Origin of the sequence: Kineococcus auxinigenes (genome assembly GCF_050871525.1) — a bacterium.
Taxonomy (GTDB): Bacteria; Actinomycetota; Actinomycetes; order Actinomycetales; family Kineococcaceae; genus Kineococcus.
Map to the genome: position 1 here is coordinate 1 of NZ_JBKBCT010000009.1, position 57,283 is coordinate 57,283.

The following is a 57,283-nucleotide window of genomic DNA, read 5'->3' on the forward strand; positions in this document are numbered from 1 at the left end:
GCACCGCTGCAGCGGTGCGGGGCTCTCGCGCGCTCGGCGCGCGCCGGCTGGACCGGCGCGGGGCGCGGAGGTCAGCGCTGGGCGCGGTCCGCCCGCGCGATGGCGTCCTCCAGCTCCGCGCGCATCGGCGCCACCCGGTCCTGGTCGGGGTGCTCCGCCAGCGCCTTGAGGTGCCGGCGCGCCTCGGCGAGGCGGCCGGCGTCGATGGCGGCGGCCACCAGGTGGCGACCGGCCTCGACGTCGTGCTCGCGGGGGCGCCAGTGGCCCACCCCGAGGCTGAGCGCCTCGTCGTTCATGCCGGCCTCGCGCAGGATCGCCAGCGCCTGAGCCAGCCCCGTGCCGGAGGGGTCGCGCTCGGCGGCGATGCCCAGGCGGCGCAACGCGGCCTCGCGGTCGTCGTGCAGGGAGAGCCGGCCCAGCACCAGCAGCGGCCGCCAGGCCCGCGGGCTCTGCGCGAGCTCCTCGGCCAGCGCCCACACGGCGTTGTCGGCGGCGCGGCGGGCGTCCTCGGCCTCGTGCCCCTCGGCGGGGTGGTCGGCCACGTGCGCCTCGGCCGCCCGGGTCCGCACGGTCTCCACCAGGATGTCGAAGGCCTCGGCGTCGTTCGGGTCGTCGTGGAGCGTCTCGCGCAGGCCGGCCTCGCCCACGACCGGCTCTGCCGGGGCCTCGCGGCGGCGCCTGCGCCGCCCCCCCTCCTCCGTCCGGCTCCCCTGCGCGGGGCGTCGGCGCCAGCGGTCGAGCAGTCCCATGCGTCCCCTCCCCGGTGTCCTCGTCGGCTCCCGCGGCGGGGACCGGCACGTCGCGCGGTGCCGGCCACCGGGGCCGGCGGGTGCCGGTGCAGGAGCAGGACCCCGCCCTGGAACCCTAGCCCAGGGGCCCGTCGGCGGCCCGTCGCCGTACGCTCGCGATCGTGCGCCCGCACCCGGAGGAGCTGTCCGAGGACACCGTGCGGCAGCTGGAGGCGGCTGCCGGCACGTTCGCCTCGGCGATCGCGGCGCGCATGGACGAGGGGTTGCCCTGGTACGCGGCGCTGCCGCCGGACGAGCGCTCCTGGGTGGGGATGGTGGCGCAGGCCGGCTTCACCGACTTCGTGCGCTGGCTGACCGAGCCCGACCCCGCGGTCCTGGCGGCCACGGCGGTGTTCAGCACCGCACCGCGGGAGCTGATGCGCTCGGTGACGCTGCAGCAGACGGTGGAGCTGGTGCGCACGGCCATCACCGTCGTGGAGGAGGGGCTGGACGCCGTCGTGGGCGAGGAGCGCCCCGGGGAGCAGGTGCGCGCGCGCGAGGCGCTGCTGCGCTACTCCCGGGAGGTGGCGTTCGCGGCGGCGGCCGTGTACGCGCGGGCCGCGGAGACCCGCGGCGCCTGGGACGCCCGGCTGGAGGCCCTCGTCGTGGACGCCGTGCTGCGCGGCGACGGGGAGGACACCATCGCCTCCCGGGCCGCGGCGCTGGGGTGGACGATGGACGCGCCCACGGCGGTCGTCATCGGCGCCGCCGGGGAGCAGACCCCCGGGGGGGTGGTGCCGCGGGTGCGCAAGGCGGCGCGGGCCGCCGGCGGGGAGGCGCTGGTGGGCGTGCAGGGCGATCGGCTGGTCGTCGTGCTGTCGGGGGTGGCCGACCTGCGCGGGACCGCCGCGCAGCTGGCGGCCACGGAGTTCGGCCCGGGCCCGGTGGTGGTGGGGCCGATCGTGCCGTCCCTGCCCGTGGCGGCGCGCTCGGCGCGCGCGGCGCTGGCGGGGGTGGTCGCCGCGCGGGCGTGGCCGCGCGCGCCGCGGCCGGTGGAGGCCGACGACCTGCTGCCCGAGCGCGCCCTGTCCGGCGACGCCACCGCGCGCCGCGCCCTGGTCGACCGCGCCTACGTCCCGCTGGCGCGCGCCGGCGGTGCGCTGCTGGAGACCCTGGCCGCCTACCTGGACTCCGGCGGGTCGCTGGAGGCGTGCGCGCGCTCGTTGTTCGTGCACGCCAACACCGTGCGCTACCGCCTGCGCCGGGTCGGCGAGGTGTGCGGCTGGACGCCCACCGAACCGCGCGAGCGCTTCGTGCTCCAGGTTGCGCTGGCGCTGGGCCGCCTGGCGCAGGCAGGCCCTCCGGGCGGGCGCGAGACCGGGTGATGCGCCGTGGTCGACGGGGACCGGCGACCTGTGACGACCCCTCACGCTGAGTGCACCACCTGAGCATGCCGCCGAACCGCTTGTAGGAATCCCACAACGGTCGCAGGCAAAGTCCGTGAGCGTCGTCACCGTGAACACCAGGTGGCGCAAGGCACGCTCGTCAGGTGCTCGTCTTCGTCTTCCCCGGCCAGGGTTCGCAGTCCCCCGGCTTCCTGGCCCCCTGGCTGGAGCTGCCCGGCGTCGCCGACCGCCTGCGGTGGGCCTCCGCCGTGGTCGGGGACGACCTCGTGGCGCACGGCACCGTCTCCGACGCCGAGACGCTGCGCGACACCGCCGTGGCCCAGCCGCTCATCGTCGCCGCCGGCCTGGTGGTCCTGCGTGAGCTGGTCGACGGTCCCGAGCAGCTGGCGCGGGTCGCCGGCGCCGTCGCCGGGCACTCCGTCGGCGAGCTGACCGCCGCCGCGGCCACCGGGGCCCTGAGCCCCGAGCAGGCGCTGGTGCTGGTGCGCGAGCGCGGGCGGGCCATGGCGAGCGCCGCGGCCGCGCGCCCCACCGGCATGAGCGCCGTCCTCGGCGGCGACCCCGCCGAGGTCGCCGAGACCCTGTCCCGGCTGGGCCTGACGGCCGCCAACGACAACGGCGGCGGCCAGGTCGTGGCCGCCGGCGAGCTGGCCGCCCTGGCGGCGCTGGCCGACGAGCCCCCGGCGAAGGCCCGGGTGGTGCCGCTGCAGGTCGCCGGCGCCTTCCACACCGAGCACATGGCGCCCGCGGTCGGGGCGCTGCGCGAGCTGGCGGCGGGTCTGGAGCCGGGCACCGCGAGCGTGCCGGTGGCCGCCAACGCCGACGGCGAGCTGGTCACCGACGGCGGCGAGCTGCTGCGGCGCCTGGTGGCGCAGGTCAGCCGGCCGGTGCGCTGGGACCTGTGCACCGAGGCGTTCCGGCGCCTGGGCGTCACCGCGCTGATCGAGCTGGCGCCGGCGGGCACGCTGGTGAACCTCGCCAAGCGCCAGCTGAAGGGGATCGACGTCCTCGCCCTGAAGACGCCCGCCGACCTCGAGCGGGCCCGAACCGTGATCGCCGAGCACGGGGCCGCCGCGGCCGTCCCGGCCGGCGCAGGAGGCGTCCAGTGACCGACATCCAGGCCCCCGCCGCGCGCCACTCGCGCATCCTCGGGATCGGCGCGCACCGCCCGCCGCGGATCATCGACAACGAGGAGGTGTGCACCTGGATCGACTCCTCCGACGAGTGGATCCAGCAGCGCACCGGCATCCGCACCCGCCGCTGGGCGGCCGAGGACGTCGGCGTCGTGGAGATGTCCGAGGACGCCGCGGCCAAGGCGCTGGCCGCCGCCGGGCTGACCGGCTCCGACGTCGACGCGGTCGTGCTGGCGACCGTCTCCTACCCGTACCAGACCCCGGCCGCCGCCGCGGTCCTGGCCGACCGCCTCGGCGCCACGCCCGCCGCGGCCTTCGACATCTCCGCGGGCTGCGCCGGCTTCTGCCACGGCATCGCCCTGGCCAGCGACCTCGTGCGCGGCGGCACCGCCGGCAACGTGCTGGTGGTGGGCGTGGACAAGCTGTCCGACTTCACCGACAAGCACGACCGCTCCACGGCGTTCCTGTTCGCCGACGGTGCCGGCGCGGCCGTGGTGGGCGCCTCCGACGAGGTCGGCATCGGCCCGACGGTGTGGGGCTCGGACGGTTCGCAGGCCGACGCGATCCGCTCGAAGTTCTCCTGGCTGGACCTGCGCGCCTCCCCGGCCGCGGCCGCCGACCCGATCGCCGCCGAGGCCGCCGCCCAGGAGCCGGAGAAGTGGCCGTACCTGGAGCAGCAGGGCCAGTCGGTTTTCCGCTGGGCGGTCTGGCAGATGGCGCCCGTCGCCCAGCGCGCCCTGGACGCCGCGGGCGTGCGCGCCGAGGACGTCGACGTGTTCGTGCCGCACCAGGCGAACGCCCGCATCATCGACGCGATGGTCAAGCAGCTCAAGCTGCCGGAGTCCGTGCACGTGGCCCGCGACATCGTCGACATGGGCAACACCTCGGCCGCCAGCGTGCCGCTGGCGATGGAGCGCGCCGTGGCCGACGGGCACGCCCCCTCCGGAGGCCTGGCCCTGCTCATCGGCTACGGCGCCGGGCTGTCCTACGCCGCGCAGGTCGTCCGCCTGCCCTGAGCCGCCCCCGGCGGCCCCACCAGACCCCTGGGCGCCCCCCGGCGCACCAGGCCGACGAGGTGGACCGGTCCCCCGGCCACCCCCACCGAAGGAGCGACGCATGGCCAGCGAGCAGGAGATCCTCAGCGGTCTCGCCGAGATCGTGAACGAGGAGACGGGCCTGCCCACCGACAGCGTTCAGGCCGACAAGTCCTTCACCGAGGACCTCGACATCGACTCGCTGTCGATGATGACGATCGTCGTGAACGCCGAGGAGAAGTTCGGGGTGCGCATCCCCGACGAGGACGTGAAGAACCTGCGGACCGTGGGCGACGCCGTCGCCTACATCTCCCAGGCCCAGGGCTGAGCAGCCCGCACCGCCGCGAGGCCGGCCCGCACGCAGCGGGCCGGCCCGGCACCGCAGCCGTCACCGCTCGAGAAGGAGTTGACCGACCATGACCGCGACCGCTCGCCGCGTCGTCGTCACCGGGATGGGAGCGACGACACCGCTCGGCGGGGACGTCCGCTCCACCTGGGAGGCCGCCCTCGCCGGCCGCTCGGGGGCGCGCCCCATCAGCGCCCCGTGGACCGAGGAGTTCGAGCTGCCCGTCACGTTCGCCGCGCAGGCGGCCGTGCCGGCCGAGGAGGTCATGGAGCGCCGCGAGATCAAGCGGCTGGACCCCTCCCAGCAGTTCGCCGTGATCGCCGCGCGGGAGGCGTGGGCCGACGCCGGCAGCCCCGACGTGGACCCGCTGCGGCTGGCCTCGGTGGTGGCCACCGGCATCGGCGGCATCTGGACCCTGCTGACCGCTTACGACACCCTGCGCGAGAAGGGCGCCCGCCGCGTCCTGCCGCTGACGGTGCCGATGCTCATGGGCAACGGCCCGACCTCGGCGATCAGCCTGGAGTTCACCGCCCGGGCCGGTGCGCACACCCCCGTCAGCGCGTGCGCCTCGGGCGCGGAGGCCCTGGCCTACGGCGCCGACATGATCCGCACGGGCCGCGCCGACGTCGTCATCGCCGGCGGCACCGAGGCGGCCATCCACCCCCTGCCCATCGCCTCGTTCGCGTCCATGCACGCGCTGTCGCGGCGCAACGAGGACCCGGCGCGGGCCTCGCGGCCCTTCGACACCCAGCGCGACGGCTTCGTCCTGGGCGAGGGCGCGGGCATCGTCGTGCTGGAGTCCGAGGAGCACGCCCGGGCGCGCGGGGCGCGGATCCACGCCGAGCTGCTCGGCGCGGGCCTGTCGGCCGACGCGCACCACGTCGCCGCCCCCGAGCCGGAGGGCGCCGGCGTCAGCCGCGCCGTGCGCGACGCCCTGCACGCCGCGGGGGTGACCCCGGGCGAGGTCTGCCACGTCAACGCCCACGCCACCTCCACCCCCGCGGGGGACGTGGCCGAGGACAAGGGCCTGCGGCTGGCGCTGGGCGACGCCGCGGAGGGCATCGCGGTCTCGGCGACCAAGTCGATGACCGGTCACCTGCTGGGCGCGGCGGGCGCGGTGGAGAGCATCCTGACGGTGCTGGCCCTGCGCGAGCGGATGGCGCCGCCGACCATCAACGTGGACGACCTCGACCCGGAGGTCACCCTGGACGTCGTGCGCAAGGACCCGCGACCGCTGGACGGCGAGGGCCGGCTGGTCGGCGTCAACAACGCGTTCGGCTTCGGCGGGCACAACGTCAGCGTGGTGTTCGCCTCCGCCTGAGGTCGCGCCGCACCGGTCCGCCGCAACGCGCGAGGGCCCCGCACCCACCGGGCAGATTCTGGGGATCCTCGCAACACCTGATGGCTTATGTGGCCGTCAGTAGATCACGCAGACGCTCGGCTGGGCTTGCCCAGCCGAGCGTCTTGCGTGGTCGGCCGTTCAGCTGCTGGGCGACGTGCTCGAGGTCAGCGCGGGAGTGCACTGACAGGTCGCTGCCCTTGGGGAAGTACTGGCGCAGCAACCCGTTGGTGTTCTCGTTCGAGCCGCGCTGCCAGGGCGAGTGCGGGTCGCAGAAGTAGACCGGGACGCCGGTAGCAACGCTGAACTGCCGGTGCGCGGCCATCTCGCAGCCCTGGTCCCAGGTCAGCGAGCCGCGCAGGTGCGCCGGCAGCGTGGCGATCAACGGCACCAGCACGTCGCGGACCTCCTCGGCGCTGTGCCCGCCGGGCAGGTGCCCCAGCAGCACGTAGCGGCTGGCGCGCTCGACCAGGGTCACGATCGCCGAGCGTGAGCCGGTGCCCACGATCAGGTCGCCTTCCCAGTGACCGGGCACTGCCCGGTCGGCGACCTCGGCCGGCCGCTGGGAGATCATGACCATCTCCTCCACGAACCGCGGCGTGCGCTGCTCGGGGCTGCGGTGCGGCTTGCGGCGGGTGCGCCCGGTGCGCAGCGCGGCGGCGACCTCACGGCGCAGCCCGCCGCGGGCTTGGACGTAGAGGGCCTGGTAGACCGTCTCGGTGCTCACCCGCATGCTCTCGTCGTCGGGGAAGTCGGCGATCAGAGCGTGGCAGATCTGCTCCGGTGACCAGCGCAGCGCCAGCTTGGCGGCCACGTACTCGCGCAGCGGACCGTTCTGGGCCAGCTTGGCGGGTTTGGGCCGGGCCCGGCTGATCGCCCAGGCGCGCTGGGCGGCGTGCGGGCGGTAGTCCCCGGCGATCGAGCGGGCATCGATCTCCCGTTTGATCGTGGAAGCCGCCCGGCCCAGCGCCCGCCCGATCGCGCGCAGCGACTCCCCGCGCCGGTGCCGGTCGGCGATCTGCTCGCGCTCGGCCAGGGTCAGGAAGCGCGGGTGCAGCCGGGCCTCGAGCGCGGCCAGCGACGGCCCAGTGATTCCGGCCGAGGGCGAGACGATGGTGATCACACCGGTGGTGTAGTCGATGCGGCGGCCATCGGGCAGCACCCGCGCACCGTTGCTCTTGCGGATGCCGTGGTCCCAGTCCCGGGCGGTGCGCTCATGGACCCCGGCTCGCGCCGCAGCGCGCCGCCGCGGCATCCCGCCCGCGCGCAGCGCTTCATAGCGCGCCCGGCCCGGATGCGGCGCGGTGCCCGCCCTGCCCCGACCACGAACACCAGCGCGCCGCGCCCACCCCGAAGCGGTGTGCACGCTGATGCCCAGCACACGGGCAGCGGCCCGCACGTTGCCGTCCTGCTCATCCAGGACCTGGAAGAACCTCACTCGCGCCTGATCCAACGACACGGTCCCCGCAACTCCCTGAGGTCAGGGTGTTGCGGGGACCGCTAGAACCCACGCCGGGTGCGGGGCCCTCGCGCGTCGTGCGGGTTCTCGTCAGCCGACGTGGTGCAACCAGCGCACCGGGGTGTCGTCACCGGCGTGCCGGAAGACCTCCAGCTCGCAGTCCCACGCCTCGCCCACGGCCAGGGCGAGGGCGCGGCGGGCCGCGGCGGGGTCTGCGGCGGGGCCGTCCAGCAGTTCCAGAGCGGCACGGACCCGGTCCTCGGGGACCTGGACGTTGCCGTGCACGTCGGTGACGGCGTGGAAGATGCCCAGGGAGGGGGTGTGGCTCCACCGGCCGCCGTCGCAGCCCTGGCTGGGTTCCTCGGTGACCTCGAAGCGCAGGTGCGCCCAGCCGCGCAGGGCGGAGGCCAGCCGGGCTCCGGAGCCCTGCGGCGCCTGCCAGGAGTACTCCGCGCGCAGGCAGCCCTGCGCGATCGGCTGCGCGGTCCAGTCGAAGGACGCGCGCACGCCAAGGACACCGCCGGCCGCCCACTCGACGTGCGGGACGAGCGCTCGCGGTGCGGAGTGCACGTAGAGCACGCCGCGGGTGATCGCACCGGACATGCCGTCCTCCTCTGCATCGGTGTGAAGGGCGTCTTCCCCAACGGCCTCGCACCACGCGCAGGTGAACGTGTCCGAACGACTACCGGACGTGCTGTTGCGTTCATCATGCCTCACCGCTACGGCAGGCACCACCACTCCCCGCGGGGCGGGACGCCGGCGTGTCGCGCTTCAGGCCCCGCCCGGCCCTGCCGATGGGAGGTCGTGCACCAGCAGCCGGCCCCCGGGCCCCGGACGTCCCCGCCGGGCGAGCTGACCGAGGTCATCCGGCCCGCAGCCATCGTGCCCGAGGAGGCCGCGCGCGCCGTCCTGGTCGAGCTGGCGCTGCGCGACGTGCAGAACGGCGGGGTGTGGCAGAGCGGCCCGAGCCTGTGGAGCCGCTTCGACCGGCCCTGGAACGGGCCGGAGAACGTCGCCGGGGCCGAGCTGATCGGCCGCATCCACGTCGCGTACGGCACGCCGACGCGCTACGAGATCACCGTCTACCGCGTCACCGTGACCCGCTTCGGCGCCGACCTGGGCTGGAGCGTGGAGTCGCTGTGCGACGAGGCGCTCAGCCACGGCGGGCTGCGCCTGCGCGACTGCCCGCGCGCCACGCTGGCCGCACCGCCGCCGCCGTTCACCGGCTGAGCCGCAGCGGACGGCCGGGCCGGTCCCCGGCGCACCAGCGGCACGCTCCGCCGCGCACCCTCCAGCAGGCCCCTCGGCGGGCACGGCTGCCCGGTGGCACCATCGGCACCGTGCCCGACTCCCCCGGCGCGCAGCCGCCCCGCCGCCACCACCGCCCCGCGATGCCCGGCCACGACGCCCTCGTCGCGCTGGCCGGTGGCGTCGACCCGTCCGCGGTGCAGGAGGCCGCGCACGCCGCCGCCAGCGCGCTGGTGCACGGGGCGCGCTCGGCGCAGGACGCGCAGGTCACGCGCCGGGTGGTGCGCCTGGCGCAGGAGGAGGGCCTGGAGGTCATCGCCGCGCTGTGGGCGGACGCGCCCGCCGACTCCCTGGCCGGCGCGCTGTGGCGGCTGTACGTGCTGCGCACCTGGGTGCAGCGGGCTCCCGCGGCGGTGGCCCGCCAGTACGCCGAGGGACGCAGGTACGCGCCGGTGCTGGAGGTGGTGGCGGGCGTGGCGGACCCCCCGGGGCCGGCCGAGGTCGTCGCGGTCGTCGACCAGGTGCTCGCCGGGGTGGCGGAGGGCGACTTCGCGGTGACGCTGGAGCGGGCGGCGGCGTTCTGCCGGATCATCGCCGTGGGCCGCGCCCACCACGCCGACGAGCCCCGGCACACCGGGCACCACCCCGAGCCGGAGGACGCGGCGGCGGCCCTGACGCTCTCGGCGGCGCGCATGGTGCGCACCGCCGAGCAGCTGGAGGCGGTGGCGCACCGCTGGCGCGGCGGCGAGCTCGGCTGAGCGCCGGCCCCACCCTCGAGCGCGCCGGATCCGTGGCCCGGTCGTTACAATGGTGCAGGCGCCGGGCCGCGGTAGCCCCGGGTCCCAACTGAAGCCGCTACGAGCGGCGATGCGCCGTGAGGCGCTTCCCGGTCCGGCGCCACCTCACCCCTCTCGCGGCCACCCTCCCGCGGCTGCCACGCCCCGAGGGCGCCGCTCAGGAGCTCCTGGGGGCCAGCACGATGATCGCCGCCCCCATCAGGCACACGGCAGCGCCGGTGAGGTCCCAGCGGTCGGGGCGGAAGCCGTCGACGAGCACCCCCCACAGCAGCGAGCCGGCGACGAACACCCCGCCGTAGGCGGCGAGCACCCGCCCGAACGACGCCTCCGGCTGCAGGGCGGCGACGAACCCGTAACCGGCCAGCGCCAGCGCACCCAGACCGCACCACCACCAGCCGCGGTCCTCGCGCACGCCCTGCCACACCAGCCAGGCACCGCCGATCTCCAGCACCGCGGCCGCCGCGAACAGCGCCGCGGTGCGCACCACCGCGTGCGCCCCGTCCACCTGGGTCCCGTCCACCCGCACCTCCCCGCCCTCGGCCACCGCCCCACCCCTCGTCGCGAGCACGCCCGGGAGCGCGGGAGGATCGGGGCATGACGCTAGAGGTGCCGCGGCCGGCCGCGACGACGACCCTGCCCGACGCGGCCGCCGTCGAGGCCGCCGCGCGGCGGCTCGCCGGGGTGGTCACGCGCACCCCGCTGCTGACCAACGCGCGCTGGTCGGCGGCGACGGGCGCACACGTGCGCGTCAAGCGCGAGGACCTGCAGGTGGTGCGCTCCTACAAGCTGCGCGGGGCGTACAACCTCATCGCGCAGCTGACCGCCGCCGAGCGCGAGCGCGGCGTCGTCACCGCCAGCGCGGGCAACCACGCGCAGGGCGTGGCGTACGCGTGCGCCGCGCTGCGGGTGCACGGGCGCGTGTACGTGCCGCGCACGACCCCGCGCCAGAAGCGCGACCGCATCGCCGCGCTCGGGCAGGAGTTCGTGCACACGGTCGTGCTCGGCGACACCTACGACGAGTCCGCGGCCGCCGCAGCCCTGGAGGCGCAGGAGACCGGGGCGACGGTCGTGCCGGCGTTCGACGACGTGCGCACCCTCACCGGCCAGGGCACCGTCGCGGTGGAGGTCCTGGAGCAGCTCGCCGAGCTGGGCGAGGCACCGCCGGACGTCCTGGTCGTGCCGGTCGGCGGTGGCGGCCTGCTCGCCGGGGTGCTGACGTGGGTGCGCGAGCGGCACCCGGGGGTCCGGGTCGTCGGGGTCGAGCCGGAGGGCGCGCCGTCGATGGCGGCGGCGCTGGCCGCCGGCGGCCCGGTCCGCCTGGAGCGGCTGGACTCCTTCGTCGACGGCGCCTCGGTGCGCCGCGTCGGGGACGTCACGCACGCGGTGGTGGCCGGGGCGCCGGTGGAGCTGGTCACCGTGCCCGAGGGGGCGATCTGCGTGGAGATGCTGGCGATGTACCAGAGCGACGGGGTCATCGCCGAGCCCGCGGGGGCGCTGGCGACGGCCGCGCTGGCCGGGGCGGTGCGGGTGGAACCGGGGCAGAGCGTGGTGTGCGTGGTCTCCGGGGGCAACAACGACGTCAGCCGGTACGCGGAGGTCGTCGAGCGCGCGCTGGTCCACGAGGGTCGCAAGCACTACTTCCTGGTGGAGTTCCCGCAGGAGCCGGGGGCGCTGCGGCGCTTCCTGGACGAGGTGCTGGGGCCGGACGACGACATCACCCTCTTCGAGTACGTCAAGCGCAGCAACCGCGAGACGGGCCCGGCGCTAGTGGGCATCGAGATCCCCTCCCGCGACGACCTGCCGGCGCTGCTGGAGCGGATGGCCGCTGCTCCCCCGTCGTTCGAGCGCATCTCGGCGGCGGAGCCGCTGTACCGGTACCTGCTCTGACGCGCGCCGCGTCCGGAACCGGGGCTGGGGCGGGGGCGTTGGCGGGACGTGGGCCTCTTCTTCCGGCGCTCGAAGGTGCTCGGCCGCGGTGTGCGGCTGAACGCCTCGAACCGCGGCGTCAGCTTCTCCAAGCGCTTCGGGCGCACGACGGTCGACTCCCGCGGTCGCGTCTCGGTGCGCCTGTTCAAGGGCCTGACCTGGCACGGGCGGCTCTGGCGCTGACGTCCCCCGAAGTGGTGACACCGCTGAGTGGTCATTCCCCCACGGAGCGCACAGGAAGCTCCTAGCGTTGTCGTCCGGACGGCGGTGCCGTGCCGCCGCCCGGACAAGAGGGGAAGACCGATGAAGCGCTTCCTGACCACCCTCGCCGCCGGTGCTGCTGCCGCCGCGGCGGTGCTGGCCTCTGCACCACCCGCCGCCGCGCAGTTCCCGGGCCCGAACGGCCCGATCACGTCCATCTCGGACGGCACCGACTTCCGCGCCCCGTGCCTGGGCGGGTACCCGTACGACCACGACGACGACTGGACGCCCTTCGACCAGATGCCGGAGGGAGGCGGAGCGTTCTCCGCCTCGGGGCGCTACTACGCCTTCAGCGGGTGGAACCCGGAGCTGGGGACCAACCTGTACGTCGTCGACACCGTGAACTGCTACCCGCCGCGCGCCATCGGCGCACCGGCCGGGGACCTGGCGTGGTCACCGGACGGCAAGCAGCTGGCGATCTCGCGCGACGGTGACGTGCACGTGATCAGCCCCCAGACCGGCGCCACGATCCGCCGGCTCACGAACACCCCCGGCGCCGAGGAGTCCGGTCTGACCTGGCACCCCGGTGGTGGACGGATCGCGTACAGCGTCGTGGAGGGCGGCCGGAGCGTCGTGCGCACCGTCGCACCCACGGGGGGCTCCTCGAAGGTCCTCGTGCGCGACGCCACCGACCCGGACTACCACCCGGGCGGCAAGCGCATCGCCTACGTCCGCACCACCGACAGCCGGATCGCCACCGCCGACGCGAGCACCGGCGGCGGCGTGGCGGTGACGCCGATCTCCACGTTCATGAACATGTCCTACTCGCCCGACGGCACGCGCTTCGCGCTGAGCAGCACCGTCACCGACGAGTGCGTGGTGGCGACGACGAGCGGTCGGGTCGTGGAACGGTTCGGCTACTCCGGCTGCCACGTGTTCGCCTGGGGCCGCAGGCCCTGACGAGCGCGCCCCGCGCCGTCGCTCCACGGCCACGTCGCACCTCCGGTGGCCACGTCCTCGTGCACCTCCCCGTCCAGGAGGGGGAGGTGCACGAGTCGAGGAACTCCTGCGTCGAGCAGTTGCCACGAGGGACCACGACCAGTTCGAGGGGGAACCGTGAAGAAGTCGATCGCTGCCGGGTGCGCCGTCGCAGCCGCAGCACTGATCACCGCCGTCGCACCAGCGGCCGCGCAGCACCCGGGGGAGAACGGGGCGAAGGCGTACACGTGGGGCATCACGTACGAAGCTCCCTGCGGGGGTGGTGACTGGAGCGGCCTGGACGGCGCGGAGCACATCAGCGGGTTCTCGTTCTCCCCCACCGGCCGCTACATGACGTTCACCACGTCGGAACGGTTGTTCGTGGTCAACGTCGACGAGTGCCTGCCACCTCGGGACATCGGCACCCAGTCGTACCGGAACGCGTGGAGCCCGGACGGGAAGCAACTCGCGGTGGACAGCCCGTCGTTGAGGATCCTCGACCCCCGCACCGGGGAGGAGATCCGCCGGCTCCTGCCGCTGTGGGAACTGGGCGGGGACCCCGCGTGGTCCCGGGACGGCAGGACGATCGCCTACTCGTCGCGCGAGGGCATCCGCACGGTCGCGTCGGACGGCTCGGCCGACAGGCTCCTCGTCCCCGGGGCGTGGAACCCCGAGTACTCCCCGGACGGACGGCACCTCGCTTACGTGAAGGACGGGCGCATCACCATCGCCGGCACCGACGGGGCACACCCTCGCCGCACCGCGCTCGCCACGGACGACTTCACCTGGTCACCGGACGGGAAGTCCTTCTTCCTGACGTCCGCGATCGACGGGGACTGCGTGACCGCGACCACCGGCGGGCGCATCACCTCGCGCACGGGCGTGCCCTTCGACCCCGAGCACCCCGACCCGCACATGCAGACCTGCGGCGACATGGCCTGGCAACCGCGGCCCTGACGGCACCCACCCGTCCGCAGCAGCATCGAGGCTGCTCCACCGACCGAGGGAGAACCGTGAAACGCCCCTCCTCGCCACCCTCGGCGCGGCGCTCACCGTCGCTCTGACCTCCACGCCAGCGGCGGCTCAGCCACCGGGGCCGAACGGCCCGAAGGTCTACGTCGACCAGGGCACCGAACTCGTGGCGCCCTGCCTGTCGGGGGCGCCGGACGGCGGGCAGTGGACCGCCCACCACATCGCACCCTGGCCCGGCAGCACGTCCTTCTCGCCGAGCGGCCGCTACCTCGCCATCAGCGGGTACGACGACGAGGCGGGCGAGCAGCTCTTCATCGTCGACACGGTCGCGTGCCACCCGCCTCGCGCGATCGGCGCTCCCGCCAGCGGCACGTCCTGGTCCCCCGACGGCAAGCAGCTGGCCGTCTCCCGCGACGGGGGCATCGAGATCGTCAACCCGCAGACGGGCACTCTCCTGCGGAACGTCACGAACACGCCCGACGCCTGGGACTACTCGCCCAGCTGGAACCCCAGAGGAGGCAGGATCGCCTTCGGCAGCACCGACGGTGTTCGCACCGTCGCGGCCAGCGGGGGCGCCTCGAAGCTCATCGCTCGCGGCGGGAGTCACCCCGCGTACCGGCCGGACGGTGAGCGGATCGCGTACGGCGGAGGTTCCCGCCTCGAGACCGTCGACGCCGACACCGGCAGGGACCGCCAGGTGATGCCCCTGAGTGCCAGCGGGAAGTTCACGTACTCACCGGACGGGAAGTACCTGTTCCTCACCAGCACCAGCACCGGCGAGTGCGTGGTCGCCACGACGAGCGGGCGCATCACCGAGCGCCTCGGCACGGGGTCGTGCTACGGGGCCACGTGGGGCCGCAAGCCCTGAGCGTCTCAGGACGCACGTCCGACGACGAGCACCGGCCCGACTCGACCCGGCGGCCCTCTGCTTCGAAGCGGGGAGGGCTGCCAGGTCGTCCGCTCTCGCCTGGGAGCGACCGCTCAGGCCCTGCGCACCTCGACCGCCGGACGTGGTGCGACCTGACCCCCGGACGGCTGGCACGCCCTGGTGAGCTGCACGGTCACCGATCTCCGCCGCATGACGATCACCACGAACGGGAGGATCGTGGACCGAGTGGAGGCGCGGACGACCTGCTCCCGTGCCGCCCGGCGACCGCGACATCGACATCGACATCGACATCGACATCGACATCGACAGCGTGGAGGACCTCGGCTCCACGGGCCGGGCGCCCTTCGCTCACCTGCGCTCGAGACGCCGACACGAGCACTGCAGCCGAGGAGACAACCGACCGGCACCTGCAGCAACGCCGGCGTTGATCGATCGCAGGTCCGCGGTGTGGGGCGGGTGGGGCTCGAACCCACGACCGAGGAATTATGAGTTCCCTGCTCTGACCGGCTGAGCTACCGCCCCTTGTAAGAACATCACTGCAGCTCAGGGACCTGCAGCACTTCCCACGGTCCTCAGCTTACCGGGCGCGTTGGAAAGGCTGTTCGGTGCTGGCTCGGTGAGCGCAGACCGGGCCCCTCGGCGGCCCCACCCCCAAGGCATCCACCCAGCGGTGCGTATCGTCGGAGCACAGGTCTCCACAGCGATCCACCGCCAGGGCCCCAAGGTGTGTTCGAGCATCTCGGACAGCACCTTGACAGGCGTGCCGAAGCTTGAGCTGGCTGCAAGTCCAGTCGCCAGGTAGGCCACAGGCCCCGCCCCTCGTCGGATCGAGGACTCCGAGGACCGCCAGCTAAGTCGGCACTCCTACAGGTACAGGTCGTAGAAGATCTCGGCTCCGTACCCGGGAGAGAATCCGATGACGCCACCCTCGAACTGCTGGACGACGAAGTCCTCTTCGTAGATGTACTCAGCGTCGGTGGGGAAGCCCAGTCGGCCGTTCTCCCAACCTTGACTGGCCCACGCATCGCGGATTGCGCCATAGACCGGGTGCGCACCCGTGCCAGGACTCCAGTAGATGGAGCCCCACTGGAAGTGGTTGTAGGCGCCTCGCCCATTGGGGGTACGGATTTCCGAGGTGGTGGGGAAGCCGAGGATGTTCTCGGCGTCGTACATGGACAGCCGAGCTTCACGGATCACCCCCCGCAGCGCGTGCGCTCCCGACCATGGCGCCCAGAGGATGGAACCGCCCTCGAACTCCTGGTAGCGGCCACGGCGGCTGTTGGTGTACTGCTCGTCGCCGGTGGGAAAGCCCAACTGGCCGCCCTCCCAGCCCAGCCGACCCCAGCCGTTGCGGACCTCGCCGTGCACCTCGTGCGCGCCGGTCCAGGGGCTCCAGTAGATGGACCCGTTCTGAAAGGCGACGTAGGCGCCCTTGTCGTTGGGCGTGCGGATCTCCGGCGTCAGCGGCTCGCCGAGGAAGCCACGGGGGCCGTTGTAGCGGTATTCGTAGGCATAGCCGATCTCGCCCCCCACTCTGGGGTCGGCCTGAGCCGGGACGGCGATGCTGAGCGCCGCCCCGATGACGGCGGCCACGCCGATCGCGCGGGTCTTCCAAGTCTTCATGGGCGCACCGTAACGGTCACCTGGAAGGTGACGTGGAGTTTCCTGAGAACTCCTCCGGTCGCCCCGCCCGAGCAGTGGGACGAGGCGACACCGGGAGCGATCCTCAGCCGAACAGGCGCTCGCTGGCGATGCGGGCACCCTCGCCCAGCGCGGCGAGCTTGGCGACGGCGATCTGCGGGTGGATGCGGCCGCCGAGGCCGCAGTCGGTGGAGGCGATGACGTTCTCCGGGCCGACGACGGAGGCGAACCGCTCGATGCGGTCGGCGACGAGCTCGGGGTGCTCCACGACGTTCGTGGCGTGACCGACGACTCCCGGCACGATCTTCTTGCCCGCCGGAAGCTCGAGGTCCTTCCAGATCTTCCACTCGTGCTCGTGGCGGGCGTTGGCCGCTTCGAAGGAGTAGGAACCCGCGTTGATCTCGAGCATGAGGTCGGCGATGTGCCTGAACTCGATGTCGGTCGTGTGCGGGCCGTGCCAGCTGCCCCAGCACAGGTGGAACCGGACCTGCTCGGCGGGCAGGTCGCGGATGGCGTGGTTGAGGGCCTCCACGCGGATCTTGGTGAACGCACGGTAGTCCTCTAGGCTGGGCTCCGGGTTGATCTGGTCCCAGTTCTCCGCGATCGACGGGTCGTCGATCTGCAGGACCAGCCCGGCGTCGACGACGGCGCGGTACTCCTCGCGCATCACCTCCGCCCACGCCCAGATGTGCTCCTCCTCGGTGGCGTAGTGGCGGTTGGAGATGCGCGCACCGCTGCCCGGGGACAGGGACGTGATGAAACCCTGGCTGCGGTCCAGGCCGGCGGCCTCCAGGCCGGCGACGAGGTTCGCGACGTCGGAGGCGATGGCCTCCTGGCCGACGTAGCTCAGCGGGCCGGTGGTGGCGGGGAACGCGGTCGCCTGCTTGCCCGTCATGATCCCCGAGGCGGGGTCGGTGTAGGCGTCCTTGAACGTGCTCCAGTCGCGGCGGTCGGGGAAGCTCGTCAGCCGCACCTTCCCCGGCTCGGAACGCACGACCGGCTGGGTGAAGAGGTCCTCCCCGGTCACCTCCAGGCCCGCCACGCGCTGGAACGAGTACGACCACCAGGCCCCGTAGTCCACGGCGCTCGTCATGGCCTTGCCGTACTCGCCGTCGCCGACGAGGGTGATGCCGAGGTCGCGCTGGCGCGCCACGAGGTCGACGACGGCATCGGTCAGCAGCGCCTCGAACTCCGGCGTGCGCTCCAGGGTGAACCCGTCCTCCCCGACGCGGCGCGCCTCGTTCGCGGCGATGAGCTCGGGGGTGCGGGGCAGGCTGCCGGCGTGGCTGACCTCGATGCGGCGGGCGTTGCGGGACAAGGGGTCTCCGTTCGTGGGGTGGGGTCGTCAGCGGCGCAGGGCGCGGTCGAGGTCCTCGAGCAGGTCCTCGGGGTCCTCCAGCCCCACCGACAGGCGCAGGACGGCGTCCGACAGGCCGATGGCGGCGCGTCCCTGCTCGCCGAGGCGGCGGTGGGTCGTGGTGGCGGGGTGGGTGGCCAGCGACTTGGCGTCGCCGAGGTTGTTGGAGATGTCGATGACGCCGAGGCGGTCCAGGACCTCGAAGGCGCGTTCCTTGCCGCGGCCGTCGGGCGCGTCGAGCTCGAACGTGACGACGGTCCCACCGAGCTCCATCTGCCGCTTCGCCAGATCGAACTGCGGGTGCGAGGGCAGCAGGGGGTAGCGCACCCAGCGGATCCCCGGGGCGGCCTCGAGGTGCTCGGCGATGCGCAGGGCGGTGGCCGCGGAGTGCCGCACCCGCAGCCCGAGGGTCTCCAGGCCCTTGGCCAGCGTCCAGGCGTTGAAGGGGCTCAGGGTCGGGCCGGTGTGCCGGGTCAGTTCCCGGAACCGCCCGTCGATGAACTCCGTGGTCCCCAGGACGGCCCCGCCCATGACGCGGCCCTGCCCGTCGATGTGCTTGGTGGCGGAGTAGACGACCACGTCCGCGCCGAAGCGCAGCGGTCGCTGCCCCACCGGGCTGGCGAACGCGTTGTCCACCACCACGACCGCACCGGCCGCGTGGGCGAGCTGCGTCACCGCCTCGACGTCCACGAGGGTCTGCATGGGGTTCGCCGGCGTCTCGAAGAACACCGCCTGCGCGGGCGTGGCCAGCGCCCGCTCCCACTGCGCGAGGTCCTCGCCGTCGACGAACTCCGTCGTCACGCCCCAGCGGGGCAGGATCTCGTCGAGGATCACGTAGCAGGAGCCGAACAAGCTGCGGGCGGCCACGACGCGGTCCCCCGCGCCGAGCAGCGCGCCGAGGGCGTAGAACACCGCGGACATGCCGCTGGCCAGGCCGTAGCAGGCCTCGGCGCCCTCCAGCAGCCGCAACCGCTCGGTGAACACCGACACCGTCGGGTTGCCGTAGCGGGAGTAGACGTAGCGGTCGACCTCACCGGTGAACGCCGCCTCCGCTGCGGCGGCGGAGTCGTAGACGTAACCGGAGGTGAGGTACATCGCCTCGGAGGTCTCCTCGAACCCCGAGCGGGACAGGCCACCGCGCACGGCGGTGGTGTCGGGGCGCCAGGGGTTCGGCTGCCGATCGGTCACGACTGCCTCCACGGCAGGCCCTGCGCGCGCCAGCCGGCGCCGCCGCGGTGGCCGTGCTCGTCGAGGTCGCCCTCGAAACCGTCCAGGACGTTGTAGCTGGGGCCGATGCCCGCCGCGGTGGCGGCGGTGGCCGCGCCCACGGAGCGCTTGCCGGAGCGGCACAGGAACACCACCGGGTCGCGGTGGCCCGGCCCGACGCCGGCCCGCTCCAGCTCCGCCAGGAACCGCGCCCCGGGCGCGTCCTCCTCCACGGGCAGCCAGGAGGCGAAGACCGGTGGTCTGCGCAACGCGGCTGCGTCGGGCACCCCGACGTACGTCCACTCCGCCTCGGTGCGGACGTCCACGAGGACGGCGTCGCCGTCGTCACGCAGCAGTTCGAACGCCTCACGCGGGGTGAGGTCGCCGGCGTAGCTCACGAAGCCTCCATCGGTCCTGGCATGAGCACCCTCCCGAGGGGGGTTGCTGCGGCGTCGTCGAGCCAGGTCTCTCGGCCGCTCTGGATGGTCCGGCCAGCCTAGGGCATCGCGGCCCGTGCCCGGGGCACGCTCCCCCGGGTCAGGACGCGGGCAGTTCCTGCCCGGGGCAGCCGGCCAGGACGCCGGCCATCGCGCCGTGCTCGGCGGGCGTCACCCACAACCCCCAGGCGCTCTTGACGGCGACCTGCCGCGCGACGTACTCGCACTCCCCCTCGGGCGGCAGCCACTGCGAGGCGTCGTCGTCACCCTTGGCCCCGTTCAGCGAGCCGTCCACGGCCAGCAGCTCCAGGGGGTCGTTGGCGAAGCGGACCCGCTCGTCCTCGGTGAACGCCTGCGCGCCGGTGCGCCAGGCGGCCGCCAGCGCCACGACGTGGTCGATCTGCACCTCGGCGCTGGTGTCCTCGCCGCGCCGGAAGGCGATCTCCTCGCCGGAGTACGGGTCCTGCAGCGTGCCGGACAGGACGGTGCAGCCGTCCTGCGCGAGGCGGACGTCGTCCAGGTCGCGCAGCAGGACGTCGTCGCGGGTGCGGCAGCCGTTGTCGTCGACGTCGACCCAGCTGGAGCCGAAGCGGGTGCGCTGGTAACCGGCGGAGGGGGCGGCCTCGCGCACCGGCAGGCCGGCCAGCGCCTCGGCCGCGCCACCGGTGGCGGACCGCTGCTCCGGCTGCGCGGCGCCGCCGGTCAGGGCCCGCCACAGCGCGAGCGCCAGCACCAGGACCAGCAGCGGCACGAGGATCGCCGCCGAGGCACCGGAGCGACGTGCGCGCACGAGCACCCCCCATCCCCGGGGACGACGAAGGGGGCCTGCACGCGCAGGCCCCCTCCAGAACGCTCCCGCAGTTGGACTCGAACCAACAACCTGCCGGTTAACAGCCGGCTGCTCTGCCAATTGAGCTATGCGGGACCACCACCGGGTGAACCCCCGGCGACAGCACGTCAACCGTACCAGCCGCGACCGGGTGCCTGCGCCCGGGCCGCACCGCGCGCGAGGGCCCGGGCGCGACCATCAGGCCCCCTGGGCGCGCTCCTGCCAGGCCCGGCGCGCCGCCTCCAGCCTGAACAGCTCGGCCGAGGCCTCCTGGTACTCCTGCGGGTGCGCGGAGGCGTCGATGCTCCACAGCCGGCGCTTGGCGTCGGCGACCGCACGGGTGGCCGCCTGCCCGGCCAGCGAGGCCACCAGCGAGCGCCCCCAGCGCTCCATCCCCTCCTCGTCGGTGACCGGCAGCTCGGCCACGGCGAGCTCCTGCACGAGCCCGGCCACCGGGCCGTCGGCGTACTGCAGCACCGCCTCGACCCAGCCGGGGCCCTGCGGCGCCTCCAGCGGACCCCCGGCAGCGGTGACGGCGTCGTGCACGGCGCGGTGCCCCGGCGCGCTGAAGGTGTCCGCGGCCAGGCCGGTGAAGTCCTCCGCGACCACCCACGGGGCCTGCAGCACGCTCGCCAGGACCCACCGCTCCAGCTGCACGACGGCGTCGTTCACCGCGGGGGCCGGCGGCGGCGCGGGGGCGGGCTCGGCGCTCCTGCTCTCGCGCCCGCTGCGCCCCGCGCGGCCGCCGGCGTGGCGGCGCACCCGGTCCAGCACGAAGCGCTCGTCGAGGAAACCCGTCCACCGGTCCAGGTTCACCGCGTAGCGCTGGCGCAGGCCGCTGTCGCGGATGCCCGCGACGATCGGTGCGGCGGCGTCCAGGGCCGCCAGCCGGCCCGCCTCGCTGCCGAGGTCGAAGCGGGAGATGGTCGAGCGGATCGCGAACTCGAACAGCGGCACCCGGCCGGCCACCAGGGCCGCCACCGCGGCGTCGCCGGAGGACAGGCGCAGGTCGCACGGGTCCTGACCGGACGGCTCGACCGCCACGTACGTCTGCGCGGTGAAGCGCTCCTCCAGCTCGAAGGCCCGCAGCGCGGCCTTCTGCCCCGCCGCGTCGCCGTCGAAGGTGAAGACGACCTCCGCGGAGCCGGCCGCGTCGCCGAGCATGCGCTGGACGATGCGGGCGTGCTCCTCGCCGAACGCGGTGCCGCACGTGGCGACCGCGGTGGTCACGCCCGCCAGGTGGCAGGCCATCACGTCGGTGTAGCCCTCCACCACGACGACCTGCTTGGTGCGGGCGATGTCGCGCTTGGCGAGGTCCAGGCCGTACAGGGCCTGGGACTTCTTGTAGACCGGGGTCTCGGGCGAGTTGAGGTACTTGGCGTCGATGCGGTCGTCGTCGAAGAGGCGGCGCGCGCCGAAGGCGACGGTGTGGCCGCTGACGTCGCGGATGGGCCAGACCAGGCGGCCGCGGAAGCGGTCGTACAGCCCGCGCTGCCCCTGCCCGGCCAGGCCGGAGGTGGTCAGCTCCTCCTCGGTGAAGCCCGCCGCGCGCAGGTGGCGCAGCAGCGCCTCGCCGCCGGCGGGCGCGAAGCCGACCCCGAAGCGGGCGGCGGCCTCGCGGCTGAAGCCGCGCTCGGCCAGGAAGCGGCGGGCGGTCTCGGCGGGGCCGGGCTGCTCCAGCTGCCCGGCGTAGAACGCCTCGGCCGCGCGGTGCGCCTCCAGCAGCCGCTGGCGCTGGCCGGCCCCCTGCGCCCCGGCCGGGCGCTTGCCGGGGCGGCCGCCGTCGTCGACGTAGCGCAGCTGCACGCCGGCGCGCTCGGCCAGGCGCTCGACGGCCTCGGTGAACGTGGTGCCGTCGATGCGCCGGACGAACTCGATGGCGTCACCGCCCTCGCCGCAGCCGAAGCAGTGCCAGCGGCCCACGGCCGGGCGGACGGTGAAGCTGGGGGTGCGCTCGTCGTGGAAGGGGCACAGCCCCTTGAAGGACCCCACGCCGCCGGGGCGCAGCGTCACCTGCTCGGCGACCACCTCGTCGATGCGGACGCGCTCCTTGACCGCGCGCAGGTCGTCGGGGTGGATGAGACCTGGCACGCGCCGGAGTCTAGGCGCGGGCGCCGACAGGCCCGAGCCGACGCCGGCCGCGCGCGCGGGTGGCAGGATCGACCCCCGTGAGCAGTGACGAGCAGCGGGGCGAGCGCGCACCCGGCGGCGGCAGCGACCGGGCCTGGGGCTTCCGCACCCGCGCCGTGCACGCCGGCGCGGTGCCGGAGCCGACGACGGGCGCGCGGGCCGTGCCGATCTTCCAGACCACCAGCTTCGTGTTCGAGGACGCCGCCGACGCGGCCAACCTCTTCGCCCTGCAGAAGTACGGCAACATCTACAGCCGCATCTCCAACCCCACCGTCGCGGCGCTGGAGGAGCGGATGGCCTCCCTGGAGGGCGGCCTGGGCGCGCTGGCGTGCAGCTCCGGGCAGTCCGCGGAGTTCCTGACCTTCGCGGCGCTGGCCGGTGCCGGTGACCAGATCGTCGCCTCGAACAACCTCTACGGCGGCACCGTCACCCAGCTGGACGTGACGCTGCGCCGCTTCGGCGTGGACACCGTCTTCGTGGAGCCGGAGGCCGACGCGGTGCGCGCGGCGATCACGGAGAAGACGCGGTTCGTGTTCACCGAGCTGGTGGCCAACCCCTCCACGGTGGTCGCGGACGTCAGGGCGCTGGCCGACGTCGCCCACGAGGCGGGCATCCCGCTGGTCGTCGACGCCACGACCGCCACCCCCTACCTGTGCCGGCCGATCGAGCACGGCGCGGACATCGTCATCCACTCCGCCACCAAGTTCCTCGGCGGGCACGGCACCACCCTCGGCGGCGTCGTCGTGGACGCCGGCACCTTCCCCTGGGACAACGGGAAGTTCCCCGCCATGACCGAGCCGGTCGCCAGCTACGGCGGCCTGAGCTGGTGGGGCAACTTCGCCGAGTACGGGTTCCTCACCAAGCTGCGCAGCGAGCAGCTGCGCGACATCGGCGCCACCCTGGCCCCGCACTCGGCGTTCCTGCTGCTCATGGGGGTCGAGACGCTGCCGCAGCGCATGCGCGAGCACGTCGCCAACGCGCGCCGGGTGGCGCAGTGGCTGGAGGCGGACGAGCGCGTCAGCTGGGTGCGCTACTCCGGCCTGCCCTCGCACCCGCACTTCGAGCGTGCGCAGCGCTACCTGCCGGAGGGGCCCGGCGCGGTGTTCTCCTTCGGCGTCGCCGGTGGCCGCGCCGCCGGGGAGCGGTTCATCGAGAACTGCCAGCTGTGCTCGCACCTGGCGAACATCGGCGACGCGCGCACCCTCGTGCTGCACCCGGCCTCCACGACCCACCAGCAGCTCTCGCCGGCGCAGCTGCAGGCGGCCGGGGTGCCGGAGGACCTGGTCCGCATCAGCGTCGGGCTGGAGGACGTCGAGGACGTGCTGTGGGACCTGGACCAGGCGCTGACCGCCGCGACGAAGGGGGCTTCGCGGTGAGCGGGCACGAGGGCGCGAGCACCCCCACCGGGGCCCCCGCCGGGGCGATCGGCGACACCGGCAGCGTCGCCGCCCGGCCGCAGGAGCCTGCCGCACCGGCCACCGGTGCGAAGGACGCCGCGCCCGTGCGTGCCGCCGGCGGCTGGACGCCGCCCACCCCCGGGCAGCGGCTGTCGATCCTGCGGCGCACCCGGACGGTGGCGGTCCTGGGCGCGTCGAACAAGCCGTCGCGCGCGTCGTACTTCGTGGGCACCTACCTGCTGGCCAGCTCCGACTACGAGGTGTGGTTCGTCAACCCGAACGAGCGGGAGGTGCTGGGCCGGCCCGCGTACCCGTCGCTGGCGGAGCTGCCGGGCGTGCCGGACGTCGTGGACGTCTTCCGCCGGCCCAGCCAGCTGGGCGCGGCGCTCGACGAGACGCTCGCGGTGGGCTCGCCGGTGCTGTGGCTGCAACTGGGCCTGTCGGACGACGAGGTGGCCCGCCGCGGTCACGAGGCGGGCACCACCGTGGTGATGAACCGGTGCCTGAAGATCGAGCACGCCCGCTTCCACGGGGGCCTGCACCTGGCCGGCTTCGACACCGGGGTCATCTCCGCGCGGCGCCGGGCGCGCTGAGGGATCCCCAGACCGCGGGACGGGCCGGCGGTCCACAGGGGAGCGCGCGGGGCGGAGGGCGGTGAGGTCCGCGCCCCTACGGTCCCCCCTCGTGCACCCCTCCCCCGCCGGCGCAGCGCCGTGGCCCCCACCACCCCCACCGTCCCCGCGCGCAGCGCCCCGGCGCCGGGGTCGCGACGCCCTGCTGGTGGCCGCCGGCGCGGCGGGCACCGCGGAAGTGCTCGCGCTCGGCGGCGCCGCCTTCGGCGCCTGGGCGGTGCTGGGGAGCTCCGGCGGCTACGCCGCGACGCTGCGCTCCTCGGAGTCGATCGAGCTGACGCGCGCCGGGCAGTGGCCGGTGGGCACCTGCCTGGAGCGCACCGCGGACGTCTACCGGCCCGCCGGGTGCGCCGGGGAGCACGGCGCCGAGGTGGTGCTGGCGAGCCCGGTGATCGCCGGGCACCTCGAGCGGGCGCGCCGCGAGGGCGCGAACGCGTTCTGCGCGACGGCCGTGGCCGCGCTCGCCGAGCGCCGCGGCCTGCCGCCCGGCTCGGTCACGCACGCGTCCGCCTGGCCCGGTGACGACGCGCGCGACGCGGGCGAGCAGCAGGTGCGCTGCCTGCTGGTGGGCGTGGGGCAGCCCCTGGTGGGGTCCCTGACCACCGGGACGCTGCGCGACCCGTTCGAGCCCGTGCCCCTGGAGTGAGCCCCGCCGGAGCCCGGCGCTCAGGTGAGGCGGGCGTGCCAGGCCAGGGCGGAGACGTCGGTGAGCGAGGCGACCTGGTCGACCACCACGCGCAGCCGCGCCGCGTCGTCGGCCGCGGCGAGGTGGTCCTCGCGGAAGGGCGGTTCCAGCACCTCGGCGCCGCGCTCGACCAGGGCGGTGAGCAGCTCCAGCAGCAGCTCGCGCTGGCGGGCGTAGAACGGCTGGCGCTCCTGCGCGCTCATGACGAACGTGGCGGCCACGCCCTTGAGCACGGCCACCTCCAGCACCGTCTCCGCCGGGACTTCCACGTCGGCGGCGTAGCGGGTCAGCGGCCCGTCGCCGTGGCGGGCGCGGGTGGCGTCCTGGGCGGCGTTGGCGAAGCGGCCGATGAGCTGGCTGGTCATGTCCTTCAGCGCCGCCAGGTGCCGGCGTCCGCCGAACACCTCCCCGGGCTGCTCGTGCGCCCAGAACGGCAGCCCGGACAAGCGGGTCAGGGCCTCGTCGACGGCCTCGTCGCTCGCGTCCGGGACGTACCAGTCGCGCACCTGCGCGGCGACGCGGGCGCGGGTCTCGCGCTCGCGCAACCAGTCGAGGCGCACGTGGCCGGCGACCACGGCGTCCTCCACGTCGTGGACGCTGTAGGCGACGTCGTCGGCGAAGTCCATGACCTGCGCCTCCACGCAGGGACGGTTCTGCGGCGAGCCGTCGCGCAGCCACGCGAAGACCTCCGCGTCGTCGGCGTAGGCACCGAACTTCGAGGTGGCCCGCGGCGCACTCCCGTGCAGCCACGGGTACTTCGTGGCCGCGTCGAGGCTGGCCCGGGTCAGGTTCAGCCCGACGGGCGAGCCGTCGGCGGCGACCGTCTTGGGTTCCAGCCGGGTCAGCAGCCGCAGGGTCTGCGCGTTGCCCTCGAAGCCGCCGACGGCTGCGGCCGCCTCCGCCAGGGCCCGCTCGCCGTTGTGCCCGAAGGGCGGGTGCCCCAGGTCGTGGGCCAGGCAGGCGGTGTCCACCACGTCCGGGTCGCACCCCAGCGCCGCGCCCAGCTCGCGGCCCACCTGGGCGACCTCCAGGGAGTGGGTCAGGCGGTTGCGCACGAAGTCGTCGGTGCCCGGGCCGACGACCTGCGTCTTGGCGGCCAGGCGGCGCAGCGCCGAGGAGTGCAGCACGCGGGCGCGGTCGCGGGCGAACGCGCTGCGGCGGTGGGTCTTGGGCGGTTCGGCGGCCCAGCGCTCGGTGTCCGAGGACGTGTAGCCGCGCTGGTGCCCGTCGCGCTCGCTCACCCTCAGCCCCCCGAGACCGACAGCTCGGCCTGGCGCACGACCTCGGCGGCGGCGCCGGACAGGGCGCGGTCGTCCAGCCAGCCCTCCGGCAGCGCCACCCGCTGCGGGGAACCGGCCCGCCCGCGCGAGCCCTCCGCCGCGACGCCCGGGTAGGGCTGGTCCAGGTCCAGGGAGGCGAGCAGCTCGTCGAGGGCGGCGAGGGAGTCCACCAGGCCCAGCCTCGCGCGCAGGTCCCCGCCGACGACGTAGCCCTTGAAGTACCAGGCCACGTGCTTGCGCACGTCGCGGCAGGCGCGCAGCTCGTCGCCGTAGTGCTCCACCAGCAGCTCGGCGTGCCGGCGCAGGGCCGCGGCGACGGTGCGCAGGCCGGGACGCACCCGCTCCGGGCGGCCGGCGAAACCGGCTTCCAGGTCGGTGAACAGCCACGGCCGGCCCAGGCAGCCGCGACCGACGACGACACCGTCGCACCCGGTGCGGCGCACCATCTCCAGCGCGTCCTCGGCGCTCCAGACGTCCCCGTTGCCCAGGACGGGGATCGTGGTGACGGCCTCCTTCAGCCGGGCGATCGCCTCCCAGTCGGCCTGGCCGGAGTAGTGCTGGGAGGCGGTGCGCCCGTGCAGGGCGACGGCCGCGGCGCCCTCGCGCTCGGCGGTGCGCCCGGCCTCCAGGTAGGTGAGGTGGTCGTCGTCGATGCCCTTGCGCATCTTCACCGTCAGCGGGACCCCGCCCCGGGACGCCTCGCGCACCGCGCCGGCGACGATGTCGCGGAACAGCTCCGCCTTCCAGGGCAGCGCCGCTCCCCCGCCCTTGCGGGTCACCTTGGGCACGGGGCAGCCGAAGTTCAGGTCGACGTGGTCGGCGAGGTCCTCCTGCACCACCATCCGCACCGCGGCGGCGACGGTGGCCGGGTCCACCCCGTACAGCTGCAGGCTGCGGGGGCGCTCGTCGGCGGTGAAGGTCACCAGGCGCATCGACTCCGGGGTGCGCTCGACCAGTGCCCGGGAGGTGACCATCTCGGAGACGTAGAAGCCCTCGCCGTGCTCGCGGCACAGCTGCCGGTAGGCGGCGTTGGTGATGCCGGCCATGGGCGCCAGGACCACGGGGGTCGCGGACACGTGCGGGCCGATGCGCAGGGGCGCGACCGCCGGGGCGTGCACCGGGACGTCGAGGAGGCTCACCCCTCCATGATGACGGCCCCCGGGACCTGCCCGTCGCCACCCCGCCGCTCCCCGTCCCGCTCGGGGCCGTGCCCGGCGCTCCGCGGCTCGTCCGGGGAGCGGAACACCTCGGCGATGTCGATGCCGGTGGTCCGCTTGAGCACCTCCAGCGTCTCCTGCAGGTTGGTGCCCACCGAGCGGCTCAGGGCGCCGGCGCCGTCGTTGGAGATGACGGTGAGGTCCTTGATGCCGGCGATGGGGCTGGCCAGCGCCTGCGCGACCTGGGGCAGGACCTCCAGGGCGCGCTGCGTCAGCGCGGCCTCCCCGAACTCCCGCAGCGCCCGCGCCTCCTTCTGCAGCGCCTCGGCCTTGGCGGCACCCGTGGCGGACAGGGCCTCGGCCTGCGCCTGGCCCTCCAGGCGCACGGCGTTCGCGTCGGCCGTGCGGCGCTCCAGCTCGGCCTCGGCGGAGAGACGGACCCGGGCCGCCTCGGCCTCGGCGGACAGGCGGACCCGCTCGGCCTCGGCCTGCGCGGCGGCCACGGACGCCTGCTGCTCCGCCTCGGCGGACAGCACGCGCGCGGTCTTCTGCGCCATCGCCTGCTGCTCGGCCTCGTAGCGGCGGGCGTCGGCGGGCTTGCGCACCTCGGTGTCGAGGTTGCGCTCGGTCAGCTCGGCCTGGCGCTGCGCCACCCGCTCCTGCTCCATCAGGACCTGCTGCTGCGCGGCGGCCTCGGCCAGGCGGCCGGCGGCGTCGGCCTCGGCGGCGGCCTTGTCCTGGTCGGCGCGGAACTGCGCCTGCTGCAGCGCCAGGTCGCGCTGCGCCTGGGCGATCTTCGCGTCGGACAGCGCCTGGGCCTGCTGGGCCTCCTGCGCGTTGTTCGCCTCGGCGATCTCGGCGGCGCGGCGGGCGTTGGCCGCCTCGGGCCGGCCCAGGTCCTGCAGGTAGTTGCCGTCGTCGCTGACGTCCTGGATCTGCAGGGTGTCCAGCACCAGGCCCTGGTTGTTCAGGCTGGTGACGGCCTCCTCCTCGACCTGGCGGGCGAAGGCCACGCGGTCGCGGATGATCTCCTCCACGGTCAGGGTGCCGATGACGCCGCGCAGGCTGCCGGCGAGGACCTCCTGCGTGAAGGGCTCGATCTCCCCCTGCTGCTGCAGGAAGCGCTGGGAGGCGGCGCGCACGAAGTCCTCGGTGCCGCCGACCTTGACGATGGCCACCCCGTCCACGTTGAGCCGGATGCCCTGGCGGGAGACCGCCCCGCGGATGGAGATGGGGATGCGCACCGAAGCCAGGGACAGGCGGTGCGCCTGCTGCACGAGCGGCTTGACGAAGACGCCGGCGCCCATGACGACCTTCTGGCCGGACAGGTCGGTGGTCACCTCCCCGGTCTGGGGGTTCGTGACCGGCCGGCCCTTCTTGCCGACGATGATCAGCGCCTCGGACGGGCTGGCGATCTTGTACCGGGCCTTGACGACGACGAACGCCACCAGGGCCAGCAGGACCAGCACCCCGACGACGACCGCGGTGACGACGATGTCCATCCCACTCCGTTCCCGAACGGACCGGAGCGGCTGGCGCCGGCGCCGGCGGGCGCCCCGAGGCGCCTGCCGGGAACCCTAGTGGCCCGGCGCGGGTGCGGGCGGGGACCCGGCGGACTCGGCGTGCCGCCCCGCGCAGCGGAGCGGCACGCCGGGTCAGCGGAACAGCCGCAGCGGGACCGCGTCGGCCATCGCCCGCATCCCTGCGTCGTTGGGGTGCAGGTGGTCGCCGGAGTCGTAGCGGGGGTTCAGCCGCCGGTGCTCGCGCGGGTCGCGCAGGGCGGCGTCGAAGTCGACGACGGCGTCGTACTCGCCGCTGGTGCGGATCCAGTGGTTGACCTGCGCGCGCGCCGCCTCGTTCTCCTCGCTGAAGAAGCCGAGGGTGTCGCCCTCGAACGGCAGGATCGTCCCGCCGATCGCCTTGATGCCGAGCTGGTGGGCGCGGGCGATGAGCTGGCGGTGCGCGTCGACGATCTGCTGGGCGGTGACGGTCTCGGACTCCGGCGCGGAGGTGCCGGGGTGGCCGAGGTCGTTGACGCCCAGCAGGACCACCAGGTACTCCGCACCCGGCTGGGCGGCCACGTCGCGGTCGAAGCGGCGCAGCGCGCTCTCGCCGAAGAAGGCCGCGTACCCCTCCGCGGGCGAGCCGGCCGGCGGGTTCGGGTCGTGCAGCAGGCGGTTGCCGCTGACGCCCTCGTTCAGCACGCCGCGGTCGGGGAAACCCCTCGCCTCGCGCAACCGCTCGGCCAGCAGGTCCGGCCAGCGCCGGTTCGCGCCGCGGGTGGTCTCCGCGCCGTCGGTGATGGAGTCGCCGAGGGCGACGATCGCGGCGGCGCGGTCGCGCTCGGGCGCCAGCACGCTGACACCGGAGAGGAACACCCACTGCCCCACCGTGGCGGTGGGCGTGACGCTCGCCGCGCCCGTGACGTCGCCCGCCGCGACGACGTTGTCCTGGTAGGGGAAGGCGTGCACGGTGGTGACCGGGGTGGCCTCGGGCAGGTGGATGCTGACGACGAGGTCGCCGCCGTCGGGCAGGTCCAGCTGCACGGGGTCGCTGAGCAGCGGCGCTCCGGCCGGGACGGTCGTGGACGTGCTGCCGCCGAAGGTGAGCGTGCGGTCGGTGCCGGGCAGCACGTCGGTGCCGGTGGAGCCGTCGCGCAGGCCGACGTGCGCCTCGCCGATGAGCAGCGGGGTCTCGCCGAACTCGTTGGTGAAGCGCACCTGCAGGCTGCCGCCGCCGATGCTGGTGCGCACCACCTGCCGGACGGTCTGGTCCTGCAGGACGGTGACGCCGGAGGCGGGCACGGCGGTGGGCACGCTCGCCCAGGTGCCGATCCACTCCCCGCCGGTGCCGCGGCCGTGGGCGGCCCTCGCGGCGACCGAGGGCTCCGGGGCGGCGGAGGTGGCGGTGCCGGCGCCGAGCACGAGGGCACCGGTGAGCAGGGCGACGGCGCGCAGGCGCCGGGTGCGCCGGGCGCTCACCGGTGCGCTCCCCGCGGCGCGTGCTTCGCGGGGAGGGTGAAGCGCCAACCGGCGGCCCTCAGCTCGGGGACGAGCGTGGCGACCGCGTCGACGGTGCCGCTGCGGTCGCCGCCGCCGTCGTGCACGAGGATCACCGAGCGCGGCACCAGGCGCTCGCGCACGCGCTGGGCGATCAGCTCCGCGCCGGGCTCCTCCCAGTCGGCCACGTCGAAGGTCCAGCCCAGCGCTTCCATGCCCATCCGGTCGGCCACCTGCGCGCTCACGCCCCAGGAGCCGTAGGGGGCGCGGAAGTAGGGGATGTCGGCGCCGGGCACGGCCCAGCGGATGAGCGCGCTGGTGGCTTCCAGGTCGGCACGCACCTGCTCGGGCGTGGACGTCCCCAGGTCGTCGTGGCGGATCGAGTGGTTGCACAGCACGTGACCCTCGGCGGCGATGCGGCGCACGAGGTCGGGGTCGGCCAGCACCCGGTCGCCCTGCAGGCAGAAGACGGCCTTGACCCGGTGGGCGCGCAGGACGTCGAGCAGTCGCTCGGTGTCGGCCCCGTTCGGGCCGTCGTCGAAGGTGAGCGCGACGGACTGGCCGCCGCCGCGCGCGGTGGTGATCGGCTCGGGGGCGGGACGGCCGGCCTGCGCCGGCACGGCGGGAGCCGCGGTGAGCGCACCCAGGGTCAGGGCGGCGGCGGCGACCAGGCGGCGGGTGGCGCGCGAACGGGTGGTGCGGAGCACGGAGAGTTCCACGGAGCTACCTCCTCGTAGCTGAGCTGGGGCTGTGAACGTACGGCCCCGCCCCGATTACCGCAAGGTTTCCGGAAGGTTCGGCGACGAGAACGGCGCCGCCCCGCCGCAGCGGGACGGCGCCGTCGGCACCGTGGCGGGTCAGGCCCCCAGGAGCCTGCTGCCCAGCCAGCCGGCGACCTGGTCCAGCGCCACCCGCTCCTGCGCCATCGTGTCGCGCTCGCGGATGGTCACCGCCTGGTCCTCCAGGGTGTCGAAGTCGACGGTGATGCAGTACGGGGTGCCGACCTCGTCGTGGCGGCGGTAGCGCCGCCCGATCGCACCGGCGTCGTCGAACTCGATGTTCCAGTGCTTGCGCAGCTCCGCGGCCAGGTCGCGCGCCTTGGGCGAGAGCTGCTCGTTGCGCGAGAGCGGGAACACCGCGGCCTTGACCGGGGCCAGGCGGTGGTCCAGCCGCAGGACGGTGCGCTTGTCCACCCCGCCCTTGGTGTTGGGCGCCTCGTCCTCGGAGTACGCGTCCACCAGGAAGGCCATGAGCGAGCGCGTCAGGCCCGCGGCGGGCTCGATGACGTAGGGGGTCCAGCGCTCGCCCTTGGCCTGGTCGAAGTAGGACAGGTCCACGCCGGACTCGCGCGAGTGCGTCGCCAGGTCGTAGTCGGTGCGGTTGGCGACGCCCTCCAGCTCGCCCCACTCCGAGCCGGTGAACCCGAAGCGGTACTCGATGTCCACGGTCCGCTTGGAGTAGTGCGACAGCTTCTCCGCCGGGTGCTCGAAGAAGCGCAGGTTGCCCGGGTCGATGCCCAGGCCGACGTACCAGGACATGCGCTCGTCGAGCCAGTACTGGTGCCACTGCTCGTCGGTGCCGGGCTCGACGAAGAACTCCATCTCCATCTGCTCGAACTCGCGGGTCCGGAAGATGAAGTTGCCCGGGGTGATCTCGTTGCGGAAGCTCTTGCCGATCTGGCCGATGCCGAACGGGGGCTTCTTGCGCGCCGAGCCCATGACGTTGGCGAAGTTCACGAAGATGCCCTGGGCGGTCTCGGGCCGCAGGTAGTGCAGGCCCTCCTCGTCGTCCACGGCACCGAGGTAGGTCTTCATCAGGCCGGAGAAGTTCCGCGGTTCGGTCCACTGCCCGCGCACGCCGGTGTCGGGGTCGACGACGTCGGCCAGGCCGTTGGCCGGCGGGTGGCCGTGCTTGGCCTCGTACGCCTCCAGCAGGTGGTCGGCGCGGTAGCGCTTGTGCGTGACGAGCGACTCCACCAGCGGGTCGGTGAAGACCTCGACGTGGCCGGAGGCCTCCCACACCCGCCGCGGCAGGATCACGGAGGAGTCCAGGCCGACGACGTCGTCGCGGGAGGAGACCATCGTGCGCCACCACTGGCGCTTGATGTTCTCCTTCAGCTCCACGCCCAGCGGGCCGTAGTCCCAGGCGGAGCGGGTGCCGCCGTAGATCTCCCCGCTGGGGAAGACGAACCCGCGGCGCTTGGCGAGGTTGGTGACGGCGTCGAGGCGGGAGGCGGAGCTGGACTGTGCCACGCGGGATCTCCATCCGGCTGGGTGTCGGCGGACCTGGCCGCGCCGGGTGCGGCGCGGCGCCCCGCCCGGTGGCGGGGCGCTGGCGAGGCTACGCGCTGGGCGGACGGGCCCGCCGCCCGGGCGGGGCGTGACGTACAGTCGCCAGGCGCCACCCACCCCGGTCGCAGGTCGCGCCGGCGAGCCGCGAGAGGAGCAGCCGTGAGCACCCCGGCCCGCCGGTCCACCAAGCAGCGCTCGGCCGTCTCCGCGGCCCTGGACGAGGCCGACGCGTTCGTCTCCGCCCAGGACCTGCACGCCCGGCTGCGCGCCCGCGGCGACAGCGTGGGCCTGGCCACCGTCTACCGGGCCCTGCAGGCCCTCGCCGAGGACGGCGACGTGGACGTGCTGCGCACCGACGACGGCGAGGCCGTCTACCGCCGCTGCAGCACCGGGCACCACCACCACCTGGTGTGCCGCTCGTGCGGGCGCACGGTGGAGGTGGAGGGGCCGACCGTGGAGTCGTGGGCGCGCCGGGTGGGCGCCGAGCACGGGTTCACCCAGGTGGAGCACGTCGTCGAGGTCTTCGGGGTCTGCGCGCCGTGCAGCGCGCGGGGCTGAGGCCCGCCGCAGCAGCCTGCGCGGCGCGCCGTGGTCCGGCCCCGTGCCCGGCCGCGGCGGTGACGCCCGGTAACGTCGCCTGCCGACCCCTGACGACCCACCCCCGGGAGACCACGTGAACCGCTCCGAACTCATCACCGCCGTCGCCGAGCGCAGCGGCGTCTCGCAGTCCGATGCCGACGCGGTGCTCGGCGCCTTCGGCGACGTGCTGCTGGAGGCCGTCGCCAAGGGCGACACCGTCAAGCTGCCCGGCCTGATGACCGTCGAGCGCGTCGAGCGCGCCGCCCGCACCGGCCGCAACCCGCGCACCGGCGAGACGCTGGAGATCGCGGCGTCCTTCGGCGCCAAGCTGACCGCCGGCTCCAAGCTCAAGGCCGCCGCCACGGGCGCCTGAGGCCCGCGGCCCGCGGTGACCCGGGCCGCCGAGCACCGCCCCCGGGTTCCCCCGGGCGGCGCGCACGCGCAACACTGCACGGCGCCGCGCCCGCCCGGGCCGGCGCCCGGCGGTCCGGGCACCGCAGGCAGTCCGAGCAGCAGCAACGTGACGGGGTCAGCGTCGACGCCGCACCCGCAGGGAGGCGAAGGCAGGCAGTCATGAGCACGCGCACCGAAACCCCCACCCACGGTCCCCTGGCCGTCGACGGCGTCTCCTCCGACGAGGGCCACGCCGCGCTGCGCGCCTCCGTGCGCCGGCTGGGCGAGCTCCTCGGCGAGTCCCTGACCCGCCACGAGGGCACCGACCTCCTCGACCTCGTCGAGCAGGTGCGGGCGCTGGCCCGCGAGCCCGACCACGGCGCCAAGCTGGCGCAGCTGCTGTCCGGTGTGGACGACCGCACCGCCATCGTGCTGGCCCGGGCGTTCACCGCCTACTTCCAGCTGGCCAACGCCTCCGAGCAGCTGCACCGCGGCCTGGAGCTGTCCCGCCAGCCCAGCGGCGGGCTGGACACCGCGCTGGAGCGGCTGCGGGGCGCCGTCGCGGCCGGTGAGGCCGACCCGCGCGAGGTGCGCGAGGTCCTGGGCCGGCTGCAGCTGCGGCCGGTGTTCACCGCCCACCCCACCGAGTCCAGCCGCCGCTCGGTGCTGGACCTGCTGCTGCGCATCACCGCCAACGTGGAGGCCTCCGAGGACCCGCAGCAGCGCCCCACCGACGCCCTGCGCGGGCAGCGGCGCCTCGCCGAGCTGGTGGACCTGCTGTGGCAGACCGACGAGCTGCGCGTGGAGCGCCCCCGCCCGGCGGACGAGGCGCGCTCGGCCCTGCACTACCTGCGCACGCTGGCCGGCGACGTGCTGCCGGACCTGCTGGAGGACCTCGACGTGGGCCTGGCCGGTGCCGGGCTGGACCTGCCGGCGGGGGCGCGCCCCCTGCGCTTCGGCAGCTGGGTCGGCGGCGACCGCGACGGCAACCCCAACGTCACCCCCGAGGTGACGCTGGAGGTGCTGGGCCTCATGCACGACGCGGCGCTGGACGTGCTGGTCTCCGCCGTGCGCGAGCTGCGCACGGAGCTGGCCGCCTCCACCCAGATCGTGGGGGTGTCCGGGGAGCTGGCGGCCCTGCTGGAGCGCGACGCGCGCCTGATGCCGGAGGTGCGCGCCGACCGCGAGCGCCTCAACGGCGAGGAGCCGTACCGCTTCGAGCTGTCGTACGTGCTGGCCCGCCTGGAGGGCACCCGCGCCCGGCTGCGCTCGGGCTCCGAGCACGTCGAGGGCCTGGACTACGCCGGCCCGGAGGAGTTCCTCGCCGAGCTGCGGCTGCTGCAGGACTCCCTGCGCGCCAACGAGGGCGCGCTGGTCGCCGACGGGTCGGTGGCGCGGCTGGTGCGCACCGCGCACGCCGTCGGGTTCGGCCTGGCCACCCTGGACGTCCGCGAGCACGCCGAGCGGCACCACGCGGCGCTGGCGGCGGCCTACGACCGCCTCGGCGAGCTGGTGCAGCCGTACGCCTCGCTGGACCGCGAGTCGCGCCGGCGGCTGCTGAGCCGGGAGCTGACGGGGCACCGCCCGCTCATCGGCGCGGCGGTGCGCTCCCTGACGGGCACGCCGGCGCAGGTCATGCACCTGTTCGCCACGATCCGCACCTGCCTGGACCGCTACGGCGACGACGCGATCGAGAGCTACATCGTGTCGATGGCGCGGGGCGTGGACGACCTGCTGGCCGTGGTGGTGCTGGCCCGCGAGGTGGGGCTGGTGGACCTGGCGGACGGCGGCGGCCGCGAGGGCGGCCCCGGGGACGTGGCGCGCATCGGCTTCGTGCCGCTGTTCGAGACGGTCACGGAGCTGGAGGCCGCCGAGGAGCTGCTGGAGGGCCTGCTGTCGGACCCCTCCTACCGCCGCGTCGTCGCCGCCCGCGGCGACGTGCAGGAGATCATGCTCGGCTACTCCGACTCCTCCAAGGACGCCGGCATCGCCGCCTCGCGCTGGCAGATCCACCGCGCGCAGCGGGCGCTGCGCGACGTGGCGCGCCGGCACGGCGTGGTGCTGCGGCTCTTCCACGGCCGGGGCGGCTCGGTGGGCCGCGGCGGCGGCCCGACCGGCGAGGCGATCCTGGCGCAGCCGTACGGCACCCTCGACGGCCCGATCAAGGTCACCGAGCAGGGCGAGGTCATCTCGGACAAGTACCTGCAGCCGCGCCTGGCCCGGCACAACCTGGAGGTGGCGCTGTCGGCGGCGCTGGAGGCCTCCACCCTGCACCGCAGCGCCCGCGCGGGCGACGAGGTGCTGGGGGTGTGGGACGGCACGATGGACGTGCTGGCCGCGGCCGGTCAGCGCGCGTACCGGGCGCTGGTGCGCGACCCGGGCCTGGTGCCGTTCTTCCTCGCGGCCACGCCCGTGGAGGAGCTGGGCAACCTGAACATCGGCTCGCGCCCCTCGCGGCGCCCCGGCGGCACCGGCGGCCTGGAGGACCTGCGGGCGATCCCGTGGGTGTTCGGCTGGACGCAGAGCCGCATCAACGTGCCCGGCTGGTTCGGCGTGGGCTCGGGCCTGGCGGCGGCCCGGGAGGCCGGGCACGGCGAGGCGCTGCGCGAGATGTACGCCACCTGGCACTTCTTCCGCAGCTTCGTCTCCAACGTGCAGATGACGCTGGCGAAGACGGACCTGGGCATCGCGGCGCACTACGTGGAGGAGCTGGTGCCCACCGGGCAGCGCGGCGCCTTCGACGTGATCCGCGCCGAGCACGCCCGCACCCTGGAGCAGGTGCTGTGGGTGACGCAGCAGGACTCGCTGCTGGAGGGCACCCCGGTGCTGCGCCGCACGCTGGAGCTGCGCGACGCCTACCTGGCGCCGCTGCACGCGCTGCAGGTGAGCCTGCTGGGCCGTTCCCGCGCCGCCGGCGAGGGCGTGGACCCGGCGCTGCGCCGGGCGCTGCTGCTGACGATCAACGGCATCGCGGCGGGGATGCGCAACACCGGCTGACCCGCGTCGGCGCACCGCGGCCCCGTCCCCCGCTCTCGAGGGGGCGGGGCCGCGGTGCGTGGCCCCTACGTCAGCCGCACCGGCAGCCGTCGCCAGCCGCGCAGCACCCGCGTGGTGGTGCGCTGCGCCCCCGGTGCCGGGCGCAGGTCCGGGAACCGCTCGAACAGCGCGCGCAGCCCCACCTGCCCCTCGAGCCGGGCCAGCGCCGCCCCGAGGCAGAAGTGCCGGCCGCCGGAGAAGGCGACGTGCTCGCGGGCGTTGGCGCGGCGCACGTCGAAGCGCGCGGGGTCGTCGAAGACGTCCGGGTCGCGGTTGGCCGCACCCAGCAGCAGCACCACCCGGGCGCCCGCCCGCACCTCGCAGCCGGCGACGCGGGTGGTGCGCAGCGCGCGGCGGGAGGTCAGCTGCACCGGCGTCTCCACCCGCAGGGCCTCCTCCACCGCCCCCGGCCACAGCGAGGGGTCGGCGCGCAGGAGGCCGAGCTGGTCCGGGTCGTCCAGCAGGAGGCGGGTGGCGGAGCCGAGGAGGTTCACGGTCGTCTCGAACCCGGCGGCCAGCAGCAGCCCGGCGGTGGAGCGCAGCTCCCGCTCGCTCAGGTGCGCCCCGCTGCCGTCGCCGTCGTCGTCGGTGGCGGCCACCAGCCCGCTGAGCAGGTCGTCGCCGGGGTGGCGGCGCAGCTGCTGCAGGTGCTCGCCGATCCAGGTGTCGAAGCCGCGCAGGGCCGCGTCGACGGCGCGCACGTCGCGCCACGGGGCGGCGACCTCCAGGCTGCCGGCCAGGCCCGCGTCGAAGGCGTGCAGCTCCTCGCGCCGGTGCGGCGGCACGCCGAGGATCTCGGCGATGACGGCGACGGGCAGCCGCAGCGCGTAGTCGCGCACGACGTCGGCCTGCGGTCCGCGCGCGGCGAGCTCCTCGAGCAGCTCGTCGGCGATCTCCTGCACGCGCGGGCGCAGACCCTCCACGGCGCGGGCGGTGAAGACCCCGGAGACCAGGCGGCGGTAGCGGGTGTGCTCGGGCGGGTCGACGGCGAGCATCGAGGGCGGCTCCACGGGGTGCGTGGGCCGGTCGCGCCCCGCCCACGCCAGCAGCGGCCGCAGCCGCGGCAGGGGGGCGTCGTGCAGGGCGCCCACGCCGAAGTCGGCACTGGTGAGCACCTCGCGCACCACGGCGTGCGAGGCGCTCATGCAGGTGAAGCGGCCGGTCAGCAGCGGGCCGGCGGCGCGGACCCGCTCGTGGAAGGCGTACGGCTCGCGCCAGGTGGGCGGGTCGGCCAGCAGGAGGGACTGCAGGTCCCCGGTGCGGGCGCCGCGGCGCACCGCCAGGCGGGGCATGCCGTGCTGCACGCCCCAGCGCACCGTCCCGCGCACCTCGCGCACCACCGGGGACGTCAGCGCGGCGAGCGCGGCCCGCGGGCCGGCGGCGGTCACGGTGCCGCCTCCGGCGGTTCCGGTGCCGCCTGGGGCGGGGCGCCCGGGGCGTCGACGGCGCCGCCGTAGCGGCGGTCGCGCTCGGCGTACGTCTGGATCGCCGCCCACAGGGCGCGGCGGTCCACGTCCGGCCACAGCACGTCGGAGAACACCATCTCGGCGTACGCGGACTGCCAGGGCAGGAACCCGGAGGTGCGCTGCTCGCCGGAGGAGCGCCAGAACAGGTCCACGTCGGGCATGTCGGGCTCGTCGAGGAAGCGCGCCACGGTGCGCTCGTCGACCCGGTCGGGGTTGAGGCGCCCGGCGGCGACCTCCCGGGCGATGGCGCGGGCGGCGTCGGCGATCTCGGCGCGCCCGCCGTAGTTCACGCACATGGTCAGGGTGCAGACGGTGTTGTCCTTCGTGAGCTCCTCGGCGGACTCCAGCTCGTCGATGACGCTGCGCCACAGGCGCGGGCGGCGCCCGGCCCAGCGCACCCGCACGCCCCAGGAGTGCATCTCGTCGCGGCGGCGCCGGATGACGTCGCGGTTGAAGCCCATGAGGAAGCGCACCTCGTCGGGGCTGCGCTTCCAGTTCTCCGTGGAGAACGCCCACGCCGAGACGTGGGTGACGCCGATCTCGATGGCACCGGCGACGACGTCCAGCAGGGACGCCTCGCCGCGCTTGTGCCCCTCGTTGCGCGGCAGGCCGCGCGCGTTGGCCCAGCGGCCGTTGCCGTCCATGACGATCGCCACGTGCCGGGGCACCAGCTCCGGCGGCAGCTGCGGGGGGCGGGCACCGGAGGGGTGCGGCGGGGGCGCCTGGAAGGCGCGGGGTGCGGGGGCCGCGGCGCGGCGCCCGAGGGTGCGTCGTGCGGGGGTGCTCACGAGGGCCGAGCTTGGCACGGCGGCGGGCCGGAGCGGTGCCGGGCCCGGCCGCCGGCGCCCCGAGCGGGCGGGACGGTGCTCAGCCGGTCCGCTCGACGTGCTGCAGTGACCGGATCCCCCGCTCCAGGTGCCACTGCAGGAACGCCGCGACCAGGCCGCTGCCCTCGTCGCGGCACCGCTGGTCGCTGACGTCGGCGGTGTCCCAGTCGCCGGTCAGCAGCGCGGCCAGCAGTTCCAGGGTGCGCGGGTCGGGGGCGGCCGAGCCGGGCGGGCGGCACGCCGGGCACACCGCCCCGCCGGCGGCCACGTTGAACGCGCGGTGCGGGCCGGGATCGCCGCAGCGGGCGCAGTCGGAGAAGCTGGCGGCGTACCCGGCCACGGCCAGGGACCGCAGGAGGAAGGCGTCCAGGACCATGGTGGCGGCGTGCTCGCCGCGGGCCAGGGTGCGCAGCGCCCCCACGAGCAGCAGGTACTGCTGGGTGTTGCTCTCCCCCTCCACCTCGGTGAACCGCTCGGCCGTCTCCAGCAGGGCGTGCCCGGCGGTGTAGAGGCCGTAGTCGGCGGCGATCACCGCGCCCAGCGGGGCCAGGACGTCGACCTGCGTGACGATGTCGAGGGAGCGGCCGCGGTGCAGCTGCGCGTCCACGCAGGTGAACGGCTCCAGGCGCGCACCGAAGCGCGAGGAGGTGCGGCGCACGCCCTTGGCGACGGCCCGCACCCGGCCGTGGTGGCGGGTCAGCAGGGTGATGACGCGGTCGGCCTCGCCGAGCTTGGCGGTGCGCAGCACGACGGCGTCGTCGCGGTAGCTGCGCGGCCCTCCGATCCCACTCACCCGGGCAGCGTAGGCCCCGGCACCGACACGGCGGCGCGGCAGCGGGGCAGGGGCCTGTGCGTCAGGCGAGCTCGACGCGGTCGCCGCCAGTGCGCCGGGCGCGCGCGCACGCCGCGTCGGCGGCCGCCAGGGCCTCGGCCGCCGGGGCGGGCCCGGCCACGCCCACGGACGCGCTCATCCGCAGCCCGGGGGCGATGCGCGCCCACGGCTCCTGGCGCACCGCCGCCAGCAGCCGCTCGGCGACGAGGACGGGCGCCGGCCCGGGGCTGTCGGCGGGCAGCAGCAGGACGAACTCGTCGCCCCCGTAGCGCACCAGGACGTCGCCCTCGCGGCAGTTCTGCACCAGCAGCGCGGCCACCCGCCGCAGCACCGCGTCCCCGGCCTCCGGGCCGTGCTCGTCGTTGGCCGCGCGCAACCCGTCCAGGTCGACGAGCACGGCGCTGTAGCGCTGGTCGGGCCGCTCCAGGACCTGCTGCAGGCGCCGCCGGTTGCCCAGGCCGGTCATGGGGTCGGTCAGGGCGGCGCGGCCCTGACGCTCGTTCTGCTCGGCCATCTCGTGCTGGCGGATCCGGTCCTGCAGGGCCTCGAAGCGGCTCTCGCGGTCCTCCCACAGCCGCGACAGGGAGATGCGCGACAGCTCGGCGAGCGCGTCGGCGGCCTCGTGGCCGCCGTGGTGGCGCACGGCGTTGTCGGCGCGCACCTTCAGGGCGGTCAGGCCCCACACGTCCAGCTGGGTGCTGGAGGAGGTGCGCTGCACGGCCGCGAGCAGTTCGCGGGCGCCGTCCAGGTCGCCCTCGGCGGACAGCGACATCGCCAGGCCCACGCGCGCGATCTGGGTCTCCGCCAGCTCCTCGCGCTGGCGGAAGGCGGCGGCGGCCACGCGCAGGCGCGCCGCGGCCAGGGCGGGCTCACCGGTGCGGTGCAGCACGAACCCCTCGACGGCGTCGGCGCGGGCGCGCATCTCCGGGTAGCCGACCTCCTGCGCCAGCGAGCGCATCCGGGCGGCGTGCCCGAGGGCGCGCGCGTAGTGGGGCCCGGTCTCGTCCGAGCGGCCGACCACGTCGAGCATCGCGCCCCAGGACACCTCCAGGACGGCGGCCTCCTGCACGACGTTCAGGCGCACCCGGGCCGGGGGGAACGTCAGGGAGAGCATCAGCTCGGTGAGCTCGTCGGCCGGCTCGAACAGCGCCAGCGCGCGCAGCGCCAGAGCCACCGACATGGTGGCCGAGAGGTGGTCGTAGGTGCGCACGGGCTGGGCGGTGACGATGAGCTGCGCCTCGGCCAGGTGGTCCATCGCCAGGGCCGTCATGCCCAGGTCCACGCGGGCCTCGGCCAGCAGCGACAGGGCCTTGGCGCGCCAGACCGGGTCCGCGCGCGGGCCCAGGCGCTGCAGCAGGTGGCCGGCCTCCGCAGCGGCCTCGGCGGCGCGGCCGAGCTGCTGCAGCGCGACGCAGCAGATGAACTGCAGGTACCGCGCGGTGCGCTCGTCGCCGGCGGCCTCGCAGAGGACCAGGCCCTCGCGCGCGGCCTGCACGGCCCGCTCGCCGTAGCCGTCCAGGTAGAGGCGGTGCGCCTCCTCGGCGAGGGCGTCGAACGGCCCGAACGGCCCGGACGGCTCCAGCTCCCGTCCGGCCGGCCCGGCCGCGGCTGCAGCGCTGCCCACGTCGATCGCCCCCTGTCCCCCGCGCGGTCGAGCACGGATCGTGATTGATCCTAACCGTGAGCGGGTGCTGCGCAGCCGGAAGGGCCGGAGGCGCCTGTTCGACGACCCCGGGGCGCTCCCCCGGCCCGCCGCGCGGGGCGGCGGGCCGGAGACCTCAGCGCAGGGCCCGGTTCACGGCCGAGACGATCGCCTTCAGCGAGGCGGTGGTGATGTTGGCGTCGATGCCGACCCCCCACAGGACGCGCTGGCCCACGGCGCACTCGACGTACGCCGCGGCGCGCGCGTCGCCGCCGGCGGACAGGGCGTGCTCGGCGTAGTCCAGGACGCGCACGTCCACGGCGCCGCCGGGCAGGCCCGCCAGCGCCGCGCAGAACGCCGCGATCGGGCCGTTGCCGGTGCCGGCGACGGTGGTGGTCGCCCCGGCGTCGAGCAGGTCGACCTCCAGGGCGTCGACGCCGTCGACCTCGGAGACCGAGCGGGTGGCGCGCAGCGCCAGGCGGCCCCAGTCCGGGGTGCCCGAGGGCGAGGGCAGGTACTCGTCGGAGAAGATGGAGAAGATCTCCGCGGCCGAGACCTCCCCGCCGGCGGCGTCGGTGCGCTCCTGCACCACGCGGCTGAACTCGATCTGCAGCCGGCGCGGCAGGTCCAGCTGGTGCTCGCTCTTGAGCAGGTACGCCACGCCGCCCTTGCCGGACTGGGAGTTGACCCGGATGACGGCCTCGTAGCTGCGCCCGACGTCCTTGGGGTCGATGGGCAGGTACGGCACCGCCCACTCGTGCTCGTCGACGCTCCGGCCGGCGGCGGCCGCGTCGCGCTCCATCGCCTCCAGGCCCTTCTTGATGGCGTCCTGGTGCGATCCGGAGAACGCGGTGAAGACCAGGTCCCCGCCGTAGGGCACGCGCTCGCCCACGGGCAGCTGGTTGCAGTGCTCCACGGTGCGGCGGATCCGGTCGATGTCGGAGAAGTCGATCTCGGGGTCGACGCCCTGGCTGAACAGGTTCAGCCCCAGGGTGACCAGGTCGACGTTGCCGGTGCGCTCGCCGTTGCCGAACAGGCAGCCCTCGATGCGGTCCGCGCCGGCCAGGTAGCCCAGCTCGGCCGCGGCCACGCCGGTGCCGCGGTCGTTGTGCGGGTGCAAGGACAGGACGACGTTCTCGCGCTGCGCCAGGTTCCGCGACATCCACTCGATGGAGTCGGCGTAGACGTTGGGGGTGGCCATCTCCACCGTCGCCGGCAGGTTCACGATCACCTTGCGCTCGGGCGTCGGCTCGAAGACCTCGACCACCGCGTCGCAGATGCGCCGGGCGAACTCCAGCTCGGTGCCGGTGTAGGACTCCGGGGAGTACTCGTAGTAGACGGTCGTCCCAGGGATCGTCTCCTCGTACTTGCGGCACAGCCGCGCCCCCTGCAGGGCCAGGTCGACGATGCCGTCCTCGTCCATGCCGAACACGACGCGCCGCTGCAGCACGGAGGTGGAGTTGTACAGGTGCACGATCGCCTGCTTCGCACCGCGCAGGGACTCGTAGGTGCGCTCGATGAGGTGCTCGCGCGCCTGGGTCAGGACCTGGATGCGCACGTCGTCCGGGATCAGGTCCTGCTCGATCAGGGTGCGCACGAAGTCGAAGTCGGTCTGGCTGGCCGAGGGGAAACCCACCTCGACGTCCTTGTAGCCCATCTCCACCAGCAGCTGGAACATCCGCAGCTTGCGCTCGGAGTTCATGGGGTCGATCAGGGCCTGGTTGCCATCGCGCAGGTCCACCGCGCACCAGCGCGGCGCCTTCTCGATGCGCCGGGACGGCCACGTCCGGTCGGGCAGGTCGACGGCGATCTGCTCGTGGAAGGGGCGGTACCGGTGGTACGGCATCGACGACGGCTTCTGGGGGTTCTCCACAGCTCAAGCTCCTCTACGCGGGACCGGGGTGTGCTCGGCCGGCGCGCACGACGAGGTCCCGCGACGGGGAGACCGGCCTAGCTGGCCCCGCCGCGGCGGCGAAGGAGGAGGGTCTCCCAGCGAGCCACGGCAGCACCGTACGCGCCCGGCGCCCGGCTCGTCCACGCGGGGCGCGCGCGCGGAACCGCCCGGGCCGGTGGCCGGCCCGGGCGGTGCGGGGCGTCAGGTGTCGTCGCGGGGGTTGAGCTGCTGCGGGTCGCCGTCGGGGTCGTCCTCGGCGCCGGGGTCCTGGGCTGCTCCGTCGCCGGTCTGCACGCCCCGCAGGTCGCGGGGGTTCAGCTCGCCCGGGTCGCCGTCGGGGTCGATGGGCTCGGTGCTCGGTTCGCTCATGCTCCCAGCCTGCACCGGGCGCCTGTCCTCAGCACCCCGGGCCGGGGAGGTGTCTTGACGTCGAGAGACCTGGACGCGGAGAGTGCTCCCGTGACGGTGCAGTGGGACGCGCAGCAGTACGCCCGGTTCTCCGGCTCGCGGGGCCGGCCGTTCCACGACCTCCTCGCCCGGGTGGCCGCCGAGGCACCGGGCGAGGTGGTCGACGTCGGGTGCGGCAGCGGTGAGCTGACCGCGACCCTGGCGCGGCGCTGGCCGGGTGCACGGGTGCGGGGCCTCGACCCCTCGCCGCAGATGCTCGCCCGGGCGCCGCGCGGCGCGGGCGTGACCTTCTCCCCCGGCACCGCCGAGGACTTCGACGCCACCGGGGTCGACGTCGTGGTCAGCAACGCGGTGCTGCAGTGGGTGCCCGGGCACCGGGAGCTCGTGGCGCGCTGGGCGCGGCAGCTCCCCGCCGGGGGCTGGCTGGCGTTCCAGGTGCCGAGCAACTTCGACGCCCCCTCGCACCGGCTGATGCGCGAGCTGGCCGGCACCGCGCGGTGGCGGGAGCGCCTGGACGGGGTGCTGCGCGGGGCGGAGTCCGTCGAGGCCCCCGCCGGGTACCTGGAGGTGCTCGCCGGGGCCGGCCTGGAGGCGGACGTGTGGCAGACCGAGTACCTGCACGTGCTGACCGGCGAGGACCCGGTGCTGGAGTGGGTGCGCGGCACGGGCCTGCGCCCGGTGCTGGCGGCGCTGCCCGAGGACGCGGCGCGGGAGTTCACCGCGCAGTACGCAGGGCTGCTGCGCCAGGCGTACCCGGCGCGGCCGTGGGGCACCGCCTTCCCGTTCCTGCGGACCTTCGCGGTGGCCCGCAAGCCGTGAGGTGCCGGCGGGTGCGCGTCACTTGATCGCGCCGCGGGTGACGCCGCTCATCACCCAGCGCTGGGCGAGCACGTACACGAGGATCGTGGGGGCCATCGCCATCAGGTAGGAGGCGAAGGCCACGTTGTAGTCGGTGGAGAACGCCAGCTGGAAGATCTTCTGCACGACGGGGATCGTCTGCAGCGACTGGTCGGCGGTGATCAGCGAGGGCATCATGAAGTCGTTCCAGCTGGCCAGGAAGGCGAAGATGCCGACCGTGGCGTTCATGGGGCCCAGCAGCGGGAAGACGACCTTCCAGAAGACCTGCCAGGTGCTCGCGCCGTCCATGCGGGCGCTCTCCTCCAGCTCCAGCGGGATGGAGCGCAGGAACGCCGAGTACAGCAGGACGCTGAAGGACAGCTGGAACATCACGTGCAGCAGCGCGACGCCGACGGGGTTGTCCAGCGCGAGCACCGCGGTCAGCTTCACCTGCGGCAGCGCCACCACGGGGAAGGGGATGAACATGGCGGCCAGCAGGTAGAAGTAGGAGTACCGGAACAGCCGGCGGTCCCAGTTGCGCACGATGGCGTACGAGGCCCACGACGCCAGCAGCAGGCAGCCCGCGACGCTGACGACGCTGACCAGCGCCGAGACGGCGAAGGCGCGCGGGAAGCCCGTCAACGTCCAGGCGTCGGCGAAGCTGGCCCAGTTCAGCGGCCACGGCAGGGCGAACCCGGTGCCGGCCACGGCCTGCTCGGGCGTCTTGAACGCCATGACCACGGCGAAGTACAGCGGGATCAGGACCGTCAGCGAGGCCAGGGCCAGCAGCGCGGTCAGCCCCCACCCGCTGCCGCGGAGGGGCCCGCGGCGGGGGGCGGAGCTGCGGCGGCGGTCACCGCGCGAGATCGAGGAGACGGTGGCGGGGTCGGCGGTGACCATCAGAGCGACACTCCTCGGCGGCGGATGATCTGCAGCTGCAGGACGGAGATGACTACGGCGAGGACGAAGAAGACCACTGCGTTGGCCATCTGGTAGGCGTAGTCGCCGCTGGTGAAGCCGGTGAAGATGGTCATCGCCACGCTGCGGGTCGCCGTCCCGGGACCGCCGTCGGTCAGGCCGACGATGATGTCGTAGGCGTTGAGGAAGTTCTTGAACCCCAGCACGGTGTTGATGACGACGTACCCGGCGACCAGCGGCAGGGTGATCGAGGCGAACCGGCGCCAGGCACCGGCGCCGTCCAGGGCCGCGGCCTCGTAGACCTCCTCCGGCACCGCCAGCAGACCGGCCAGGTAGATGATCAGCGCGCTGGGCACGGCTTGCCACGCCGTCACCAGGACCACGCCCAGCCAGGCGAGGTCGGGGTTGGCCAGGATGCTCTCCTGCAGCCACCCGATCCCCAGGGTGGCCGCCAGCGCGGGCACCGAGGCGGACAGGAGGTAGTTGAAGACGAAGGCGATGACGATGCCGGAGACGACCATCGGGATGAAGAACACCCCGCGCAGCGCCGTCTTCAGCTTGATCTTCGCGCTCAGCCCGAGCGCGAGCGTGAGCGCGACCGCGTTGACCAGGACGACGGTCACCACGGAGAACCCGAGGGTGAAGCCGTAGGCGTGCAGGACGTTGGGGTCGGTGAACAGCACGGCGTAGTTGGCGAGCCCGATGAACTCCCACTCCCCGTACCCGACGTAGTCGGTGAGGCTGATGACGGCGCCGACGAGGGCGGGCAGGGTGATGAAGATCGTGAACAGGGCCAGCGCCGGCAGCAGGAACAGGTAGGACACGGCGTCGACGCGCCGGCGCGGGGGCCGGGTGCGGATGAGCGCGACGTCCGGGTGCGCGGTGCGCCCGCGCAGCCGGGACCGGTGGGGTGAGGTGGTGGCCACGGGTTCTCCTTCGGTCTGCGGCGGCGGTCAGGCGGCCGAGCGCGTCGCCAGCCGCGCCCAGTCCTCGTCGATGCGGCGCAGCAGCCGCGCCCCGTCACCGGAGCGGATCGCCTCCTGCAGGTAGTTGCCGACCGGGATCGTCAGCGGGACGTAGGTGTTGGCGCCCTGGTAGATGCGCCCGGCGTCCAGCGCGGGCTGCAGGCCGACCAGGCGCGGGTCCTGCAGGGGGGCGGCGCCCAGCAGCGGCGAGGTCGCCAGGTTGTCGGCGTTGTAGCGGGCGATGACCTCGTCGCGCATCAGCCACTGCAGGAACGTGCGCGCGGCGTCCTGGTGCGGGGAGGCGTCGGGGATCCACAGGGCCAGGTCGAGGTTCACGCGGGCGGCCGCCTCACCGGGCTGCTCGGTCATCGGCAGCGGGAAGGTGCCGACCGGCAGGTCGGGGTCCACCTTGGCGATCTCCCCCAGCGCCCACGGGCCCTGCAGGTACATGGCCGCCTCGCCGCGGCCGAAGGCGAGGTTGCCGTCGGCGTAGGCGCGGCTGGCGGCGTCGGGGTTGGAGTACGAGGCCAGCTGCAGCATCTTCTCCACCGGCTCGGCGAAGACGTTGGAGAAGGAGACCTCCTCCTCGGGCCCGGCGTCTGCGCCGAGCGCCCGCAGGTCGGCGAAGAACGCCGCCACGTCGAGGGCGCTGCCGGTGCAGTAGTCGAACAGGCCCTGCTGGATCGTCCACACCTCCTGCAGGGTGCTGTAGACCGGCGTGACCCCCGCGGCGCGGAACGTCTCGCACGCCGCGACGAGATCGCTCCAGGTCTGCGGGACGGCCACGCCGTTCTCCTCGAACAGCCGCGCGTTGTAGATCACCCCGGCGGACGCGACCGAGTAGGGCAGCACGTTGGTCTCGCCCTCGTTGGTGGCGAACTGGTCGACCAGCACCTGGTACTTGGGGTCGACGCGCTCCGCCTCCGGCAGGTCCGACAGGTCGGTGAGCACCCCCGTCGAGACGTAGTTGCCGACCTCGAGGGTGTAGTTCCACGCCGCCAGGTCCGGCGGCGCTCCCCGCACGAACTGGGGCACCAGCGCCGTCTGGGAGGAGTCGTGCACGGCGAGCACCTCGGGTTGCGAGGCGTTGAACCGCGCCACGAGGTCGCCGAAGTAGGCGATGACCTCGGGCTTGTTCTGGAAGAAGCGGATCTCCTCGCGCCCGGCGGTGCCGGCGGAGGCCCCGCAGCCGGCGGCACCGAGCGCGAGCGCGCCGGTCCCGGCGGTCAGCAGCGAGCGCCGGCTCAGGGCCGCGGGGGCCCGCGGGGCGGGTGGCGGGGTGGGTGGCACGTCGTCGTCCCTCCTCGTGGCTGCCGCGGGCACCGTCGCCCGCGGGTCCTGCGGGGCCGCGCGGGGGGATCGCTCCCGCACGGCCCGGTCCGCCCGCCGGGTCGGCGGGTGGCGCCTGCCTCGTCCTCGAGCCAGACCCGTGGTCTCGCCGTTCAGCAGCGTCTCCCCGATCGGGCCGCTGGACAAGACGACACGGCCGGCGAGCACGCGGCGCGGACGCGCAGCAGGCGGCGTGCAGGACACCCGCCACGGGTGGGGACCGAGCAGGGCACCTGCCGCGCAGCGGTGGGCTCACCGGCGGGCACGAGGGCGTCCGCGTCGACCGAACCGCTCACCGGGACCGATCTGCGCCGCCCTGGCAGGCGCCCGGCCGCCCCGTTCAGGCACCGGAGGGGGCGGCGGTCCGTACGAGCTCACTCGCCAGGAGCGAGCCGATCCAGCCGTCCAGGCGCTCCCCGCGGTGCACGAGCAGCCCGCGGACCTCGCCCTCCCGGCGGAAACCGCACTTCTGCGCGACCCGCCACGAGGCGGTGTTGCCGACGACGGCCTGCCAGTGCACACCCGCCAGGTGCAGCTCGTCGAAACCCCACGCCAGGGCCAGGCGCGCCGCGCGGGTCATCACCCCGCGCCCGCGCGCCCACGGGGCCAGGCCGAACCCGATCTCGGCCCAGCCGGCCGGCCGGTGGCGCAGGTCCACCGTCCCGGCGAAGCGGCCACCGGCCTCGACCGCCCACCCGGCGACCTCGCCGCGGTCCCACGCGGCGGTGAGGCCGGCGGTGAAACCCTCGGCGTCCGCGCGGCCGTACGGGGTGGGCACCGTGGTGAACCGCACGGTGTCCGCGTCGCGGCACTGCTCGACGACGGCGTCGAGGTCGGTGGCGGTGTGCCGGCGCAGCAGCACGTCGCCGTCGCGCAGTTCCGGGTGCTCGGGCAGGTCCCAGGTCTCGTCCACGCCTCGAGGAAACCGCGACGACCGCGGGGCCGTCCACCGGGTTCCCGGTGGCCGGCCCCGCGGGGCGTTCAGCTGCGGTTGCGCTTGACCCGCTGCTCCACCAGGCCGAGCAGCACGTCGGAGAGCTTGCCCAGCAGCGCCAGCAGGATGATCGCCAGCAGCATCTGGTCGGTCCGCCCCACGTTCTGCCCGTTCGTCAGCTGGAACCCCAGCCCCATGGCGCCGTTGAGGATCTCGGCGGCCACCAGGAACAGCCACGCCTGCGCCAGCGCCAGGCGCAACCCCGACAGCAGCGAGGGCGCGGTGGCCGGCAGCAGGATCTCGGTGAACAAGCGCACCCCGCTGCGGCCGTAGGCCCGGCCCACCTCCACCAGCGCGGGGTCCAGGTGGGTCAGCGCGGAGTGCACGGTGGTGTAGACGGGGAAGAACGCCCCGATCGCGATGAGCACGATCTTCGGGGTCTCCCCGATGCCGATCCACAGGCTGAGCAGCGGCACCCACGCCAGCGACGGCACCGCACGCAGCGCACCGATCGTCGGGCTCAGCAGCCGGGACACGAGCGGCAGCAGGCCCGTCAGCCCGCCCAGCACGACCCCCAGGCCCGCCCCCCACAGGAACCCGAGCAGGACGCGCTGGGTGCTGATGGCGATGTTCTGCTGCAGGGCTCCGGTGCCCCACATGTCCACCACGGCACGCAGCACGTCCGCCGGCGGCGGCAGCTGCACGCGCGTGAACACGCCCAGGGTCGAGCACAGCTGCCACGCCACCAGCAGTGCCAGCGGCACCAGCAACCCCAGCAGCCACCGCCCGGAACCGGCGCGGCGGACCGGCGCGTCCGCCGCCGCCGGCCGCTCCGGCGCGCTCACGCTCACGCCGAGGCCGCCTTCTCGGCGAACTGCGGCGCGAACAGCCCGTCGAGGGCCGTGAGGGCCTCCTCCTCCGAGCGGACGTCGCCGTTGGCGGCCATCAGCGGGATGACGCCCTCGAGCACGGTGCGCTGGGCGGCGCCGGGCACCGGGTCGATGTCCAGGCCGGTGCGCTCGGTCAGCACCAGGGAGGCGACCTCGGGGTCCAGCTGCGCCTGCTCCGCGTACAGCGCGACGAGCTCGTCGGGGTTCGCCAGCGCCCACGCCCGCGCCTGCTCGTAGGCGTCGACGACCTGCTGCACGAGTTCCGGCGAGTTCTCGATGAACTCCTCGCGGGCGTTGAGCACCCCGTAGGTGTTGAAGTCCACGTTGCGGTAGAGCAGGCGCGAGCCGGCGTCGAGCTGGGTGGCGGCCATGTTCGGGTCCAGGCCCGCCCAGGCGTCCACGTCGCCACGCTCCAGCGCCGCGCGGCCGTCGGGGTGCTGCAGGTTGACGATCTCCACGTCGGAGGCCGCCAGGCCCGCCGCGTCCAGCGCCTGGCGCAGGAAGAAGTACGGGTCGGTGCCGGTCGTGGCGGCGATGCGCTTGCCGCGCAGGCCCGCCACGTCGCTCACCGTGGAGCCCGCACCGACGACCAGGGCGGTCCACTCCGGCTGGGAGTAGACGTCGACGGTCTGCACGGCCTGACCGTTGGAACGGGCCTGCAGCACGGCCGCACCGGCGGTGGAGGCCAGGTCCAGGTTGTCGTTGCGCAGGAACTCGTTGGCCTTGTTGCTGCCCAGGGACTGCTCCCACTGCACCGTCAGGCCCGCGTCCTCCAGGATCCGCTGCTGACGCACCACCAGGCTCAGCGGGTTGTAGTACGCGTAGTCCAGGCGGACGGTGTCCCCGCCCGAGCCCGAACCGGCAGACGGGGCCGCCCCCGAGGAGGACTCCCCCTGCACGCAGCCGGCGGCACCGAGGGCGACGCCGCCGAACAGGGCACCCAGGGCGGTGCGGCGCGCGAGGGGGCGGGGGAAGTGCGACACGGTTGTCTCCAGGGGGCAGGGTCGTCCGCACGAGCGGCGGACGACGGGGGTTCGCGGGGGTGTTGCGGGTTCGGGGGTGCAGCGGAGCCGGGCCCGCAGGGCCCGGCGCTCAGGCGTGCGCGCGCGGCACGCCGAGCAGTTCGAGCAGCTCCACGCGCAGGTGGGCGAGGTCGGCGTCGCCGCGGTCGCGCGGGCGCGACGGTCCCACGGCGAGGTCGCGCACGACGTGGGCGCCGACACGGCCCTCGGTGGTCCCCAGCACCAGCACGCGGTCGGCCAGGTGCAGCGCCTCGTCGACGTCGTGGGTGACGAGCAGGACGGTCGCGCCGGTGCCGCGCTGCACGTCGTCCAGCAGGTCCTGCATCTTCAGCCGGGTCAGGGCGTCCAGCGCGGCGAACGGCTCGTCGAGCAGCAGGACCCCGGGGCGGCGCACCAGGGCGCGGGCCAGCGCGGCGCGCTGGGCCATGCCGCCGGAAACGCGGCGCGGCCGGTGACCGGCGAACCCGGCCAGGCCCACGGTCTCCAGCTGGTGCAGCACCTGCGCGCGGCCCTCGGCGCGCGGCGTGCCCAGCGGCAGGCCCAGCGCGACGTTGCCGGCCAGGTCCCGCCACGGCAGCAGCCGCGGTTCCTGGAAGACCACGGCCGTGCGCCCGCCCACCCCGCGCACCGCCTCGCCGCCGACCTCCACGGTGCCGGAGGTGGGGGTGTCCAGCCCGGCGACCAGGCGCAGCAGGGTGGACTTGCCGGAGCCGGACGCGCCCAGCAGGGCCACGGTGCTGCCCGGCGCCACGTCCACGTCCACCCCGGCCAGGACGTCGTGCCTGCCGGAGCCGGTGGTGAACGAGCGCCCCACCCCCCGCAGGACGACGCCGGCGGCCTCGACGCGCCCGGCGCCGGGGACGGCCGCGGCGGGACGGGACGCTGCGGGACCGGGTGCTGCGGGACCAGACGCAGCGGGACCGGGCACGGCGGGACTGGACGCGGGGCGCGTGGGTACGGCCGACACTGCTCCTCCATCGTTCCTGGCGTGAGCACCGCACCGCCCGCTCCGGCCAGGGAGCGGATGGAGGTTGCTGCGGCGTCGTCGAGCCAGGTCTCTCGGCCGCTCTGGATGGTGGCGACATCAAACGTGACGTCCGCCCGCGCTGTCAAAACGGCGCCGCCGCACCCTGCGCCGCACGGGCGACGGCGCCGGTCGGCGCCGTCAGCGCGCCCGGGGCCGGGAGGGCACCAGCTCGCCGGCGGCGTCGAGGTCCAGCGCGCCGCGCGGGCGCAGCAGCACCGCCCGCCCGCCCGCCTCGCGCACCGCCCCCGCGAAGCGCCGGCCCGGCGCCGTCCACCGCTCGCCCATCGTGCGGGCCAGGCCCACCGGCGCGAACGTGCCCCAGTGCACCGGCACGGCCACGCGCGGGCGCACCCGGGCCACCAGCGCCGCGGCCTGCTCGGGGTCGAGGTGGTGCTCGCCGAGGGTGTGGCCCCAGCCGCCCACGGGCACCAGGGCCACGTCGGGCGCACGCCCGGCGGCGCGCAGCACCGACTCGGCGAACCCGTCGAACTCCCCGCTGTCACCCACCGCCCACAGCAGCAGGTCCGCGCCGCCGGCGGCCTCGGGCCGTCGGGGGAACACCCCCGGCAGCCGCACCAGGTGCCCCACGGGCAGCGCCCCGGCGGGAGCCCCCGTCAGCCGGCCCAGGGTGCGGCGGCCGTCGTGGTGGGCGGGCAGCGCGGTGACCGTCACCGGGCCCGCCGGGGCGCGCGAGACCTCGACGGAGGAGCCCACGGCGACCTCCCCGACCGCGCTGCCGGTGCCGCGCAGGCGCTGCTGCAGCCACGCGGCCGAACCGGGCGGGGCCACCACCCAGCGCGGGCGCAGCCGGCGCAGCGAGGGCAGGTCCAGGTGGTCGTGGTGCAGGTGCGATAGCAGCACCAGGGCCGGGTCGGCGGAGTGCTCGGGGTCCGGCAGCGGCGGGCGGCGGCGCAGGTGCGCGAACGACCCGCGCAGCACCGGGTCGGTGACCACCCGCACCCCCGCGGCGTCCAGCACGGCGGTGGAGTGGCCCAGCCAGCGCAGCCGCGCCCCGCTCACCGGCCCCCTCCCCCGGGCGGCGGCGCGGCCTGCGCACGGGGCAGCACCCCGTCCGCGCGCATCCACCGCAGCAGCTGGCGGTGCACCGCGTCGGCGCCGACGAGCAGCCGCTCACCGGGCACGGAGGTGTCCAGCAGGTCCTCGTCGACGCGCCAGTGCACCGGGTGGACCAGGACGGCCTGGTTCTGCCAGCCGCCCATCCCGCCGTGGTGGGCGACCTGCTCCTCGAAGGAGTGGACCTCACCGGTGCGCTCGTCGACGGCGGAGTGCACCAGCAGCGCCGGGGCGGTGCGCATGCGCATCACCCGCAGGACCTCCCCCGCCGCCCGCGGCCCGAAGGGCGCCAGCGGGTCGACGCCCCGCACCCGCCCCTCGACCGGGTCGTGCTCGCCGTCCGGCCCCAGCACGAGCGGGCCGGCCGGGCCGTGGCCGGCGACGAAGCCGACGCCGGGGGCGCTGAGCAGGCCGGGCAGCAGCGCCGGCCAGCGCGCGGCCACCCCCGCCAGGTCCAGCCGCCCGCCGGGGGCGTCGGGCACGCTCACCAGCGCCGTGCACCCGGCGGTGACGACGACGGCCGCGTCCGGGCCGGTGACCTCCTCCGACGGCTCGTGGCGCCGCCCGGCGCGCGAGGCGCTGGCCGCGGGCGCCAGGTCGCGCACGAGGACGTCGACGCGGCCGCGGCCCTCCTCGCCGGTGGCCGAGGCGACCCGGACCGGGCCCTCGGGGTGCTCGCGCGTCAGCAGGTCCGCGACGAGGTCCTGGACCGTGCGGCCGGCCACCTGCTCGAAGGTGGGGCCCTGCGCCTGCCCGTGGTCGGAGACCACGACGATCCGGTAGTCGCGCGGGGCGGCGGCGGCCACCGCCGCCAGGGTGCCCAGGGCCCGGTCCACGCCCGCCAGCGCGTCCAGGGACTCCGCCCGCGCCACGCCGGCGTGGTGGGCGACCTCGTCGTAATCGAGGAAGTCCACGAACACCACGGGCCGCCCGGCGGTCAGCTGCTCGGCCACCAGCGCCACCTCGAGGTCGCGCAGCAGGGCGTTGGTCAGCGCCCGCAGCAGCACGTACCAGCCGCGGCGGCGGATGCGCGGCTCGACGCGGCGCACCCGCTGCTGCCACCCCTGGTAGACCTCCTTGAGGACCTCCCCGACCACGAGCACCAGGCTGCGGGCCAGGCCGAACGGGCGCAGCACGTAGCGCAGGTACGGACGCCCGGAGCCGCCGCCGCGAGAGGTGGAGACCACCAGGTGGGAGTGGGGCGCCTCGCCGGAGAAGACGTTGCCCACGCCGGCCCCGCCGTGCGCGAGCAGCCCCTCGCGACCGGCCTCGCGCGCCGCGGCCACCAGCCGCGCCTCGATCACGGCGGCGTCGGCGGGCCGGTTGGAGACCAGCACCCGCCGCAGGTCGGGGTCCCACCAGCGGAACGCCGGCACGTCGTCGATCGTGCCGTGCAGCAGCCCCGCCTGGCTGGCCGGCGTCGTGGACGGCATCGGGACCCGCCAGGCGGTGGAGCGGTGGGTGCCGGTGCGCAGCCAGCGGGCGATCGTGGGCAGCGTCCCGGCGTGCACGCCGAACTGCAGCAGCGGTGCGGACAGGCCGTCGAACTGCACCACGAGCAGCCCCGGCGGCGCGGCACCGGCCCCGCGCGGGTGCCGGCGCCGCAGCAGGTCGCGCACGACCCAGCCGCTGTCGTTGACGCCGACCAGCCAGCGCACGACCACCGCGACCAGCCCGGTCACCAGGTACACCTGCCACAGCGCGTCCAGGGAGCGCAGACCCAGGCCGGGCAGGGCGGTCAGCGCGGTGTGCAGGACCAGCAGCTGCACCGCCGCGCCCAGCAGCACGGTCGCCACGGGGCCGACCAGCTGCACCAGGGGACCCAGCAGCGGGCGCACCAGCACGTCCCCCAGGAGCAGCAGGGCGGAGGCGGCCAGCAGCCACAGCGGGGAGCTGTACTGCACACCGGTGACCACCTGGGCACCGATCCACAGCGCCACCGCGGTGGGCACCACGCTCAGGACCGCGTCGCGCGCGTCGCGGGCGCTCAGCGCGGGGCGGCGCGGGGCGCGCGGCGGCCCGTCGCCGGGCACGGCCTAGAAGCCCAGGCGCTGCAGCTGCTTGGGGTCGCGCTGCCAGTCCTTGGCGACCTTGACCCGCAGGTCCAGGTGGCAGCGCTCGCCGAGCAGCGCCTCGATGGAGCGGCGCGCGCGGGTGCCGACGTCCTTCAGGCGCGCACCGCCGCGGCCGATGATGATGCCCTTCTGGCTCTCGCGCTCCACGTACAACCACACGTGGACCTCCAGCAGCCCGTTCTCCCGGCGGGTCGTCTCCTCCACGACCACCGCCAGGGAGTGCGGCATCTCGTCGCGCACGCCCTCCAGGGCCGCCTCGCGCACCAGCTCGGCGACCATGACGTTCTCCGGCTCGTCGGTCAGGTCGCCGTCGGGGTACATGCGAGGGCCGGGCGGCAGGTGCGAGAGCAGCACGTCGGCCACCACGCCGACCTGCTCGCCGGTGACGGCGGAGGCGGGCACGACGTCGGCGAAGCCGCCCAGCAGCTCCTCGCCCAGGGCGCTGACGGCGAGCAGCTGCTCGGCCACCCGCTCCGGGCGCACCTTGTCGGTCTTGGTGACCAGGGCGACCTTCACCGAGCGGGGGGCGGCGGCCAGCGCCTCGGCGATGAAGCGGTCGCCGGGGCCGATGCGCTCGTCGGCGGGCACGCAGAACGCGACCACGTCGACCTCGGCGAGCGTCTCGTGCACGAGGTCGTTCAGCCGCTGGCCCAGCAGGGTGCGGGGGCGGTGCAGGCCGGGGGTGTCCACGAGCACCAGCTGCGCGTCGGGGCGGTGCACGATGCCGCGCACCGTGTGCCGCGTGGTCTGCGGCCGGCTGGAGGTGATGGCGACCTTCTGCCCCACCAGGGCGTTGGTCAGGGTGGACTTGCCGGCGTTGGGCCGGCCCACCAGGCACGCGAACCCGGAGCGGTGCTCCGCACCGCCGTCCCGCCCCTGCTCGTGGTCCTGCTGCTCACTCACGCCGGCCTCCCGCACCGCTCACCAGTTCCCCCTCCTGCTCGTCCGCGCCGCCGTCCTCGCGCGCGGGGGCCGCGGCGCGGTGCACCAGGACCGTGCGCACCTGGTTGCGCCGGCCGCCGCGGCGCTCGGCCTCCAGGTGCAGGCCGTGCACCTGCGCCGCCGAACCGGGCACGACGACCTCACCGAGGGTCTTGGCGAGCAGCCCGCCGACGGTGTCGACCTCCTCGTCGTCGATCTCGATGCCGAACAGCTCGCCGACCTCGTCCACGGCCAGCCGCGCCGAGACCCGGTAGCCGCCGTCGCCCAGCTCCTCGACGTCCGGGGCGCCACGGTCGTACTCGTCGGCGATGTCGCCGACGATCTCCTCGATGGCGTCCTCGATCGTCACCAGCCCCGCCGTGCCGCCGTACTCGTCGACGACGATCGCCACGTGCGTGGTGTCGTGCTGCATCCGCTTGAGCAGGTCGTCCACGGGGAGGCTGTCGGGCACGAACGCGGCCGGGCGGGCGACGTCCTCCACGGGGGTGCGGCGCGCCTCGGCGGGGTCGTCGTGGAAGCGACGGGCGACGTCCTTGAGGTAGAGCACGCCGAGCACCTCGTCGGCGTCCTCGCCCACGACGGGGGCGCGGGAGAACCCCGAGCGCAGCAGCAGCTCCTGGGCGTCGCGCAGACCGGTGCCGCGACGCAGCGAGACGACGTCGGTGCGCGGCACCATGACCTCGCGCACGCGCGTGTCGCCCAGCTCGAAGACCGAGTGGATCATGCGGTGCTCGCCGGCCTCGATGACGGACGTCTCCCCGGCCAGCTCGACGATCTCGCGCAGCTCCGCCTCGGTGCCGAACGGCCCGTGCGGGGTGCCGCGGCCGGGGGTCACGGCGTTGCCGATGAGCACCAGCGCGTGCGCCACCGGGCCCAGCACCCGGCTCAGCGGGGCGAGCACGGGCGCGGCCAGCAGGCCGACGGTCTCGGCGTGCAACCGGCCCAGGGTGCGCGGGCCCACGCCCACGAGCACGAAGTCCAGGGCGGACATGCCCAGGCCCGCGGCGAGCAGGACGACCCACCAGGCGTCGGACCAGCTGGCGACCACGACGGTGACGCACACCGCCGCCAGGGTCTCGAAGACGACGCGGACCAGGGTGCAGACGGTCAGCACCGGTGCGGCCGACTCCAGCACCCGCAGCAGCGCACCCGCACCGCGCCGGCCGTCGGCCTCCAGCTCCCGGGCACGGCGCCGGGACGTGCCGGCGACGGCGGACTCGGCGGCGGCGACCAGGCCGGCGGCCACGACGAGGACGAGCGCCAGCAGCAGCAGCGGGACGGCGGGGGCACCCACGGCGCCGGCCCTCAGCCCTCGGACCCGGAGCCGGGCAGCGCGCGGTGCCCGACCGTGGGGGTCGGGTCGCCGGGACGGCCGATGCGGGCCAGGAACCCCAGCACCAGCCGGCGCTGCAGGGTGAACATCTCCCGCTCCTCCTCCGGCTCGGCGTGGTCGTAGCCCAGCAGGTGCAGGATGCCGTGGGTCACCAGCAGCAGGACCTCGTCGGCGGTGGCGTGCCCGGAGGCCGCGGCCTGGGCGGCGGCGACCTCCGGGCAGACCACGACGTCGCCCAGCAGGCCGGGCTCGGAGGTCTGCCCCTCGCGGCCGGGACGCAGCTGGTCCATCGGGAAGGACATGACGTCGGTGGCGCCGGGCTCGTCCATCCACTGCTCGTGCAGCCGCGACATGGCCTCGCCG

Annotated in this window: 53 protein-coding genes, 2 tRNA genes and 2 riboswitches (1 of these 57 cut by a window edge); of the genes, 19 read left to right on the top strand and 36 right to left on the bottom strand. The window is 75.1% G+C overall.

Annotation, left to right across the window (positions count from 1 at the left end; genetic code table 11):
- Nucleotides 1–71: 71 nt before the first annotated feature.
- Nucleotides 72–749 (bottom strand): hypothetical protein, encoded by a 678-nt coding sequence (locus ACRYR9_RS04860; protein ID WP_432491417.1) that lies wholly within the window; start codon nucleotides 747–749, stop codon nucleotides 72–74.
- A gap of 161 nt (nucleotides 750–910) precedes the next feature.
- Here ACRYR9_RS04860 and ACRYR9_RS04865 point away from each other — a divergent pair, with 161 nt between their 5' ends.
- From ACRYR9_RS04865 to ACRYR9_RS04885, 5 genes are all read left to right on the top strand, one after another.
- Nucleotides 911–2,113 carry a PucR family transcriptional regulator gene (locus ACRYR9_RS04865; RefSeq protein WP_432491419.1) on the top strand — a complete coding sequence of 401 codons (1,203 nt, stop codon included), beginning with the start codon at nucleotides 911–913 and terminating at the stop codon, nucleotides 2,111–2,113.
- Nucleotides 2,114–2,277: 164 nt separating this feature from the next.
- A complete protein-coding gene (locus ACRYR9_RS04870) occupies nucleotides 2,278–3,243 on the top strand; it encodes an ACP S-malonyltransferase (RefSeq protein ID WP_432491421.1) in 966 nt (321 codons plus the stop codon).
- Complete coding sequence (locus ACRYR9_RS04875; RefSeq protein WP_432491423.1) at nucleotides 3,240–4,283, top strand: beta-ketoacyl-ACP synthase III; 1,044 nt, start codon at nucleotides 3,240–3,242, stop codon at nucleotides 4,281–4,283. Before ACRYR9_RS04870 ends, ACRYR9_RS04875 begins: the two co-directional genes overlap by 4 nt.
- Before the next feature lie 100 nt (nucleotides 4,284–4,383).
- Nucleotides 4,384–4,629 (top strand): acyl carrier protein, encoded by a 246-nt coding sequence (locus tag ACRYR9_RS04880; RefSeq protein ID WP_432491425.1) that lies wholly within the window; start codon nucleotides 4,384–4,386, stop codon nucleotides 4,627–4,629.
- A gap of 88 nt (nucleotides 4,630–4,717) precedes the next feature.
- Entirely contained in the window at nucleotides 4,718–5,968 is a 1,251-nt protein-coding gene (locus ACRYR9_RS04885; RefSeq protein WP_432491427.1) for a beta-ketoacyl-[acyl-carrier-protein] synthase family protein, read from the top strand.
- Between the two features lie 85 nt (nucleotides 5,969–6,053).
- Here ACRYR9_RS04885 and ACRYR9_RS04890 read toward each other — a convergent pair whose 3' ends face one another.
- Both ACRYR9_RS04890 and ACRYR9_RS04895 read right to left on the bottom strand, forming a co-directional pair.
- Nucleotides 6,054–7,241: an IS30 family transposase gene (locus ACRYR9_RS04890; RefSeq protein WP_432491296.1), complete on the bottom strand. Its 1,188-nt coding sequence runs from the start codon at nucleotides 7,239–7,241 to the stop codon at nucleotides 6,054–6,056.
- A gap of 294 nt (nucleotides 7,242–7,535) precedes the next feature.
- Entirely contained in the window at nucleotides 7,536–8,048 is a 513-nt protein-coding gene (locus ACRYR9_RS04895; protein ID WP_432491294.1) for a DUF3145 domain-containing protein, read from the bottom strand.
- A gap of 201 nt (nucleotides 8,049–8,249) precedes the next feature.
- Here ACRYR9_RS04895 and ACRYR9_RS04900 point away from each other — a divergent pair, with 201 nt between their 5' ends.
- Nucleotides 8,250–8,675, top strand: a complete 426-nt coding sequence (locus ACRYR9_RS04900) for a hypothetical protein (protein WP_432491292.1) — start codon at nucleotides 8,250–8,252, stop codon at nucleotides 8,673–8,675.
- Between the two features lie 110 nt (nucleotides 8,676–8,785).
- On the top strand, nucleotides 8,786–9,451 hold the full coding sequence (locus ACRYR9_RS04905; RefSeq protein WP_432491290.1) for a hypothetical protein: 666 nt from the start codon (nucleotides 8,786–8,788) through the stop codon (nucleotides 9,449–9,451).
- Nucleotides 9,452–9,647: 196 nt separating this feature from the next.
- On the opposite strand, the gene ACRYR9_RS04910 is transcribed toward ACRYR9_RS04905, so the two are convergent.
- Nucleotides 9,648–9,977, bottom strand: a complete 330-nt coding sequence (locus ACRYR9_RS04910; RefSeq protein ID WP_432491443.1) for a YnfA family protein — start codon at nucleotides 9,975–9,977, stop codon at nucleotides 9,648–9,650.
- 107 nt (nucleotides 9,978–10,084) lie between these two features.
- Between ACRYR9_RS04910 and ilvA the strand changes: the two genes are divergently transcribed.
- The 5 genes from ilvA (at nucleotide 10,085) to ACRYR9_RS04935 (ending at nucleotide 14,435) form a co-directional block, all read left to right on the top strand.
- Nucleotides 10,085–11,377, top strand: a complete 1,293-nt coding sequence (gene ilvA, locus ACRYR9_RS04915) for a threonine ammonia-lyase IlvA (RefSeq protein WP_432491288.1) — start codon at nucleotides 10,085–10,087, stop codon at nucleotides 11,375–11,377.
- A gap of 48 nt (nucleotides 11,378–11,425) precedes the next feature.
- Complete coding sequence (locus tag ACRYR9_RS04920) at nucleotides 11,426–11,599, top strand: DUF4236 domain-containing protein (RefSeq protein WP_432491286.1); 174 nt, start codon at nucleotides 11,426–11,428, stop codon at nucleotides 11,597–11,599.
- 120 nt (nucleotides 11,600–11,719) lie between these two features.
- The gene (locus ACRYR9_RS04925) at nucleotides 11,720–12,577 is read left to right on the top strand and encodes a TolB family protein (RefSeq protein ID WP_432491284.1); all 858 of its coding nucleotides are present in this window, start codon (nucleotides 11,720–11,722) and stop codon (nucleotides 12,575–12,577) included.
- A 156-nt stretch (nucleotides 12,578–12,733) separates the two neighbouring features.
- Complete coding sequence (locus ACRYR9_RS04930) at nucleotides 12,734–13,552, top strand: hypothetical protein (protein ID WP_432491282.1); 819 nt, start codon at nucleotides 12,734–12,736, stop codon at nucleotides 13,550–13,552.
- A 181-nt stretch (nucleotides 13,553–13,733) separates the two neighbouring features.
- Nucleotides 13,734–14,435, top strand: a complete 702-nt coding sequence (locus tag ACRYR9_RS04935) for a hypothetical protein (protein WP_432491280.1) — start codon at nucleotides 13,734–13,736, stop codon at nucleotides 14,433–14,435.
- Nucleotides 14,436–14,904: 469 nt separating this feature from the next.
- Here the strand turns inward: ACRYR9_RS04935 and ACRYR9_RS04940 are convergent.
- The 8 genes from ACRYR9_RS04940 to dnaG form a co-directional block, all read right to left on the bottom strand.
- Nucleotides 14,905–14,978: transfer RNA gene (locus tag ACRYR9_RS04940), tRNA-Ile, on the bottom strand.
- Nucleotides 14,979–15,320: 342 nt separating this feature from the next.
- Nucleotides 15,321–16,079, bottom strand: a complete 759-nt coding sequence (locus ACRYR9_RS04945) for an LGFP repeat-containing protein (protein WP_432491278.1) — start codon at nucleotides 16,077–16,079, stop codon at nucleotides 15,321–15,323.
- Between the two features lie 103 nt (nucleotides 16,080–16,182).
- Nucleotides 16,183–17,415 carry a cobalamin-independent methionine synthase II family protein gene (locus ACRYR9_RS04950; RefSeq protein ID WP_432491276.1) on the bottom strand — a complete coding sequence of 411 codons (1,233 nt, stop codon included), beginning with the start codon at nucleotides 17,413–17,415 and terminating at the stop codon, nucleotides 16,183–16,185.
- 27 nt (nucleotides 17,416–17,442) lie between these two features.
- A complete protein-coding gene (locus ACRYR9_RS04955) occupies nucleotides 17,443–18,642 on the bottom strand; it encodes an O-succinylhomoserine sulfhydrylase (protein WP_432491274.1) in 1,200 nt (399 codons plus the stop codon).
- A complete protein-coding gene (locus ACRYR9_RS04960; RefSeq protein ID WP_432491272.1) occupies nucleotides 18,639–19,058 on the bottom strand; it encodes a rhodanese-like domain-containing protein in 420 nt (139 codons plus the stop codon). The genes ACRYR9_RS04955 and ACRYR9_RS04960 overlap by 4 nt, the downstream gene beginning before the upstream one ends.
- Nucleotides 19,059–19,062: 4 nt before the next feature.
- Nucleotides 19,063–19,149, bottom strand: a riboswitch (SAM riboswitch).
- A gap of 48 nt (nucleotides 19,150–19,197) precedes the next feature.
- Entirely contained in the window at nucleotides 19,198–19,887 is a 690-nt protein-coding gene (locus ACRYR9_RS04965; RefSeq protein WP_432491270.1) for an HNH endonuclease family protein, read from the bottom strand.
- Between the two features lie 62 nt (nucleotides 19,888–19,949).
- Nucleotides 19,950–20,022, bottom strand: a tRNA-Asn gene (locus tag ACRYR9_RS04970).
- Nucleotides 20,023–20,124: 102 nt separating this feature from the next.
- The gene (gene dnaG, locus ACRYR9_RS04975) at nucleotides 20,125–22,017 is read right to left on the bottom strand and encodes a DNA primase (RefSeq protein WP_432491268.1); all 1,893 of its coding nucleotides are present in this window, start codon (nucleotides 22,015–22,017) and stop codon (nucleotides 20,125–20,127) included.
- A 77-nt stretch (nucleotides 22,018–22,094) separates the two neighbouring features.
- On the opposite strand from dnaG, the gene ACRYR9_RS04980 reads away from it, so the two are divergent.
- The 3 genes from ACRYR9_RS04980 to ACRYR9_RS04990 all read left to right on the top strand — a co-directional run bounded on the left by ACRYR9_RS04980 (nucleotide 22,095) and on the right by ACRYR9_RS04990 (nucleotide 24,731).
- Nucleotides 22,095–23,432 carry an O-acetylhomoserine aminocarboxypropyltransferase/cysteine synthase family protein gene (locus ACRYR9_RS04980; RefSeq protein WP_432491266.1) on the top strand — a complete coding sequence of 446 codons (1,338 nt, stop codon included), beginning with the start codon at nucleotides 22,095–22,097 and terminating at the stop codon, nucleotides 23,430–23,432.
- Complete coding sequence (locus ACRYR9_RS04985; protein WP_432491264.1) at nucleotides 23,429–24,046, top strand: CoA-binding protein; 618 nt, start codon at nucleotides 23,429–23,431, stop codon at nucleotides 24,044–24,046. Before ACRYR9_RS04980 ends, ACRYR9_RS04985 begins: the two co-directional genes overlap by 4 nt.
- Before the next feature lie 91 nt (nucleotides 24,047–24,137).
- A complete protein-coding gene (locus tag ACRYR9_RS04990) occupies nucleotides 24,138–24,731 on the top strand; it encodes a hypothetical protein (protein ID WP_432491262.1) in 594 nt (197 codons plus the stop codon).
- A 20-nt stretch (nucleotides 24,732–24,751) separates the two neighbouring features.
- Here ACRYR9_RS04990 and ACRYR9_RS04995 read toward each other — a convergent pair whose 3' ends face one another.
- The 6 genes from ACRYR9_RS04995 to ACRYR9_RS05020 form a co-directional block, all read right to left on the bottom strand.
- Nucleotides 24,752–26,017, bottom strand: coding sequence for a deoxyguanosinetriphosphate triphosphohydrolase (locus tag ACRYR9_RS04995; protein ID WP_432491441.1), 1,266 nt, complete (start codon nucleotides 26,015–26,017; stop codon nucleotides 24,752–24,754).
- Entirely contained in the window at nucleotides 26,014–27,189 is a 1,176-nt protein-coding gene (gene dusB / locus ACRYR9_RS05000; protein WP_432491260.1) for a tRNA dihydrouridine synthase DusB, read from the bottom strand. The genes ACRYR9_RS04995 and dusB overlap by 4 nt, the downstream gene beginning before the upstream one ends.
- Nucleotides 27,186–28,709 (bottom strand): flotillin family protein, encoded by a 1,524-nt coding sequence (locus ACRYR9_RS05005; RefSeq protein WP_432491258.1) that lies wholly within the window; start codon nucleotides 28,707–28,709, stop codon nucleotides 27,186–27,188. The genes dusB and ACRYR9_RS05005 overlap by 4 nt, the downstream gene beginning before the upstream one ends.
- 153 nt (nucleotides 28,710–28,862) lie before the next feature.
- Nucleotides 28,863–30,188 (bottom strand): SGNH/GDSL hydrolase family protein, encoded by a 1,326-nt coding sequence (locus ACRYR9_RS05010; protein WP_432491256.1) that lies wholly within the window; start codon nucleotides 30,186–30,188, stop codon nucleotides 28,863–28,865.
- Nucleotides 30,185–30,925, bottom strand: a complete 741-nt coding sequence (locus ACRYR9_RS05015) for a polysaccharide deacetylase family protein (RefSeq protein ID WP_432491254.1) — start codon at nucleotides 30,923–30,925, stop codon at nucleotides 30,185–30,187. The genes ACRYR9_RS05010 and ACRYR9_RS05015 overlap by 4 nt, the downstream gene beginning before the upstream one ends.
- Nucleotides 30,926–31,063: 138 nt before the next feature.
- Nucleotides 31,064–32,458: a glycine--tRNA ligase gene (locus ACRYR9_RS05020; RefSeq protein WP_432491252.1), complete on the bottom strand. Its 1,395-nt coding sequence runs from the start codon at nucleotides 32,456–32,458 to the stop codon at nucleotides 31,064–31,066.
- 198 nt (nucleotides 32,459–32,656) lie between these two features.
- On the opposite strand from ACRYR9_RS05020, the gene ACRYR9_RS05025 reads away from it, so the two are divergent.
- From ACRYR9_RS05025 to ppc, 3 genes are all read left to right on the top strand, one after another.
- Complete coding sequence (locus tag ACRYR9_RS05025; protein WP_432491250.1) at nucleotides 32,657–33,055, top strand: Fur family transcriptional regulator; 399 nt, start codon at nucleotides 32,657–32,659, stop codon at nucleotides 33,053–33,055.
- Between the two features lie 115 nt (nucleotides 33,056–33,170).
- Nucleotides 33,171–33,449, top strand: a complete 279-nt coding sequence (locus ACRYR9_RS05030) for an HU family DNA-binding protein (protein WP_432491248.1) — start codon at nucleotides 33,171–33,173, stop codon at nucleotides 33,447–33,449.
- A 200-nt stretch (nucleotides 33,450–33,649) separates the two neighbouring features.
- Complete coding sequence (gene ppc, locus ACRYR9_RS05035; RefSeq protein WP_432491246.1) at nucleotides 33,650–36,466, top strand: phosphoenolpyruvate carboxylase; 2,817 nt, start codon at nucleotides 33,650–33,652, stop codon at nucleotides 36,464–36,466.
- A 65-nt stretch (nucleotides 36,467–36,531) separates the two neighbouring features.
- Here ppc and ACRYR9_RS05040 read toward each other — a convergent pair whose 3' ends face one another.
- From ACRYR9_RS05040 to ACRYR9_RS05065, 6 genes are all read right to left on the bottom strand, one after another.
- Nucleotides 36,532–37,797 (bottom strand): cytochrome P450, encoded by a 1,266-nt coding sequence (locus ACRYR9_RS05040; protein WP_432491439.1) that lies wholly within the window; start codon nucleotides 37,795–37,797, stop codon nucleotides 36,532–36,534.
- A 92-nt stretch (nucleotides 37,798–37,889) separates the two neighbouring features.
- The gene (locus ACRYR9_RS05045) at nucleotides 37,890–38,759 is read right to left on the bottom strand and encodes an isoprenyl transferase (protein WP_432491244.1); all 870 of its coding nucleotides are present in this window, start codon (nucleotides 38,757–38,759) and stop codon (nucleotides 37,890–37,892) included.
- A gap of 79 nt (nucleotides 38,760–38,838) precedes the next feature.
- A complete protein-coding gene (recO, locus tag ACRYR9_RS05050; RefSeq protein WP_432491242.1) occupies nucleotides 38,839–39,591 on the bottom strand; it encodes a DNA repair protein RecO in 753 nt (250 codons plus the stop codon).
- A gap of 61 nt (nucleotides 39,592–39,652) precedes the next feature.
- Nucleotides 39,653–41,254, bottom strand: a complete 1,602-nt coding sequence (locus ACRYR9_RS05055; RefSeq protein ID WP_432491240.1) for a GGDEF domain-containing protein — start codon at nucleotides 41,252–41,254, stop codon at nucleotides 39,653–39,655.
- A gap of 154 nt (nucleotides 41,255–41,408) precedes the next feature.
- Nucleotides 41,409–43,118: a 2-isopropylmalate synthase gene (gene leuA, locus ACRYR9_RS05060; protein ID WP_432491437.1), complete on the bottom strand. Its 1,710-nt coding sequence runs from the start codon at nucleotides 43,116–43,118 to the stop codon at nucleotides 41,409–41,411.
- A gap of 249 nt (nucleotides 43,119–43,367) precedes the next feature.
- Entirely contained in the window at nucleotides 43,368–43,535 is a 168-nt protein-coding gene (locus tag ACRYR9_RS05065) for a hypothetical protein (protein ID WP_432491238.1), read from the bottom strand.
- A gap of 90 nt (nucleotides 43,536–43,625) precedes the next feature.
- Between ACRYR9_RS05065 and ACRYR9_RS05070 the strand changes: the two genes are divergently transcribed.
- Complete coding sequence (locus ACRYR9_RS05070) at nucleotides 43,626–44,393, top strand: trans-aconitate 2-methyltransferase (protein ID WP_432491236.1); 768 nt, start codon at nucleotides 43,626–43,628, stop codon at nucleotides 44,391–44,393.
- An 18-nt stretch (nucleotides 44,394–44,411) separates the two neighbouring features.
- On the opposite strand, the gene ACRYR9_RS05075 is transcribed toward ACRYR9_RS05070, so the two are convergent.
- From ACRYR9_RS05075 to ybeY, 12 genes are all read right to left on the bottom strand, one after another.
- Nucleotides 44,412–45,311, bottom strand: coding sequence for a carbohydrate ABC transporter permease (locus ACRYR9_RS05075; RefSeq protein ID WP_432491234.1), 900 nt, complete (start codon nucleotides 45,309–45,311; stop codon nucleotides 44,412–44,414).
- Entirely contained in the window at nucleotides 45,311–46,225 is a 915-nt protein-coding gene (locus ACRYR9_RS05080; protein WP_432491435.1) for a carbohydrate ABC transporter permease, read from the bottom strand. The genes ACRYR9_RS05075 and ACRYR9_RS05080 overlap by 1 nt, the downstream gene beginning before the upstream one ends.
- Before the next feature lie 57 nt (nucleotides 46,226–46,282).
- Nucleotides 46,283–47,584 (bottom strand): ABC transporter substrate-binding protein, encoded by a 1,302-nt coding sequence (locus ACRYR9_RS05085; RefSeq protein ID WP_432491232.1) that lies wholly within the window; start codon nucleotides 47,582–47,584, stop codon nucleotides 46,283–46,285.
- A gap of 379 nt (nucleotides 47,585–47,963) precedes the next feature.
- Nucleotides 47,964–48,536, bottom strand: coding sequence for a GNAT family N-acetyltransferase (locus ACRYR9_RS05090; RefSeq protein ID WP_432491230.1), 573 nt, complete (start codon nucleotides 48,534–48,536; stop codon nucleotides 47,964–47,966).
- Between the two features lie 68 nt (nucleotides 48,537–48,604).
- Nucleotides 48,605–49,408, bottom strand: coding sequence for an ABC transporter permease (locus ACRYR9_RS05095; protein WP_432491228.1), 804 nt, complete (start codon nucleotides 49,406–49,408; stop codon nucleotides 48,605–48,607).
- The gene (locus ACRYR9_RS05100) at nucleotides 49,405–50,430 is read right to left on the bottom strand and encodes an aliphatic sulfonate ABC transporter substrate-binding protein (RefSeq protein ID WP_432491226.1); all 1,026 of its coding nucleotides are present in this window, start codon (nucleotides 50,428–50,430) and stop codon (nucleotides 49,405–49,407) included. The genes ACRYR9_RS05095 and ACRYR9_RS05100 overlap by 4 nt, the downstream gene beginning before the upstream one ends.
- 109 nt (nucleotides 50,431–50,539) lie before the next feature.
- The gene (locus tag ACRYR9_RS05105) at nucleotides 50,540–51,292 is read right to left on the bottom strand and encodes an ABC transporter ATP-binding protein (RefSeq protein ID WP_432491433.1); all 753 of its coding nucleotides are present in this window, start codon (nucleotides 51,290–51,292) and stop codon (nucleotides 50,540–50,542) included.
- 148 nt (nucleotides 51,293–51,440) lie between these two features.
- Nucleotides 51,441–51,548: riboswitch (SAM riboswitch) on the bottom strand.
- Between the two features lie 86 nt (nucleotides 51,549–51,634).
- Entirely contained in the window at nucleotides 51,635–52,516 is an 882-nt protein-coding gene (locus ACRYR9_RS05110) for an MBL fold metallo-hydrolase (RefSeq protein WP_432491224.1), read from the bottom strand.
- Entirely contained in the window at nucleotides 52,513–54,603 is a 2,091-nt protein-coding gene (locus ACRYR9_RS05115; protein WP_432491222.1) for an alkaline phosphatase family protein, read from the bottom strand. Before ACRYR9_RS05115 ends, ACRYR9_RS05110 begins: the two co-directional genes overlap by 4 nt.
- 3 nt (nucleotides 54,604–54,606) lie before the next feature.
- Complete coding sequence (gene era, locus ACRYR9_RS05120; RefSeq protein WP_432491220.1) at nucleotides 54,607–55,548, bottom strand: GTPase Era; 942 nt, start codon at nucleotides 55,546–55,548, stop codon at nucleotides 54,607–54,609.
- A complete protein-coding gene (locus ACRYR9_RS05125; protein ID WP_432491218.1) occupies nucleotides 55,541–56,881 on the bottom strand; it encodes a hemolysin family protein in 1,341 nt (446 codons plus the stop codon). Before ACRYR9_RS05125 ends, era begins: the two co-directional genes overlap by 8 nt.
- 11 nt (nucleotides 56,882–56,892) lie before the next feature.
- Nucleotides 56,893–57,283 carry the 3' portion of an rRNA maturation RNase YbeY gene (gene ybeY, locus ACRYR9_RS05130; RefSeq protein ID WP_432491216.1) on the bottom strand. The gene runs 140 nt beyond the window's last position, so 391 of the gene's 531 nt are visible here — the last part of the coding sequence; its start codon lies off the right edge, out of view — the gene reads right to left on this strand; its stop codon occupies nucleotides 56,893–56,895.

What these genes read in the sequence shown, in the direction of transcription:
- ACRYR9_RS04925 (WP_432491284.1), top strand. Translation starts at nt 11,720, where the DNA reads ATGAAGCGCTTCCTGACCACCCTCGCCGCCGGTGCTGCTGCCGCCGCG.
- ACRYR9_RS05005 (WP_432491258.1), bottom strand. Translation starts at nt 28,709, where the DNA reads ATGGACATCGTCGTCACCGCGGTCGTCGTCGGGGTGCTGGTCCTGCTG.
- ACRYR9_RS05075 (WP_432491234.1), bottom strand. Translation starts at nt 45,311, where the DNA reads ATGGTCACCGCCGACCCCGCCACCGTCTCCTCGATCTCGCGCGGTGAC.
- ACRYR9_RS04895 (WP_432491294.1), bottom strand. Translation starts at nt 8,048, where the DNA reads ATGTCCGGTGCGATCACCCGCGGCGTGCTCTACGTGCACTCCGCACCG.
- ilvA (WP_432491288.1), top strand. Translation starts at nt 10,085, where the DNA reads ATGACGCTAGAGGTGCCGCGGCCGGCCGCGACGACGACCCTGCCCGAC.
- ACRYR9_RS04880 (WP_432491425.1), top strand. Translation starts at nt 4,384, where the DNA reads ATGGCCAGCGAGCAGGAGATCCTCAGCGGTCTCGCCGAGATCGTGAAC.
- ACRYR9_RS04890 (WP_432491296.1), bottom strand. Translation starts at nt 7,241, where the DNA reads ATGCCGCGGCGGCGCGCTGCGGCGCGAGCCGGGGTCCATGAGCGCACC.
- ACRYR9_RS04885 (WP_432491427.1), top strand. Translation starts at nt 4,718, where the DNA reads ATGACCGCGACCGCTCGCCGCGTCGTCGTCACCGGGATGGGAGCGACG.
- ACRYR9_RS05065 (WP_432491238.1), bottom strand. Translation starts at nt 43,535, where the DNA reads ATGAGCGAACCGAGCACCGAGCCCATCGACCCCGACGGCGACCCGGGC.
- leuA (WP_432491437.1), bottom strand. Translation starts at nt 43,118, where the DNA reads ATGCCGTACCACCGGTACCGCCCCTTCCACGAGCAGATCGCCGTCGAC.
- ppc (WP_432491246.1), top strand. Translation starts at nt 33,650, where the DNA reads ATGAGCACGCGCACCGAAACCCCCACCCACGGTCCCCTGGCCGTCGAC.
- ACRYR9_RS05040 (WP_432491439.1), bottom strand. Translation starts at nt 37,797, where the DNA reads ATGCCCCGCCTGGCGGTGCGCCGCGGCGCCCGCACCGGGGACCTGCAG.
- ACRYR9_RS04945 (WP_432491278.1), bottom strand. Translation starts at nt 16,079, where the DNA reads ATGAAGACTTGGAAGACCCGCGCGATCGGCGTGGCCGCCGTCATCGGG.
- ACRYR9_RS04860 (WP_432491417.1), bottom strand. Translation starts at nt 749, where the DNA reads ATGGGACTGCTCGACCGCTGGCGCCGACGCCCCGCGCAGGGGAGCCGG.